At 32.8% G+C, this 57,671-nt stretch carries 53 protein-coding genes and 1 pseudogene (1 of these 54 running past the window's edge); 38 read left to right on the forward strand and 16 right to left on the reverse strand.

Going from position 1 to position 57,671, the window contains the following annotated elements:
- Positions 1 to 268: 268 nt before the first annotated feature.
- The 6 genes from FFX44_RS00005 (at position 269) to FFX44_RS00030 (ending at position 4,659) form a co-directional block, all read left to right on the forward strand.
- Positions 269 to 781 carry an HAD-IIIA family hydrolase gene (locus tag FFX44_RS00005; protein ID WP_289976671.1) on the forward strand — a complete coding sequence of 171 codons (513 nt, stop codon included), beginning with the start codon at positions 269 to 271 and terminating at the stop codon, positions 779 to 781.
- Positions 782 to 1,292: 511 nt separating this feature from the next.
- Positions 1,293 to 2,159, forward strand: coding sequence for an ABC transporter ATP-binding protein (locus FFX44_RS00010; protein ID WP_289977689.1), 867 nt, complete (start codon positions 1,293 to 1,295; stop codon positions 2,157 to 2,159).
- Position 2,160: 1 nt separating this feature from the next.
- Positions 2,161 to 3,024, forward strand: a complete 864-nt coding sequence (locus FFX44_RS00015; protein WP_289976674.1) for an ABC transporter permease — start codon at positions 2,161 to 2,163, stop codon at positions 3,022 to 3,024.
- Between the two features lie 6 nt (positions 3,025 to 3,030).
- Positions 3,031 to 3,483 carry a LytTR family DNA-binding domain-containing protein gene (locus tag FFX44_RS00020; protein WP_289976675.1) on the forward strand — a complete coding sequence of 151 codons (453 nt, stop codon included), beginning with the start codon at positions 3,031 to 3,033 and terminating at the stop codon, positions 3,481 to 3,483.
- Positions 3,484 to 3,501: 18 nt separating this feature from the next.
- Positions 3,502 to 3,909 (forward strand): DUF3021 domain-containing protein, encoded by a 408-nt coding sequence (locus tag FFX44_RS00025; RefSeq protein ID WP_289976676.1) that lies wholly within the window; start codon positions 3,502 to 3,504, stop codon positions 3,907 to 3,909.
- 102 nt (positions 3,910 to 4,011) lie between these two features.
- Positions 4,012 to 4,659 carry a hypothetical protein gene (locus tag FFX44_RS00030; RefSeq protein ID WP_289976678.1) on the forward strand — a complete coding sequence of 216 codons (648 nt, stop codon included), beginning with the start codon at positions 4,012 to 4,014 and terminating at the stop codon, positions 4,657 to 4,659.
- Positions 4,660 to 4,766: 107 nt separating this feature from the next.
- Here FFX44_RS00030 and FFX44_RS00035 read toward each other — a convergent pair whose 3' ends face one another.
- On the reverse strand, positions 4,767 to 5,942 hold the full coding sequence (locus FFX44_RS00035) for a hypothetical protein (protein ID WP_289976679.1): 1,176 nt from the start codon (positions 5,940 to 5,942) through the stop codon (positions 4,767 to 4,769).
- Positions 5,943 to 6,170: 228 nt separating this feature from the next.
- Positions 6,171 to 8,738, reverse strand: a complete 2,568-nt coding sequence (locus FFX44_RS00040; RefSeq protein WP_289976680.1) for a YfhO family protein — start codon at positions 8,736 to 8,738, stop codon at positions 6,171 to 6,173.
- Between the two features lie 417 nt (positions 8,739 to 9,155).
- Here FFX44_RS00040 and FFX44_RS00045 point away from each other — a divergent pair, with 417 nt between their 5' ends.
- The 6 genes from FFX44_RS00045 to FFX44_RS00070 all read left to right on the forward strand — a co-directional run bounded on the left by FFX44_RS00045 (position 9,156) and on the right by FFX44_RS00070 (position 14,983).
- On the forward strand, positions 9,156 to 10,337 hold the full coding sequence (locus FFX44_RS00045; RefSeq protein ID WP_289976681.1) for a nucleoside transporter C-terminal domain-containing protein: 1,182 nt from the start codon (positions 9,156 to 9,158) through the stop codon (positions 10,335 to 10,337).
- 196 nt (positions 10,338 to 10,533) lie between these two features.
- Positions 10,534 to 11,859: a PTS transporter subunit EIIC gene (locus tag FFX44_RS00050; protein WP_289976682.1), complete on the forward strand. Its 1,326-nt coding sequence runs from the start codon at positions 10,534 to 10,536 to the stop codon at positions 11,857 to 11,859.
- Positions 11,846 to 12,700: an alpha/beta hydrolase gene (locus FFX44_RS00055; protein ID WP_289976683.1), complete on the forward strand. Its 855-nt coding sequence runs from the start codon at positions 11,846 to 11,848 to the stop codon at positions 12,698 to 12,700. Before FFX44_RS00050 ends, FFX44_RS00055 begins: the two co-directional genes overlap by 14 nt.
- Positions 12,701 to 12,726: 26 nt before the next feature.
- Positions 12,727 to 13,197, forward strand: coding sequence for a phage tail protein (locus FFX44_RS00060; protein WP_289976685.1), 471 nt, complete (start codon positions 12,727 to 12,729; stop codon positions 13,195 to 13,197).
- Between the two features lie 96 nt (positions 13,198 to 13,293).
- Complete coding sequence (locus FFX44_RS00065; protein ID WP_289976687.1) at positions 13,294 to 14,064, forward strand: aminoglycoside adenylyltransferase domain-containing protein; 771 nt, start codon at positions 13,294 to 13,296, stop codon at positions 14,062 to 14,064.
- A gap of 115 nt (positions 14,065 to 14,179) precedes the next feature.
- A complete protein-coding gene (locus FFX44_RS00070; protein WP_289976688.1) occupies positions 14,180 to 14,983 on the forward strand; it encodes an alpha/beta hydrolase in 804 nt (267 codons plus the stop codon).
- 27 nt (positions 14,984 to 15,010) lie between these two features.
- On the opposite strand, the gene FFX44_RS00075 is transcribed toward FFX44_RS00070, so the two are convergent.
- Positions 15,011 to 15,487: a winged helix DNA-binding protein gene (locus tag FFX44_RS00075; RefSeq protein ID WP_289976690.1), complete on the reverse strand. Its 477-nt coding sequence runs from the start codon at positions 15,485 to 15,487 to the stop codon at positions 15,011 to 15,013.
- A 97-nt stretch (positions 15,488 to 15,584) separates the two neighbouring features.
- On the opposite strand from FFX44_RS00075, the gene FFX44_RS00080 reads away from it, so the two are divergent.
- The 6 genes and pseudogenes from FFX44_RS00080 (at position 15,585) to FFX44_RS00105 (ending at position 20,235) form a co-directional block, all read left to right on the forward strand.
- Entirely contained in the window at positions 15,585 to 16,181 is a 597-nt protein-coding gene (locus FFX44_RS00080; RefSeq protein ID WP_289976692.1) for an NAD(P)H-dependent oxidoreductase, read from the forward strand.
- A gap of 148 nt (positions 16,182 to 16,329) precedes the next feature.
- The gene (locus FFX44_RS00085; protein ID WP_289976693.1) at positions 16,330 to 16,788 is read left to right on the forward strand and encodes a GNAT family N-acetyltransferase; all 459 of its coding nucleotides are present in this window, start codon (positions 16,330 to 16,332) and stop codon (positions 16,786 to 16,788) included.
- A gap of 148 nt (positions 16,789 to 16,936) precedes the next feature.
- A complete protein-coding gene (locus FFX44_RS00090) occupies positions 16,937 to 17,353 on the forward strand; it encodes a group-specific protein (protein ID WP_289976694.1) in 417 nt (138 codons plus the stop codon).
- Positions 17,354 to 17,609: 256 nt separating this feature from the next.
- Positions 17,610 to 17,714 (forward strand): annotated as a pseudogene (locus tag FFX44_RS00095) (IS200/IS605 family transposase); the annotation flags it as partial.
- 244 nt (positions 17,715 to 17,958) lie between these two features.
- On the forward strand, positions 17,959 to 18,555 hold the full coding sequence (locus tag FFX44_RS00100) for a VanZ family protein (RefSeq protein ID WP_289976695.1): 597 nt from the start codon (positions 17,959 to 17,961) through the stop codon (positions 18,553 to 18,555).
- Between the two features lie 210 nt (positions 18,556 to 18,765).
- The gene (locus tag FFX44_RS00105) at positions 18,766 to 20,235 is read left to right on the forward strand and encodes a hypothetical protein (RefSeq protein ID WP_289976696.1); all 1,470 of its coding nucleotides are present in this window, start codon (positions 18,766 to 18,768) and stop codon (positions 20,233 to 20,235) included.
- 146 nt (positions 20,236 to 20,381) lie between these two features.
- On the opposite strand, the gene FFX44_RS00110 is transcribed toward FFX44_RS00105, so the two are convergent.
- From FFX44_RS00110 to FFX44_RS00125, 4 genes are all read right to left on the reverse strand, one after another.
- The gene (locus tag FFX44_RS00110) at positions 20,382 to 21,020 is read right to left on the reverse strand and encodes a TetR/AcrR family transcriptional regulator (RefSeq protein ID WP_289976697.1); all 639 of its coding nucleotides are present in this window, start codon (positions 21,018 to 21,020) and stop codon (positions 20,382 to 20,384) included.
- Position 21,021: 1 nt separating this feature from the next.
- Positions 21,022 to 21,795 (reverse strand): ABC transporter permease, encoded by a 774-nt coding sequence (locus FFX44_RS00115; RefSeq protein WP_289976698.1) that lies wholly within the window; start codon positions 21,793 to 21,795, stop codon positions 21,022 to 21,024.
- The gene (locus FFX44_RS00120; protein WP_289976699.1) at positions 21,785 to 22,708 is read right to left on the reverse strand and encodes an ABC transporter ATP-binding protein; all 924 of its coding nucleotides are present in this window, start codon (positions 22,706 to 22,708) and stop codon (positions 21,785 to 21,787) included. The genes FFX44_RS00115 and FFX44_RS00120 overlap by 11 nt, the downstream gene beginning before the upstream one ends.
- 218 nt (positions 22,709 to 22,926) lie before the next feature.
- Positions 22,927 to 23,568, reverse strand: coding sequence for an HAD family hydrolase (locus tag FFX44_RS00125; RefSeq protein ID WP_289976701.1), 642 nt, complete (start codon positions 23,566 to 23,568; stop codon positions 22,927 to 22,929).
- Between the two features lie 442 nt (positions 23,569 to 24,010).
- Between FFX44_RS00125 and FFX44_RS00130 the strand changes: the two genes are divergently transcribed.
- A complete protein-coding gene (locus FFX44_RS00130; RefSeq protein WP_289976702.1) occupies positions 24,011 to 25,216 on the forward strand; it encodes an MFS transporter in 1,206 nt (401 codons plus the stop codon).
- A gap of 321 nt (positions 25,217 to 25,537) precedes the next feature.
- Here the strand turns inward: FFX44_RS00130 and FFX44_RS00135 are convergent, their stop codons facing one another.
- Positions 25,538 to 25,918: a Rid family detoxifying hydrolase gene (locus tag FFX44_RS00135; protein WP_289976703.1), complete on the reverse strand. Its 381-nt coding sequence runs from the start codon at positions 25,916 to 25,918 to the stop codon at positions 25,538 to 25,540.
- Between the two features lie 164 nt (positions 25,919 to 26,082).
- Between FFX44_RS00135 and FFX44_RS00140 the strand changes: the two genes are divergently transcribed.
- Together FFX44_RS00140 and FFX44_RS00145 are read left to right on the forward strand one after the other, a co-directional pair.
- On the forward strand, positions 26,083 to 26,952 hold the full coding sequence (locus FFX44_RS00140; protein WP_289976704.1) for a PhzF family phenazine biosynthesis protein: 870 nt from the start codon (positions 26,083 to 26,085) through the stop codon (positions 26,950 to 26,952).
- Between the two features lie 186 nt (positions 26,953 to 27,138).
- Positions 27,139 to 27,660 carry a GNAT family N-acetyltransferase gene (locus FFX44_RS00145; RefSeq protein WP_289976705.1) on the forward strand — a complete coding sequence of 174 codons (522 nt, stop codon included), beginning with the start codon at positions 27,139 to 27,141 and terminating at the stop codon, positions 27,658 to 27,660.
- A 90-nt stretch (positions 27,661 to 27,750) separates the two neighbouring features.
- Here the strand turns inward: FFX44_RS00145 and FFX44_RS00150 are convergent, their stop codons facing one another.
- The gene (locus FFX44_RS00150; RefSeq protein WP_289976706.1) at positions 27,751 to 28,275 is read right to left on the reverse strand and encodes a TetR-like C-terminal domain-containing protein; all 525 of its coding nucleotides are present in this window, start codon (positions 28,273 to 28,275) and stop codon (positions 27,751 to 27,753) included.
- A gap of 97 nt (positions 28,276 to 28,372) precedes the next feature.
- Between FFX44_RS00150 and FFX44_RS00155 the strand changes: the two genes are divergently transcribed.
- The 7 genes from FFX44_RS00155 to FFX44_RS00185 all read left to right on the forward strand — a co-directional run bounded on the left by FFX44_RS00155 (position 28,373) and on the right by FFX44_RS00185 (position 34,312).
- A complete protein-coding gene (locus FFX44_RS00155; RefSeq protein ID WP_289976708.1) occupies positions 28,373 to 30,070 on the forward strand; it encodes an MFS transporter in 1,698 nt (565 codons plus the stop codon).
- Positions 30,071 to 30,151: 81 nt separating this feature from the next.
- The gene (locus FFX44_RS00160) at positions 30,152 to 30,787 is read left to right on the forward strand and encodes a Type 1 glutamine amidotransferase-like domain-containing protein (RefSeq protein WP_289976709.1); all 636 of its coding nucleotides are present in this window, start codon (positions 30,152 to 30,154) and stop codon (positions 30,785 to 30,787) included.
- Between the two features lie 189 nt (positions 30,788 to 30,976).
- Entirely contained in the window at positions 30,977 to 31,987 is a 1,011-nt protein-coding gene (locus FFX44_RS00165) for a HoxN/HupN/NixA family nickel/cobalt transporter (RefSeq protein WP_289976711.1), read from the forward strand.
- 307 nt (positions 31,988 to 32,294) lie between these two features.
- Positions 32,295 to 32,738 (forward strand): GNAT family N-acetyltransferase, encoded by a 444-nt coding sequence (locus FFX44_RS00170; RefSeq protein WP_289976713.1) that lies wholly within the window; start codon positions 32,295 to 32,297, stop codon positions 32,736 to 32,738.
- 25 nt (positions 32,739 to 32,763) lie between these two features.
- On the forward strand, positions 32,764 to 33,285 hold the full coding sequence (locus tag FFX44_RS00175; protein WP_289976714.1) for a DUF523 domain-containing protein: 522 nt from the start codon (positions 32,764 to 32,766) through the stop codon (positions 33,283 to 33,285).
- Between the two features lie 109 nt (positions 33,286 to 33,394).
- Positions 33,395 to 33,859 (forward strand): GNAT family protein, encoded by a 465-nt coding sequence (locus tag FFX44_RS00180; protein ID WP_289976715.1) that lies wholly within the window; start codon positions 33,395 to 33,397, stop codon positions 33,857 to 33,859.
- Between the two features lie 114 nt (positions 33,860 to 33,973).
- Entirely contained in the window at positions 33,974 to 34,312 is a 339-nt protein-coding gene (locus tag FFX44_RS00185; protein WP_289976716.1) for a metallophosphoesterase, read from the forward strand.
- A gap of 8 nt (positions 34,313 to 34,320) precedes the next feature.
- Here FFX44_RS00185 and FFX44_RS00190 read toward each other — a convergent pair whose 3' ends face one another.
- Complete coding sequence (locus FFX44_RS00190) at positions 34,321 to 35,223, reverse strand: GIY-YIG nuclease family protein (protein ID WP_289976717.1); 903 nt, start codon at positions 35,221 to 35,223, stop codon at positions 34,321 to 34,323.
- 416 nt (positions 35,224 to 35,639) lie between these two features.
- On the opposite strand from FFX44_RS00190, the gene FFX44_RS00195 reads away from it, so the two are divergent.
- The 4 genes from FFX44_RS00195 to pglX (FFX44_RS00210) are packed head-to-tail and all read left to right on the forward strand — an operon-like array spanning position 35,640 to position 43,241.
- The gene (locus FFX44_RS00195; protein WP_289976718.1) at positions 35,640 to 36,242 is read left to right on the forward strand and encodes a DUF1819 family protein; all 603 of its coding nucleotides are present in this window, start codon (positions 35,640 to 35,642) and stop codon (positions 36,240 to 36,242) included.
- A gap of 3 nt (positions 36,243 to 36,245) precedes the next feature.
- Positions 36,246 to 36,833 (forward strand): DUF1788 domain-containing protein, encoded by a 588-nt coding sequence (locus tag FFX44_RS00200; protein WP_289976720.1) that lies wholly within the window; start codon positions 36,246 to 36,248, stop codon positions 36,831 to 36,833.
- Between the two features lie 12 nt (positions 36,834 to 36,845).
- Positions 36,846 to 40,475, forward strand: coding sequence for a BREX system P-loop protein BrxC (gene brxC, locus FFX44_RS00205; RefSeq protein WP_289976721.1), 3,630 nt, complete (start codon positions 36,846 to 36,848; stop codon positions 40,473 to 40,475).
- 18 nt (positions 40,476 to 40,493) lie between these two features.
- Positions 40,494 to 43,241, forward strand: a complete 2,748-nt coding sequence (gene pglX / locus FFX44_RS00210) for a BREX-1 system adenine-specific DNA-methyltransferase PglX (RefSeq protein WP_289976722.1) — start codon at positions 40,494 to 40,496, stop codon at positions 43,239 to 43,241.
- A gap of 50 nt (positions 43,242 to 43,291) precedes the next feature.
- On the opposite strand, the gene FFX44_RS00215 is transcribed toward pglX (FFX44_RS00210), so the two are convergent.
- The 3 genes from FFX44_RS00215 to FFX44_RS00225 all read right to left on the reverse strand — a co-directional run bounded on the left by FFX44_RS00215 (position 43,292) and on the right by FFX44_RS00225 (position 46,530).
- Entirely contained in the window at positions 43,292 to 43,591 is a 300-nt protein-coding gene (locus FFX44_RS00215; RefSeq protein ID WP_289976725.1) for a hypothetical protein, read from the reverse strand.
- A gap of 319 nt (positions 43,592 to 43,910) precedes the next feature.
- On the reverse strand, positions 43,911 to 45,602 hold the full coding sequence (gene pglX / locus FFX44_RS00220) for a BREX-1 system adenine-specific DNA-methyltransferase PglX (protein WP_289977690.1): 1,692 nt from the start codon (positions 45,600 to 45,602) through the stop codon (positions 43,911 to 43,913).
- A complete protein-coding gene (locus FFX44_RS00225; protein ID WP_289976727.1) occupies positions 45,595 to 46,530 on the reverse strand; it encodes a site-specific integrase in 936 nt (311 codons plus the stop codon). Before FFX44_RS00225 ends, pglX (FFX44_RS00220) begins: the two co-directional genes overlap by 8 nt.
- Positions 46,531 to 46,663: 133 nt before the next feature.
- On the opposite strand from FFX44_RS00225, the gene FFX44_RS00230 reads away from it, so the two are divergent.
- From FFX44_RS00230 to brxL, 3 genes are read left to right on the forward strand one after another with little or no spacing between them, the layout of a single operon-like run.
- Positions 46,664 to 47,599 (forward strand): hypothetical protein, encoded by a 936-nt coding sequence (locus FFX44_RS00230; RefSeq protein ID WP_289976730.1) that lies wholly within the window; start codon positions 46,664 to 46,666, stop codon positions 47,597 to 47,599.
- A gap of 12 nt (positions 47,600 to 47,611) precedes the next feature.
- The gene (pglZ, locus tag FFX44_RS00235) at positions 47,612 to 50,152 is read left to right on the forward strand and encodes a BREX-1 system phosphatase PglZ type A (RefSeq protein WP_289976733.1); all 2,541 of its coding nucleotides are present in this window, start codon (positions 47,612 to 47,614) and stop codon (positions 50,150 to 50,152) included.
- A gap of 10 nt (positions 50,153 to 50,162) precedes the next feature.
- Positions 50,163 to 52,196 carry a protease Lon-related BREX system protein BrxL gene (gene brxL, locus FFX44_RS00240; RefSeq protein ID WP_289976734.1) on the forward strand — a complete coding sequence of 678 codons (2,034 nt, stop codon included), beginning with the start codon at positions 50,163 to 50,165 and terminating at the stop codon, positions 52,194 to 52,196.
- A gap of 302 nt (positions 52,197 to 52,498) precedes the next feature.
- On the opposite strand, the gene FFX44_RS00245 is transcribed toward brxL, so the two are convergent.
- Positions 52,499 to 53,977 carry an MDR family MFS transporter gene (locus FFX44_RS00245; protein WP_289976738.1) on the reverse strand — a complete coding sequence of 493 codons (1,479 nt, stop codon included), beginning with the start codon at positions 53,975 to 53,977 and terminating at the stop codon, positions 52,499 to 52,501.
- Between the two features lie 114 nt (positions 53,978 to 54,091).
- On the opposite strand from FFX44_RS00245, the gene FFX44_RS00250 reads away from it, so the two are divergent.
- The 3 genes from FFX44_RS00250 to FFX44_RS00260 all read left to right on the forward strand — a co-directional run bounded on the left by FFX44_RS00250 (position 54,092) and on the right by FFX44_RS00260 (position 56,571).
- A complete protein-coding gene (locus FFX44_RS00250; RefSeq protein ID WP_289976740.1) occupies positions 54,092 to 54,685 on the forward strand; it encodes a TetR/AcrR family transcriptional regulator in 594 nt (197 codons plus the stop codon).
- A gap of 207 nt (positions 54,686 to 54,892) precedes the next feature.
- Positions 54,893 to 56,038 carry a hypothetical protein gene (locus FFX44_RS00255; RefSeq protein WP_289976742.1) on the forward strand — a complete coding sequence of 382 codons (1,146 nt, stop codon included), beginning with the start codon at positions 54,893 to 54,895 and terminating at the stop codon, positions 56,036 to 56,038.
- A 5-nt stretch (positions 56,039 to 56,043) separates the two neighbouring features.
- Positions 56,044 to 56,571 carry a YbaK/EbsC family protein gene (locus tag FFX44_RS00260; RefSeq protein WP_289976744.1) on the forward strand — a complete coding sequence of 176 codons (528 nt, stop codon included), beginning with the start codon at positions 56,044 to 56,046 and terminating at the stop codon, positions 56,569 to 56,571.
- A gap of 129 nt (positions 56,572 to 56,700) precedes the next feature.
- Here FFX44_RS00260 and FFX44_RS00265 read toward each other — a convergent pair whose 3' ends face one another.
- Together FFX44_RS00265 and FFX44_RS00270 are read right to left on the reverse strand one after the other, a co-directional pair.
- Positions 56,701 to 57,210 (reverse strand): GNAT family N-acetyltransferase, encoded by a 510-nt coding sequence (locus FFX44_RS00265; RefSeq protein ID WP_289976746.1) that lies wholly within the window; start codon positions 57,208 to 57,210, stop codon positions 56,701 to 56,703.
- 140 nt (positions 57,211 to 57,350) lie between these two features.
- On the reverse strand, positions 57,351 to 57,671 hold the 3' end of the coding sequence (locus FFX44_RS00270) for a glycoside hydrolase family 1 protein (protein WP_289976748.1). The gene runs 1,137 nt beyond the window's last position; only the last 321 of its 1,458 coding nucleotides appear in the window; its start codon lies beyond the right edge, outside the window; it ends in the stop codon at positions 57,351 to 57,353.

Consider the following 57,671-nt stretch of genomic DNA (forward strand, 5'->3'; position numbering starts at 1 on the left):
TTGTTTTTGAAGGTGCTGGCTGCAACCAGTGCTTTTTTTATTTTCAATTATACCAAAAGAGCTACACTAGAAAAATTATTATTTTTTCTAATGTGGCTCTTTTACTTAGGACTTATGGCACAGCCCCCATTTTCTGTCAATTTATGCAAAAACTAAGATAATCAGATGAATATATCATTACAAGATTATGTTAAAGTAAAAGTACTTATAGTAAAGTTTTCTGAATAAAGTTTCTTTTTTTAAAAAAATTTTAAAAAGAAGGTTAAAAATGACAATCACAACTGTATTTATTGATAGAGACGGAACTGTTGGTGGAGATGGACATTTTAAGATGATTGAAGATTTTAAACCTTATACTGGTTTTGATGAAGCAATTAGAAAATTAAAAAAATCAAAAATTGCTGTCTATTGTTTAACAAATCAAACACATATTAATTCCGGTGATATAGATTATGAGAAATTTAAAAAATCAATGGTGGAGCTTGGATTTGATGACGTTTTTGTTTGTCCTCATATTGAATTTGAAAACTGTGAATGTCGTAAACCTAAGAGTGGTTTGATTACGCAAGCTCATAAAAAATATAATTTTTCCAATGAATCAGCGATAATTATTGGAGATAGTTATAAATCTGATATGCAATTAGCTACGAAAGAAAATATCTTAGGTATTCACGTAGCAACGGGAAGAAAGGAAGTTCGAAATGATTATCACTTAGATAATATAATTGAAACAAAGGATGTAGCTTCAGCTTGCACTTGGATAGTAAGAAACAATTGTTAGTTATTTGGTAACACAAAATAATTGAAATATTTTTGACCGTTATCTCCTATTAGCAGATTATGACTCTGAATGAAGTCGAAATCTTAAAACACTTTGTATCTTTCAATGCTTTTAGAAATAATTTCGGAATAGATATTGTTGCAAGTAAAGATTTTGACTAATGGTTCTATGATTATTTTAATAACTCTAAAACAATCCGTGATTTCTCAAAATTACTGCGTAAAGCTAATCTTAAAATTAAAAAGTTGCTATTTTCTATTATTGTTCAAGTCTCATAAATAACAGTTTTCATTTTATTTTTTTACTTTCTGGACGCTTAAGAATAATGATAATAATCTATCGAACATACGTTTTGTGTAAAGCTAGAATTTTATTTTGTTAGTATATTAATTATTTCATGCTTAAGTATGTACCTCTTATGTTCATGAATTTGCTTCTTATCTGCAATCCCGGTAATTCTCTTTAGACATTTGCTACACTTCAGGTAAGCAAAAATAGGAGTGTGAAGATGATGAAAATGATTACAAGTAATTTGACTAAAAAGTATGGTCAAAAAGCGGCAGTTAATAACCTTAGTATAGAAGTTCCTGCACGTTCACTAGTCGCATTTTTGGGACATAATGGTGCTGGAAAGTCGACAACAATCTCAATGTTGATTGGGATCTTGCAACCAACTTCAGGAAGAATTGAATATTTTGATGATAACGGTCAAAGAAGGAAACCTAAGATAGGCGTTGTTTTTCAAAACAGCATTCTTGATGAAGAATTAACCGTTAATGAAAATCTGACTTTACGTGCGAAAATGCAGGATAAAGAATCAGTTAAAAATATCGATAAGTTTTCTAAGCTGCTGGGCTTGACGAGTTTTATTAATGAGCGTTACGGAAACTTGTCGGGAGGTCAGAGAAGAAGAGTCGATATTGCACGAGCATTATTGAATAATCCAGATTTCTTATTTTTAGATGAACCGACAACTGGATTAGATATTCAAACAAGATCTGCAATCTGGCAATTATTGAGTGACTTACGAGAAAAACAAGAACTAACAATTTTTTTAACGACTCATTATTTAGAAGAGGCTGAGGACGCTAGTCTTGTTTATATAGTTAATCATGGCAAAGTAATTGCAAAAGGTTCCGCGCAGGTAATTATTGCTGAAAATACTGCAAATTATTTGGAAATCGAAACAAATGAAGACATTACTTTATCCATTGATTTCCAAGAATTAGGGCCAAATCTGTATCGTATGATTGATATTTCTGTGCAAGATGCAATTGATTTCTTGCATGCCCATCAAAAATCAATTAATCATTTTGAGTACCATAAGGGGACACTTAATGATGCATTCATGAATTTAACTGGAAAGGAGTTGCAGTAAGATGCTATCACTTATTCAAAGAAACTTAAAATTATTTTTCCGCAATCGTGCTGGAGTTTTTTTCTCACTTTTGGGAGCATTAATTTCATTCGTGCTGTTTGTTATATTCTTGAAGGCAAACATGCTTGATTCATGGAAACAACTGCAACATCCTGCAAGAATGCTCGATCTTTGGGTAATCGGAGGCACATTAGCTGTGACAGGAATTACAACAACACTAAGTGCGTTATCCAGAATGTCATCTGATGCAGAACGTCATGTGTATGAAGACTTAATTCTGACGGGTTTGAGTCGCCTGAAAATTCAGATTAGTTATATTTTATCTGCAACAATTATTGGAACTGTACTTCAAGGGTTACTCTACCTTGTAATGATTTTTTATTTCAACAAAATTGATGGGACTCAAATTCAATGGTCAATCAGTCTGCAACTATTTATTGTTTCACTTCTATCTTCATTTTCAGCCGCATTGCTTAATTTTGTACTAGTCTTTTTCATGCGTAGTGTTGATACAGTTGGTAAATTTTCATCAATTGTTGGCGCAATGTCAGGATTTTTGGTGGGGACATATATTCCTGTAGGTGTATTGCCAGAATTCGCACAAAATCTTGTGAAATTAACACCTGGTGCTTATGTTGCATCTATCTATCGCCAGCTGTTAATGCATGATATACTTAAAAATGTTAATATGAATATCTTAGATAACTTAAAGAAAGAGTTGGGTGTTGGAATTACTTTGAATGATCATCTGACATCACTTAGTCAGAATATAGCAATCGTTATTGGTGTTATCATTGGGCTGTTAGCAGTGATTGTTATTATTAACACTTACTATCAAAGAAAACGAAGATTTAGTATGGAGTGACTTTATATGAGGGTTCGATTTGAACAAGATAATACACTGCGAGACGAAATTGATGTTGTTGTAAAAGCAAGCAGACAAAATAATGAAACAAGAACATTGATGGAGTATATTAAACGAGCCAATCAAGAATCAAGCAAAATAGTACCAGTTAAAACAGCTGACCGCATCATAATTGTTAAGATTGAAGATATTATTTTGGTTGATGTACAAAAAGATACATTAACAATTGAAACAATTACAGATCAGTATGTTTTACAAGAAAGGCTGTATAAGTTCATGCAAAAGCTTCATGGAGGACCATTTGTTCAAGTGTCAAAACATGCAGTGATTAACATTGATTATTTGATTGCGCTTGAAGACAGTTTTGCGGGGGCTATGACTGCACGATTAGAGAAGAATTTGCGTACAAATGTCAGTCGTAAATTTTTGGTGGAGCTTGAGAGACATCTGGGATTATGAGGATAAGAGGTGGTGTGTATGCTAAAAAGATTTAAGGATTTATTGAATTCTTTTTTAATTGGAGTGGGTTTTGGTGCAACGGTCTATCTTTTATTTATCGCTTTTGGCGTGGAACCCAAGGCTACAACCTTTAATGTTTTGAGTGTCTTAGTGATAAGCGGTCTGATTGGAATACTATCTTTGATTTTTGATGTGGTTGAATGGCCATATCTGGTAACATTATTTGTTCACTTTCTAGGTACCTTTAGCTTGGTAATGCTGATGATTTGGATAAATGAATGGCCAATTTGGCAATCATTTATCAGCTTTTTCTTAAATTTTGTCGGAATCTATTTAATTATTTGGTTTATAGTGAAATTAAAGTTATCCGTGAGTGTGAATAGTGTTAATCAAAGATTGCGGGAACGTAATGGGAGGCACAAATAGCGTTGACTAACTGAAAATTAATATTAAATTAATATTAATTAGACACATTTATAGAAAATAGTTAGAATAAGAAGTAATCTAAAATTCAAATGAGTGTAGAAAATGATTAAGAAAAGTGTACAACTATATATTAACTTTAGCTTCATCCTAATGATCATTGTTATTTGCAGAGAAATCAGTTTGCCCGCAATTTTAGGAGTATTTACTACCAATCGACATGTTGCTTTATTGAGTGATTTTGGTGCTCCAGGGATGCCTACTAGAAATCTTTTTAAGCACTGGGAATTTATTGATGGGATATTATTTGTCTTGGGTATTCCTTTTTATTATCAATATTTAAAGCCTATTAGTAATAAATACGCTAAATTATTTGCGGTTCTTGTAATTATTTATGGCATCGGTGATTGCCTTTTCTCTGCGTTGTTTGACTATTCTGGAAGTTATTTTGCAAATTGGCATAGTGGATTGCATGCCTTTGGTTCACTAGTTGGTTGCAGTGCATTATTTATTGCTAATTGTTTACTAATTTTACTATTGCTATTTGATAACCAATTGCACTTTGTAAAATTGTTTGTTGGGACTCAGTTAATTAGTATGGTGGCATGTATTTTCTGCCTGTTCTTAGAGTCTTACCCTCTAGTGGCAAGTTCTTTACAAATAATCGGGTTAGACGGGCTGTACATACCATTGTTGGTTTTAGGGTTATCGGCTGGGATCAAAAATCTAAGACTATGCGTTCTTATAGACTAATTTTTCAAACTAAACTGAATTGCAAATTCATCGAAAGATATCGATGAATTTGTAATTTAGTTTTTTTATTAAAATCTAATAGAAAAGAGATGAAATGAAAAGCTAAATCAAAGATTAAATTCTGAGTTGGTTTTTGAATAATTTTCTTCAGACGTTACATATGCAAATGTAGCAGTTAAAACAATATTATAGGAGGCTTCAACTAAATGTTGATCAATGGCTGAACTAATGATTGCTAGCAATAAAAAGGCCAGCAGGCCATATGAATTCAACTTGTATAGCTTGTTCAATAAGTAAAAAGTAAGTAGTAAGACAAAAAAAGATAGCAAAGCTCCCGAAATTACTAAGAGACGAATGTATGAGGAATCGACGTAAAAATAATTTGCGGGTGGTTGTGGCTGAATAGTTCCATTACTAATTTCAATTAGATGTTTACCAAATAATGAGACACCATGTTGCTTTAGTGCAATGAAACCAAAAAACAAGCGGTTTGACAATAGGTGATTTAATGTCTGGGACCAAGCCCAATATGGATTGTATGTGTAAGCTAATAGAATATTAATAGAGATATAAAGACTCACAAAAATTGCGATCCCACGAAATTTAATTGTATCAATCAGATATTTGAACCATTCATTTTTAAGGCCAATTAACCAAAGTAACAGCAGCAACACAAAGTCCAGTCGGGCATTCGTAAGTACAAAAACGATCCCAATTAAGCCTAAGCTAAGTAGGTGTTCAACTAACTTAAGCTGTAGTTTGCGCCATGCGTAGTAAGCAGTCAGCAAATAGAAAATACGGGCAGCAAAATCAGTAGGTGTTAAAAAGCCTAATGATAAGCGTAAAACGTATTTATTATCAAGTCGTGTAATGATTTGTTCAGGAATAATTTTAAAAATGCAAGCTGTGATGATTATAAATACGCAGAAAACTTCAATTCCAAGATAAGTTTTAAGAATTTTTTCAAAATCAACGTCATATGCACCAATTATAAAAAAGGAATAATAAAAAATGTTGGAATCATGTGAGATTCTTGTTGTTAGATAGAAAACAATTAAGATACCTAGAGTAATTAATTTATTTTTAAATTCCAAATCATCCAGTATAAAGAATTTAAAGCCAACAACTAACGCTATGATTTTTGTTAATAAAAAAATCTGATTCATAGTTACTATTTTGGGTACAAAGTAACTAAGCTGAATCGTCATTAGAAATAAAAAAAGTGCTAGACAAACTATATATATATTACTGCGTTGTTGTTTTAAATGATAAAAAGTCGACACAGTTTCTCCCCCGATTCGAAAACAATATAAGTCTCTTACTATTGTACTCTAAATTATTAAGACTTTCATTTTTTCAATATTAAATTAATCACCAAATTGTTGATTTAAAGATTTAAAAATCAAAATAGGGTCTTGATTAAACATAGAAGAGAGCTAATCCTAAAATTTTATTTTTGGACCCGGCTCATAGATTTAATTCAAGTTGATTAGAAATAATGAAAAAGGTGATTAAAGACCATTGACAAATTTTTTTCTCTTCATATCTGTAACTAACCAAAATATAATGATTAAGATGGCTGTTAAAGCTGTTATAAAAATTCCTAATCTTAAATAAGGGGTTTTATAAACCATAGAAATTTTATTGTTACCTGCTTTGATGGGTAATTTCACAAAAGTACCAGCAAAAACTTGAGGATTAACAATTCTACCATTCAGCTTAATTGTCCAACCACGTTCTGCCGAGATTGTAGAATAAAGATAAGCTCTTTTTTTAGAGTATACTGTTCCCTGAATATTTCCATTTTTAATGGATAGTTTCTGTGATTCTTGTCGTATTTCTTTAGTAACTTTCTTCAATTTTGGGAGATTTAATGAATAAAACTGCTGTGTCTTAATAGCATTTCGTTGAAGATTTGTATTAATTATTACCTGTTGCTGTTGAGTTTGAGTTGGAATATAAAAAAGAGAAGGTGACAGCCATTTAGCGTAACCAGTGGAGTAAACATTATTGACGTTTATCTGACTGCTATTATTGGACTGATTCCAAATTATATTGCCATAAAGTTGCATATTTCTTTTATATTTTGAATTCAAAACATATTTAACCGTACTATCAGGGTTTGTATGGATTGTATATTGTACAGGTTCATAGAGATTAAGTCTTTTGCCAATTAATTCAGTGTAGAAATTGCTAGTATAGTCAAATGAATTCCAGGTATTTAGATTAGCAGTTACATTCCTAGTATTGATAAATGCAAGTGGGAGATAGTACGGATTTTTATAAACCGTTTTACCGTTGATTTTTTTCAAAGAATGAACTTTTTGTAAACCATTAATCTTATAGTTTGAAAGAATATATTTTACACCGAGCAATGAATCAGATGCGACAACTGGAGAATTGACAATACTCATCCGTTCTAACTCAGTCCGATGGCCTAATAGATTTAATAATGCAAGCTGTTTTGGATTCATATTGGATACATAACCGGCTAAAGACCAATAATTGAACGCTAATGACTCATTATAGTTTGCGGTTAGGTTATCTGTTGCTTTCTGTCGATTAGTTGTCTGCAAGATTCGATAATTTGAAGGATCATATTTTTTTAACATATCAATTTGTTTTTGTTGATTAGAGACATAGCTTTTATAAGTTGAAATATCAGTATTTGTGGAAACTGACCATAAAAGTTTTGCATTTAATCCTAGTTCAAAAAGAACAGAACAAACCAGAACAACTGTGCCTAATCGTTTTAATTGCGTATTTTTTAAAGAAGTACTAAGTAGGAGTAGCGACGTTGTTAAAATGGCCATTGTCAAAGTGGCTATCAATTGTTGCACCGTGATATAGCTTCTGAATTGGTAAAGTAATATGGTTGTTGCTGCGAACGAGATACAACCCTTGATAATATCAATACGATCCTTTTTATCAAAATGAAGATTTGAAAAATATTCAGCAGCTACAAATATTAAAAAGAAGCTTGCCACATAGCTGTAGCGATACCAATAACTATCTACTTGTTTCATCAGCGAGAACAATAGTGAGAGAGGGACCCAATAAATAATGGCTAACACAACAATTGTCATTGTCAATATCAGTATTTTTTTTTGAGTACTAACTCTGTGAGATAAAATAGACGTAAAGATGGCAACAATGGGCAGACTACCACTATAAAGTGCAACTCCATCTGGAGAACTTGCAGTCCCAATTGAATATTTTTCAATAGTTGTTAAAAAACTACCATTGAATGCATTTCGTAGTAAACTCCAATCAAAAGCTCCTCGTGCACCAGTCTTGAGAGCATAAATTGTAGGTAAAAGAAGACATGCACTTAACAGCAAACCAAGAAACGCCCAGATGATAAAAATGCATATTTTCTTGCAAAAAGATCTTAATTGTTGTCTAAAAGAAGCGTGTTCTGGAGAAAGTGCAATTTCAAATAATAACCAGAAACAGGAAAAAAGGCCATTAATTATTCCCGTATACCAATTGAATATTAAAGATAGTCCCAACGAAATAGCAAGAGTATAAGAAGCTTTACCCTGAGATACTTGCCAAACACCTAACAAAACAAGTGGAAGCATGTATACTCCATCAAGCCACATGATATTGCAACTTTGTCCAATATTATATTGCATGAATCCATAGCAAAGAGAAAATATTATAATTAAAATTGTTTTTAACTTATTTTCGAAACGAATTCTTAGATAATAGCTAAATGTTAATATTGAAAGTCCTAGCTTAATTGCGACTGCTAAATCATAAAAACTATTTAATGAACTTTTATTAAAGAAAACGACTAATAAATTAATTGGTGAAGAAAGATAATAACTAAACAAAATGATGTTGCTACTACCTAACGAGTTACTAAATGAATAATTTAAACTGCTTTTTCCAGATAAGATATCTTTCAAATATGAAAAAAAGTCTAAATATTGGATGTTCGCATCTGCTACGGCTAAGCTTTTATTTCCAAATGGTGCAATTCTCAAAATAATAAAAAAGGAAAATATTACTATTATTCCAGCAATGCCTAAAATGAAACTTTGTAAAATAGGGTGTAATGATTTTTTTTGCATATTTATTCAACTCCTACATGTAATAATCCTTATAGAGTTTATCATGTTGAGAGAAAATGTAAAAGTTTAAGAACAGGTAAACAAGTTTTAAAATAAAAAAGTTGTAGCATGGTTTTACTTAGCTGATGTGAACCCTTAAAGTTGGACAAATATATTAAGCTGCTTTTTACGGTGAGTTCCTGGTGCTTTACTGGTGACTTACCATTCAGTTTTGTGAGCTTTCCCAATGATAAATAGTTATTTTTAATAAAATTTTAAATTTAATTTTCTGACTCAACCGCATAATGAGATTAGTCATTTCTTTGTGCATCTTTATGTTAAAATGTTCATTGGTGTGTTTTGGAAATCAACCATTACATTCACTAAAATAAACAGAAATTGCAATTAAAATTTCTGTCAATATTGTTGGAGGTTGAAATGAATTTTCTGTTTTTAATTACTGGTTTGCTTTTTGTATTTTTAGTTAGTTGGGTCGCAAGTGGTGACCGAAAGAATGTAAAGTACAAAAAAATAGCGGTTTTGTTTTCATTGCAAATTATAATTTCTTTTCTATCACTACACACTGCAGGTGGTATTAAAATTTTATCTGAAGTTTCAGCATTTTTTAATTGGTTAATGACGCAAGCTGCTGGTGGAGTTGATTTTGTCTTTGGAGGAGTAGTGGTTAAGTCTGGTAGTAGTGTTTTCTTCTTAAATGTTTTAATGCCAATCGTCTTTATTTCTGCTTTGATTGGAATTCTTAATTATATCAAGGTGCTGCCTTTTATAATTAAGTGGTCGGGCTGGGCACTTAACAAGATTACACATGTTGGCGAATTGGAGAGTTATTTTGCTGTTTCAACAGCGATTTTAGGACAACCCGAAGTCTACTTGACTATTAAAGAACAAATTCCCAAACTTAACTCAAAGAGGCTTTATACAATTTGTGCTTCTGCAATGAGTGCAGTATCTGCATCGTTAATTGCTTCTTATATGAAGATGGTTCCTGGAAAATTTGTTGTGGTTGCAGTTTTCTTGAATATTTTATCAGCATTAATTGTTTCCTGTATCATAAATCCATACGATGCTGATGAAGATGAGACAATCAAAATTGCTTCAGTTAATGACCAGCCGTTCTTTGAAGTTTTGAGTACTTATATTACTGATGGCTTTAAGCTGGCAGTCACGGTTGGAGCAATGCTGATAGGATTTGTAGCTTTGATTACTTTTTTAAATAATTCATTCTTAGCCATAATTCATATTTCGTTTACCACTATCTTGGGATATATCTTCTCGCCAATTGCATGGCTAATGGGCGTTCCGAATAGGGATGTTATCAAAGTTGGTAGTCTAATGGCGACTAAGTTATTAACTAATGAATTTGTTGCGATGGGTGATTTGCAAGGGATGACCGCACACTTATCAACTAAGGCAGATGCCATTATTTCTTCATATCTGGTTTCTTTTGCTAACTTTGGGACTATTGGGATTGCAACCGGTTCGATTAAAGCTATCAGTCAAAAGCAGGGCAGCTACGTTGCAAAGTTCTCATTGAAACTTTTGTTAGGAGCGACTCTTGCTTCAATTCTGACAGGAACAATTGTCGGTTTGTATTATTAAAAACACAGATATTTTGAGCTTTATATTGAAGGAGGGTGGGTTAAAATTAAATTTTAATCTGACCTCCTTCCTACATTTGTTACGCTTAATCAAATCTTAATTTTGATTATCCCTTAAAAGGAGTTCGTTATGAAGAGCACTAGAGTTATAATTAAGCAGTGTTGATTTTTAAACAACTTAGTAAAGAAGGTATATGATGAATAGACGTCGCACTAACTTTTTATTCAAGATTGATAACATCGTGGCACGCCAGCATTGTCTGCTGATAATACGTGAAGCTGTAACAGTTTTGTTTCCATTTGTTTTAGTGGGCTTATATGTTGAACTGTTAAGTGATGCCATTTTTCATAAACATGGATTTTTGAATAATATCTACCATATCAGTCAATGGTTTCCAGGTTTTAGAATATTTTCCAGATACTTTACAATATTGGATTTGAGTATAAATGGTGTAATTTCCATTGCATTAACATTTTTAGTAGCTAAAATAACTGTGCGAAAATCTTCTGATAATCAATTGGCTGCCGGTCTGACTGCAGCTTTTTCCTTTATGATGGTGAACTTTAATCGAAGTATTTTGGGACATACACAACACTACTATGGGGCCAGTCGTTTTCTGGAAGGAAACCTAGGCTATAGTGGAGCCTTTATTGCCATAATTGTCGGTTTAACAACTGGATGGATCTTCAATCGATTTGCGGCAATGAATAAACATAGACGTGGACTTATTGAACAAAGGGCCACACTGACAATCCAAACACAAAAGTCGATTATGCCAATTCTGATAACTTTTGTTTTTTTTGGTCTGCTTAGCTGTATTGTAAGTTTACTGGTCAAAATTGGGGCTAATGGCTTGTTATCCAGTCCCTTACAGTTTTCATTTACGGGATACAGTTGGATTCTAGGCTCTGCTATTTTATCGATAATTATAAATAATTGTCTTTGGCTATTGGGATTAATTGGCTATTTTGATTTTAATAATGCTAGTTCTAGCAGTATGGTGCAGAATTTAGAGTATGCAATTCAGCATGGATCTTCTTGGGGTGCACCAAATCAGATGTCGATTCACACTTTAGTTGACAGCTTTGCTAATATTGGTGGTCCTGGAATGGCACTGTCACTTTTGATCGTAATAGTCTGGCGTTCACGTAATAAAGACTTACTAACAATCGGGAAGACTGGTCTTTTTCCAAGTATTTTCAATATTAATCAATCACTTTTTATGGGAACTGCACTATTGTATAATCCATTGTTAATTATTCCTTTTCTATGTACACCGGCAGTTAGTGTGCTGATTACTTGGATTGCACTAAAACTTAATTTTATGCCGCCCTCAGTATATCCGGTTAGTGAAACAACTCCTGGATTTTTGGCTGGATGGCTTGGTACAGGGGGAACATGGCAAGCATTTTTGATTAGCATACTGAATCTCATGGTTGCAATTGTACTTTATCTACCGTTTGTTTTATTACATGACCACTTTGAAGGTGTACGCAAGGAAGGAGCAGATGATGAAAACTAAGTGGTTTTTTGGAGGACTTGCTATACTGGTGTTGCTAGCAATATGTATTCCGGCGTATAACTGGAATCACAGTAATATTGCACGCTTAAGAAATTCTGGTAAAACTCAGATGGCACCGATTATAATGGTTCCGGGGTCGAGTGCAACTAAAAATCGTTTTGATAGCTTGATAACTGAGTTGGGCCATGAAGCTCCGCAAGATCATAGCGTATTGAAGCTGGTTGTTAAAAAGGATGGTAGAATCACTACTACTGGTACAATCCGTCGTAATGATAACCAACCTTTTATTGTTGTCAGCTTTGAGAATAATAAAGACGGTAAAGTCAACATTGATAAACAAGCAGTTTGGTTAAGTGCTGCTTTTAAGCAATTGGTACAGACCTATCATTTTAATCATTTTTCAGCTCTTGGCCATTCTAATGGTGGGTTGATACTAACTTTATTCCTTGAAAAATATCTCAAGAAAACACCATCTGTCAGAGTTGATAAGTTAATGACAATTGCTAGCCCTTATAATATGGAAGAGAAGAGTACTACGTATAAAACGTCGATGTTTAAAGAATTGTATGCTTATCGTGCTGGATTACCAGCGTCTTTAGTCATGTATTCGATTGCTGGAACTGAAAATTATAATAGTGATGGAACCGTTCCATATAACAGTGTTAACTTTGCTAAGTATATTTTTCAAGACGAAATCAAGAATTTTACTGAAATCACTGTTACTGGCGCAAACACTGCACATTCGGATTTACCGCAAAATAGACAGATTGTATCGTTGATTGGACAATATATTTTAAGAGAAAGTTTTCCAAGAAAACAGGATAAAACACAGGGAGAATAGGCAAGTTTATTATAGAAGGGAGAAATATGATGTATAAAGTAGATTTTAAAAATATTCAAATAAAGGGTTTGGAAAATTCACCTGTTGCTGCTTCGTTGGCTGGGCTTCGTGCTAATGAAGCTCGTTACTTTTGGAATAAGTACAAATTCGAATATATTGCATATCCAGCAAATGAAAAGACAAAAGAAATTGAATGGTTAAATAAAATTTTAAAAGAAGAAAGAAACTTAGAATTTAATTCACCTATTTTAGAAGTCGCAGTTTATGAAAATGATAATATATATTGGCCGGATTTCATTTATCAAAACGGAATGATTATCAATGTGCTTTATGAGAAACAAGGGACTAAACCTAAGAGAGCAGTTGGATTAAAGTTGTGTGAAGATATGGAAGTCCCAGTTGAATTACAAGGTAAATTCAACTTTGCGCACCAACGTTCAAAGCTGGCAGGTTCAATTAGGGGGAGTTATTTCAAATTGAAGAAAGAATGGCTATAAATTATTTTTTAGCTTAATTATGTATGAGCATAGTAGCTACTTAGTTTGTTAATCTGACTGTAAATCTAAAAAATGAATTACTTAGGTGGTGAAAGTGTGGATACCACAGAAGAACTACTCACGCTTCTAAAACATGGATACAAAAAAATATTAAAAAATAATTTAGTTGGTATATATATCCACGGATCATTTGTTCTGGGTTCTTATAATGAAGCAATTAGTGATTTAGATTATCTTGTTGTTGTTTATAATCCGCTTACCTTGGTTGTTAAAAAAAAGCTTATAGAGTATACAGTTGGCAAACTATGGCCATTGGCTCCCACAAAGGGCTTAGAGTTTCACATTATTCTATTGAGAAATACCTTAATATTTAATGAGCCAGTACCTTTTGAACTACATTTTTCTAAACAGCATTATTGGAAGTATATAAATAACCCAATAAAATATATTTATGAAATGCATGGTTCAGATCTAGATTTGACCGCTCATCTCATGATTACCACAAAGTTTGGACAAGTTTTAGTTGGCAAACCAATTGAACAAGTATTTTGTTTAATTCCAAAATCATCTTATTGGAATAGCATTTTATATGACATTTTAGATGCAAAATCTACAATTACAGAGCAACCTATGTACACTGTATTAAATCTTTGTCGCGCACTTGCGTACAAGAAAGCGAACATAATTACTTCAAAACTTTCAGGAGGGCAATGGGGACTTAAAAATATTCCAGCAAAATACAGTGAACTCATTAAAAATACTTTAGATGAATACATTTCCACTTTAACTAATAAGTATAGAAGAAGTTACAATGATTTAGTTTTGATTGAATTTGCAGAATATATATTGAATAAGATTAAGGAGTAGCCAATACAGTTCTAAAAATGTATAAATACATTAATTTTTTTGTTTATTAACTACGTTTTAGTTATATATATTAACTAATAAGATATTTAACAACAGGCTAAAATGGAGGTGCTTTATGCAGCAACTAATCAATGATATTTTAATTCATTATGAGATAGTAGGTACAGGTGAGCCAGTTGTTTTTCTTCATGGTCTGTGCTTAGATCTTAATTCTATGAATCGGCAGTACGAACCTGCATTCAGTGGAAAAAAATATCAACGTATCTATATTGACCTTCCTGGGATGGGAGAAAGTCAATCTTTTTTCGAACCACAACCATCTAGTGATCATCTAATAGATTTAATTATAAGATTTCTTGATTCAATTAGAATTGATAAATTCTATCTTTGTGGGCACTCTTACGGTGGATATTTAAGTTTGGGAATAGCTCATAGTTATCCCAGACGTGTAAAAGGATTGTTTCTAACATGTCCAGTTGTGACTGCAAATTCAAATAAAAGGATTGTTGAAACTCATATTAATATCCAAAAGACAAACTTCAAAATTCAAAGTAATAGATACACAGAAGATTTTTTGAAAATGAATGTAGTTATCAATGAAATCTCATGGTATAAGTATACAGATGAGGTTATTCCTGGGCTTAGAAACTGTAATTTTAACTTTATTGAAAGGCTGCAAGCTGATAATTTTAGTCACTATCAATTTAAAAATGAATTGGAACTTAGAAACTGGAACTCAGAGATTCCTGTTTTCTTGTTGTTAGGTAAACATGATCAAATTGTTGGTTTCAAAGAACAAGCAGAAATGGCTATGAATTTTAAGAACTGCAACTTGTTGGTTTTAGAAAATGCAGGACATAACTTACCAATTGATCAGCCAAAGTTGTTCAATAGTTGTGTTACCTATTTTTTCAATTAGATATATATATTTTTAGCGAACTACAGGCTAGTTTTCTCGGAGCTCGTTGATTTTTCTAAGAATTTCAGTTAATTTCTGCAAATCTGAATTACTAAAGTTGGTTCCCAGTTCGTTTAATTTTTTGTTTTCTTTTTCATGATATTTTTCATGAAGTTTCGCAATGATTTGACCATTTGCGGTTAATTTCAAATAAACGTCTTTTTTATTATCACTACGATGATACTTTCTTATTAATTCTTTCTTTACTAAACGATTAACTATTTTCGAGACAGTTCCTTGAGGAAAATAAACAGTGTCTACTAATTCCTTAATTCTGATTTCGTGACAATTTGCAATACGACTAATAATGTCTAAATCGGTCACGGAAATCTTAGGGATAATGTCGCTTACAGATTCTTCATCATATTCTAATAAATGTTCATGAACTTTTTTTGTGTTATCAAAAGCAAGATAACGATGAAGTTCCTGATCAAGTTGGTGTAATAATGGGTTTAATTTTTGCATATATATATTCCTCCGAATATAAATTGACAGTTTGTTTGATAGCTGTTATTATTCATTATATTCCACGGAATATAAAAATGTAAAGAAGGGATTTAATATGCATGTAGCTCTGGTACTCGATCATCCATATACTTTAGAATCAAGTCAAAATATTTTCCACAAGAGATCGTACTCTGCGGGACTTGCTGAAAATGCCATTGCTTCTTTGAAAGCCCAGCATCATACAGTTGATGTAATTGATCTCCAAGCAGATAAGTATAATCCGGTTATTACTAAAGAAGGATTAATTAGTTGGCGAACTAAGAAGTATGTCGATATAGAAAGTCAAAATTATTTATTGCGTCTAAAAAAAGCAGATGAAATAATTTTTATTTTTCCTGTTTGGTGGGAAGTCATGCCTGCAATGTTAAAGGGCTTTATCGACAAAGTATTTTGCAAAGGACAGGTAGAAAAGATAGCTGGTCAGCGACAAATTCTTAATTTAAAAACTAAAATTCGCGTTCTGGCAGTAATCGGTACACCAAATATTATTTACAAGTTACATTATCGCAATCCTCTAGGTAATATGTTGAAGAGAGGAGTATTTGGCAAAATAGGATTAAAAGATTTTAAAATTATTTATTTTAATGCGGAGGATCAGACAGAGAAAAAGCGATTACGTGCACTCAAAAGTGTTGGAAAATATATCTTGTAAGCTGTTAGCATCTGAAAATAATAATTCAAATTAGGTATTCGCCAATGGCACTTGATAGTATAATTGAAAATATGAATTACGTTCAGAATGCACGCAGGTATAATTTATTATCAAGTCAGTTATGATTATTGATAAGAGGAGTGATTTTATGGAGCTAAAGAAAATGGATTTAGAGGGTTACAAAAAGTATATTGTTGGAACTATCAAAGAATATGCTTCTGAAAAGGTCACAGCAGGGACATGGCGTGCTGAAGAAGCAATCAAATTAGCTGAAGAAGAATATAGGCAATTACTTCCTAATGGATTAAAGACAAAAGAGAATTACTTTTATACTTTCAACATTGACCAAAAAATGATTGGCTATTTGTGGTTAGCTAGAAGTAAAGCAAATCCTGAAGATTCTTTTATCTATGATTTTGCAATTGAACCTGAATTTCAAAATAAAGGTTTTGGTACGCAAGCAATGGGAGAAATCTTTATAGAAGTAAAAAAATTAGGCTTTAAGAAAATTGGTTTACATGTTTTTGGTAATAATGAGCGTGCAATTCACGTTTATAATAAACTTGGTTTTATTCCAACTGATATTACTATGAATCGTGATATATAATAGTAACGCTGATTAATTATACAAAAAAGCTAAAATATATTATTTTATGTTTTAACTTTTTTGTGATGCATCTTAGTAAAGACAATAACCAACGTTGAAAAAAGATAAAAAATAACCATAAAATTAAAGTCTAATGGAGACAAAGTCGATGCATAATACTGATGTAAAAAAATTTTATATTGCTGGTTCTTTTAGGTATGTGTCACTGATAAATAATCTATCCGCCAGTCTAGAAGATCTAAACTTTACAAGAACTTATGACTGGGCTAAAAATAAGGAAGTAGATACTTTTAGGAAATTGCAAAGCATTGCTAATAAAGAATATAAAGGTATATCAGATTGTGATTTTTTGATTTTTGTATTTCCAGGAGGAAAAGGAGCAAATATTGAATTTGGTATTGCTACAGCTCTAAAGAAAAGAATTTATGTGTTAGATTTAATAGATAAAATTCATGATGTTAAGAAAACTTGTACTTTTTATTATCTGGATAATGTTTGTAGATTTGATGGAAAAATAGGGGAGTTCCCAGAATTTATTGCAAATCAGGAATTAAGACATAAGTGATTCCGTGACAAAAATTGACTTAGGAGCAATCTGATTCCAAACAAATCTAGTTGCTGCAAGTTCTCAACTATTTGTTTTTGTCGTTCTAAATTAGGATATATCCGTAGTTTAAGCCTTTTATACATTCAGGTTCACCTCTTTTGATGTTAAGTTTTTCCCCAAAACAGACACCTAGTTTCATTGCTAAGTTTTTTAAAGGAAACTTCGGAACAATTTTCAGAAACAAAAGAACAGCTTTGGAGGACATCTATGGTCGCATAGCTGCTTTATGAGTACTTTAGAAAATGTTTCAAAAAAAGTAGTTGTTAAATATATTGAGAACCAAGTAACAGAATACAACTCTGGGCGGTCAAGACACTAATTCATCTTACGCTTAAAATCATAAGTTTTCTTAGTTACCGACCCTATAAAAAAATTAGAGTGAATTACTTGCGAAATTACAGGAGCTTAAAAATATATTTAGTGAGAATCGTTTTTATAAAGAAAGGTAATAATCTTTAGAATTTTTTATAACAAAAAGTAAATATATTTCATCTTTTAAGAACATTTTGTTCATTGATAGTCAGTATACTAGAGACAATCAATATTTGAGGAGGGTGAAATTTATGCTAATTGACTATCAATTTTACTTACCTGTTATAACAATTACTCCATTTAAATTAGGCTTTTTTCTCCTGCCGTGTGTCCTTGTTTATTGGACACATACCTCATTTCCTAAGATAAGTAAACGTAATATTTTGAAGGGTGCATTCTCTTTTTATCTAATCTGTGTTGCTCAGTTAACGATCAGCATTAACATTTATACTCCGCGAACCTATCTTGGAATGATTCGTTTGACCCATGGATTCGGATATTTTGATAGTATTGAATGGCATCCGCTTGAGATGTATAAAACGATATATACGGCTGCTTCACAATATACAATTGTTGGAAATTTGGTGATGCTTATCCCATTGACGTTATTTATCTCACTTCTTTGGGAAGATAAAGCAACCTTCAAAAAAATGTTTACCATTTCATTTTTGACTTCATTGACTATAGAGAGTTCACAGTTGTTGCTATCCTACATTTATTTGGAACATCGCCTTTTTGATCTCAATGATTTATTACAAAATACACTGGGTGGATTAATCGGATTTGTTTTGTTTTTTGCGATGCGAAAAATAGTTCCAAGTCTTGTCAGTCAAAGAAAAACAAGTTAAAACAAAAATTCATAGTTTAACGAATGAAAACTTTGTGGTGAACAAAATCCTGCGAAGTTTTTTATTCCGCAATTTATAAATACGCATAATTATGGCAATCGTAATCAATTTACACAAATACATAATATGATGTTATAGTAGATTAGTTAATTAGCAATTTTAATGCAATAAAAATAGAGATTATGCAAATGTATTTAGGGGGATATCATTTTGTCTTTTGTTAGGGAAAAATTCGATAGTTTTGTAGTTATTATATTTAGTATTATGTTGGGAATGACACTTATAGGGGCTATAAGGTCCGAGAATTTGTTAATAAGCAATACAACTGCAAGAATTTTTAGTGTTCCAATATTAATTTTAGTGATATTTTTCTTATTCCGTGTGGGTACACTAAATAAGTTTTTTAAAAAAAATGCAGTGCTCTTGGGGATTATAGGCTTATTGTTAACTTTTATAATTCAAATATATGCAGTTTATCAGACTCATCCAGCAATTGGTTTTGATTTGTGGGCTTTTAAACATGCCATTGTTTCAAAAAGTTTAGATGCAGAATCGGCTTATTTTAGCCATAATCAAAATAACATACTGATGTTGTTAATTCAGCGTAGTTATTTTAGTATAGTCGGTATAAAAAATTATTGGCTCAAGCTGGACTTATTGAATATAGTGTTAATTGATTTTTCAGTTATAATAAATATTCTCACAGTATCTGTATATAATAAAATATATAAAGCAAGGGCGATCTGGCTTCATGTAATTTTGTTATTTTTCTTTCCGATGATTCTTGTCCCATACTCAGATACATTTATTTTACCTTTTGTATCATTAGAGTTATTATTGTTTGCAGGTATTATTCATTCGAAAAGATTGATATTTACAATTGTGTATGCCATGATACTTGGGCCTCTAACAAGCTTCGTCTATTTTATAAAGCCATCAGCCATAATTCCAGTAATAGCAATTGTAATTATGGTAATACTAAGGTTAAATAGAGTAGGTAAAAAAGAAATACTAATTACGGCCCTTTTTTTGCTAATGTTCATAAGTGCATCTATCGTAATAAGCAATTTTATCGCTACACAAAAATATATTGAGATCAATAAACATAATAATACTCCGCCTATACATTTTATTGATATTGGAATGAGTGGACAGACTGGTGGTTATGATATGGATTCAGTAAATATGATGAACAAGTTAAAAAGTCCACAGCAAAGGGAAAAGTATTCTGTCCATCATATAAAGCAAACCCTAGGTAAAAGAGGTTCCTTAGGGTACTTCAAGTTTTTGATATCTAAGCAAGGATATAATACTTCTGATGGAACTTTTGGCTGGCTGCGCGAAGGAAACTTTATAGTTGCAAGCTCAAAAGTGCATACAAATGTATTTAAACAATATTTATATGCCGATGGTAAGTATCTACCTGATTTTAATTTTTGGGCACAGGTGTTGTGGATCGTGGCTTTAGGTATTTTGCTTTTAGGTTTTGAAAACAGGGGATTATTGGAACAAACATTGAGGCTTGGAATTATTGGCGGATTTATATTCTTACTTCTTTTTGAGGGAGGAAGAAGTAGATATTTAATACAGTTTTTGCCATTGTTCTTGGTATTGCTAGCTTTAATAAATTTTTCTGGAATTATAAAATTAAAAAAGCTGTATCTTACATTAAAAAAATAAGTATATTCATACATTTTTTTACATGAATAAAATAAAAAGCGACTAAGTCAAAAAGTTAAAAATTGATTTAGTCGCTTTATACATTTTGTACAAATTTATTCCATGATCTGCAAAATTGTATCACATTTTTTTGAGAGGGAATCATTTTATTTCCAACCAGTTAAAATTGCTCGGACTCCCATGAGAAATTGTTCGTCACTGGTAAATTGCTCGTTTTGAAGGGATGTTAGAAGACTATTCAGCAGTTTAGAATTGGCTTGTAAATCTTTCATTAAAGCCGGATCAACCTGACCACCATGTTCTGGTTCGATAGCTTCTGCCCAAACGAAACCTAGTGTGTATGCGGACAATGAATTAATCAAAAAAACAGTGGTGGGTTTAATTTCTAAACCATTCATTTTCAACTTAACTAGGATATCTTCTACTAATATAAATTCCGTTTTAGTTACTAATGGATGAGTTGAGATTAAAGGTAGAGCATTTGGATGTTTTAATAGGGTTTCACGTAAATGAATCATTATGGCACTAATTTGTTCTTGCCAATCGATGTATACAGAATCCTTTTTTTCAAATAAAGCAGTTTGCCAAATCCATTCTACTAATCCATCAAAAAGGGTATTCTGGTTAGGAAAATAGCGATAAACAGCCATTGGTGAAACATCCATATCATGACCTAACTTCCTCATTGAGAACTTTTGGAGACCGCTTTGATCTATAATTCTGAGTGTGGTTTCAAGTATATAATCCTTACTCAGAGTTTCTTTTGTTGGTTTAGCAGAGTGCATACTAATTATTTCCTTCTTTCAATGACCGAAAATGAAAACCAAATAATGATAATAAACAAAAGATGAGTGTCATAATCCATAAGATACTCAAGTCTTGAATAATTGTGATGAGTTTATCATGATCCAAACTGATTTTTTTAATAGCCAAAAGCCCCCAGTATGCAGGATCAATTCTAGCCAAAATCCTAGCCCAATGTGGAAATGTATTAACGGGTGAAAAGCTGCCACCCAACCCAGCCATTAAAATTCCTAGTAAATTAGAGAGAGAAAGTGCGATGGCAGAGGACTTTGACCAGCTGACAAGCATGATTCCAAAAAAAGTTAATGTTGCAGCAAATGAGATAATAATTATGACAAATGCAATCCAATCTCCACTAATATGAAATCTAAAGAGTAAACTGCTAATGAAAATTACTGCACCAAGTTGAAAAACTTGAATTAAATAAGCTACAATGGCTTTTCCGGTTATGATTTCAGCTAAAGAAGTTGCTGAAATTTGTTGTCGTTCCCATGTATTCCAGATAGTTTCATCAAAAAACATCTGAATTATTAACTGGATAGAAAAAAATGAAAAGAGAATTGCTAATCCTGGAACAACTTGTTCGGCACCATTTGCATGCAGGTATCCTGCAGCGACTAATTGTGCTTTTGCTGCTGGAAGCATAAAAGGAGCCATTATTAAGGGAACAAGGATCATAATAAATTGTACCGTAGGATCTGCAAATTGCAAACGACTATTTAGTTTTATCACTGCAGAAATTTGTTTAATTTTCATTTGAGTTTTCCTCTCCTAATAATGTTTGGTAAGCGGACTCTAAATCAGCTTTTATAATTTTGATATTTGTCAATTGTTTTTGATTAACACTGGGGTCGTTGAGTATCCTTTTTAAGGTCGTTACACATTGTGTATTATTCTTTAAGTGTGCTAACTTCAAATGATCATTTTCTTTTTTCCAGCCCTTTAAGGAAGGCAAAGGTTTTTCAAAGTATAGTTCTAATGATGGTCGTGCATAATCTTGGAGAATTTTTTCTAAATTTTCAGTAACTTGGATTTGACCATGATTAAGAAAAATGATTTTTGCATCAAGAGCTTCCATCTCTTGGAGATAGTGTGTGGTATAAATAATTGTGATACCTTGCTTACTTAACATTTTAATTGCATGGATAATTTGATTACGTGAATTAACATCTGCACCAACTGTTGGTTCGTCAAGGAAAATAATTTTTGCTTGATTCATCAGAGCGATAGCTGAATGGAGGCGTCTTTTTTGACCACCGCTCAAGTCTGCGGCTTTTTGTTTTTCTAAATCTTTTAAATTAAAGATTGATAGCACATATAGATACTTTTCTTCAATTTGGATAGGTAATAAACCATTGAGAGCTCCAAAGTTTTTTAAGTTCTGCTTAACCGTTAACTGCGGGTAAATACCTAATTCTTGTGGTGCAATTCCTAAATACTCTCTTAGCCGATGCTTACTTTTGAATAGTGGATTTTCTAATATTTCGACCTCGCCAGCATCAGGTGAAAGCAACCCAGTCATGATTTTAATTAATGTTGATTTTCCCGCACCATTTGGTCCTAGTAAGCCAATAATTTCTCCACACTCAACCTTCAAACTTATTTGATTTAAAATAAGATGCTTGTTAAAACTTTTAGAAACATGATTTAATTTAATTGCAGTTGTCATTATCTTCTCCTCAGTTTACTTTGTAATCTACGTTTACTTTGTAGCCTTAGTTTACATTGTAAACTAAAAAGAAAAAAATACAAGTATCAACTAAAAATTATTATGAGTGAAGAAAAACTGTATTCATAATTTTCATGTTAATACTCAAATTTTACCATTTACTAATAAGCTATATATATTTTAAGGATATTAAAACTATTAAAACAAGAATGATACTATTAAATCGCCAGCAGCTCTTCAGCCTTATTTAAAAGAAAATCAGGGTGCTCTTTCAACAGCCTATTAGAATCATGTGCTCCCCAAGTGACACCACAAGTATGAACACCGGCTGCTTTTCCCATCTGTAGATCAAAGATTGCGTCTCCAATCATAATACAATCATCAGTATCAAGATGATGTCTCTTAATTACCGCTAAAACACCATCAGGAGCTGGTTTAAAATGTTGAACCTGATCTGAACCAATAATATCTGTGAAATATTTTGCAATTTTTAAGTTTTCTAGATTTCGTAATAAGGCTATTGAATTTTTACTGGATATCACATAGAGAGATTTAGATCGTTGAGTTAAAATTTTCAAGGTTGGTAAAATACCGTTAAATAAGGTTATATTAGCTAATTCATTTTTTTTATAATATTCGCGAAAACAATCCATTAACTCTTCAAATTCTTGTCCATTAAAGGAGTGTTGAGGAGCCATTTTCTTAAAGGAAACTTCAATGGGTATTCCCATATAATAATTAACTAACTCAGCATCGGGAACGGTTAATGAGAACCTTTTAAAGGCTGCTTGAGTTGCTAAAATTCCAGTTTTCCCTGAATTGGCTAAAGTACCATCAAAATCAAACATATATGCTTGCACACAAATCACTCCTATATTTTTATTGAAAGAATTTTAGAAGACTTCGCTATATATTATTCTTCATGTTTATTGATTATACAGAAATTTGAAAAAGGTTACCAGCGGAACGATGAAATAATAGTTTAAAGTAGTAAGGGAGAGCTAGGTTAAAAATTAAGTTTGCTTGGCTTCTCTTTTTGTACTTTTCACATGTTAAAATGGATATAGTAAAGAAAGTGACGGATAAATATAAATAGAAACGGTGGGGTTAAAGTGAATCTCAATTCTTTAAAATACTTTGATTGTTTGTTCCAAGAATCTCATAATTTCTACAAATGAAGAGAAGGTACTATTCGAAGAATCAGAAAAAATATGATTTCGCAGTGACGTCTGATCCCGATAACTAGCAATAAGTTATTAGTATAATTGCCTTTCTAATTTTTTTAATGTATAGTTAAAAACTATGATAAATAATTCAAAAAAAACATATTTTCCACTTATGTTCAGTCCATTTGCGTCTCAATTAGGCTCTGCTATTTATGTTTTGGGCCTCAACTGGCTAATTGTTCGAGCAACTGGGAATACTAAATTATTAGGTTTGATAGAAGGATTAGGAGGTTTAGCATTTTTTCTAGGAGATTTTTTAGTCGGAGTGTTAGTTGACCAGTGCAATCGTAAAAAGGTTTTAATATGGACTGATATCGTCTCAACATTAATATGTTTTGTTGGTGGTTTTTACGTGAATAACCAGCAACCACAAATTTGGTTGTTAATTATAATTACTTTTATTCTGAATTTAATGATTGCCTTAAATTATCCTGCCGCAAAAGCCATTACACCTGAGATAGTTAAGAAGAATCAGCTGCAGAAATTCAATGCTATTTCGAATACATTTTTTAATATGGCAAATGTAGGTGCACCACTCATAGGTGGAGCTTTACTGGCAATTAAAGGTATTGATTTCAGTGAGTTTTTGATAATTAATGCACTGTCCTATATTGTGGCGCTGTGCATGAACCTTCTAATTCCATATAAAAAAAGACAAGCTGCTAAGGATAATAAGAAAGAATCAGTTTTTGCAAGTACTTTAATTGGATTCAAATATGTAAAAAATCACCCAAATTTATTAATGTATATGTTGGCTATGGGAATCTTTAATTTTTGTTATGCTGGCTTTTTATTGGCTGCACCTTACATTGCAAATCATTTTTTTGAAGGGGAAGCAACAAACTATAGTGTATTTCTAACAGTCTCTGCTATTGGGGGATTACTAGGTGGTTTATGGTTGACTTTCCAGAAAAGTGAAATACAGCCGCAAAGAATATACTGTGAGCAACTATTTTATGGTGTTGTACTGATTGGCTGTGGGATGTTTCTTTCATTGTCTACTTGGTTACTAATTGCCTTAGTCTTTGGTATTTTTCAAGCAAGATTTTTTGGAAGCATTACTACTTTTATTCAAGATGAAACAGACGTTGCTTTTTTAGGCAGAATATTCGGTTTAACTTTTCTGTTTTTCGATGGTGTTCAACCTCTTGGTGATTTTGTTTTTGGCTTTTTTGTTAGTAGTTGGAAACAGTGGACATATGTGATTTTAGGTGTGTTATTGGTTATCTTTTTCTCATGTTTGTTATTTTTAAATAAGGAGAAAGGCAACATGGTAAAATAACGCGGTCGTAATTCTAGAATTTAAGGCATTACTAAAAATATACCCCATAAAATATACCCCATAAAATATTTTTATCTGTAACTAAAATAGGACCGTGCCATAAGTCGGGGAAATTTGAGTACTAACTCGAAATTACGAACATAGCGAGTACTTTGCTATGTTCCTAATTTGAAGTAGATGGAGAATTTTGACTTATGAAACACATTTATACGTAATAATTGGAGGGGCTGGTCAAGGTTAAATTTGACCAGCTCCTTTCAAAAATTATTAATCCATAATTAAATCTTATTATTATTATTCATAAAGATTTTAAATTGCTACCTATTCTTTAATTTTGCTTATTGATACTACCTCAATTTCACATAATATCCCCATTGGAAGATCCTTAACTGCAAAACAGCTACGCGCGGGTTTAGAGATAAAATACTGTCCGTAAACCTCATTAAAGTCATTAAAATTTTTAATATCGCTTAAAAAACATGTAGTCTTCAAGACTTGGTCAAAACTACTTTGACCAGCTTTCAAAACAGCCGCAATATTTTGACAAGCTAGTTCAGTTTGAGCTTTGATACCAGAAGGAACTTTGTTAGTATCTGGGGAAAGGGGACCTTGACCCGAGCAATATAGGATTCCTTGATGTGCAATTGCTTGAGAATATGGTCCAATTGCTTGGGGAGCTTGACTTGTTTCAATAATCTTCATGTCTAAAAGCCTCTTTCTTAATTAAATTATTATGAACAGTATCTCCTTTGCAGTGGTGCCTATTTCTGCTATATTAAAGGCAAGTATATACTATAAACAAATGTTGTTCAAGAATACTAAAGTACTGCTGGATATTCAGTAGTCTAAGCAAGGGAGATAGTAATATGACAGCGCCATTTTTAATACCTTTTAAACAAATAGATGTTTTTACACAAGGTTCTTTTATGGGAAACCCAGTCGCAGTTGTGTTGGATGGTAATTCTTTGACAACTACGCAAATGCAAAAAATTGCCAACTGGATTCATTTATCAGAAACGACATTTGTTTGTAAAGCAGAAAATAAAACTGCTGATTATCGTTTACGAATATTTTCGCCACAACATGAATTACCTTTTGCAGGACATCCTACAATTGGCTCGGCTTATGCTGTTTTAAAATCTGGTCTAAGTCCAAAACATGATAATTATCTTGTTCAAGAATGTGGTAGTGGACTGGTTAAAATCTATCTGTCCAAAAACCAATTGTTTCTTACCTTGCCTGAAGCTAAGAAAGAGAAAATTTCACATAATATAATAATTAAAATTAGCCAAGCATTAGGTATTTCGGTAAGTGATATTCAGTATGGAGAAAAGATTGATGTAGGAGTGATTTGGTATACGTTGCAATTAAAAAATGCTGAACAGGTATTAAAAATCAAACCTGATATGAAAAATTTAGCAAATATTACTAATGAATCAGCATCTGGGGTCACAATCTTCGGTGAATATCCACAAAGTAACAAAGAGCGTTTTGAAGTACGTTCGTTTGCTCCAAGTGAAGGTGCTGATGAAGATCCTGTTTGTGGTAGTGGTAATGGTTGTGTAGCAGTTTCAGTTAGAGACCGCAAATTACTGGGTAATAGAACTGAATATGTAGCTAGTCAAGGAACTTGCCTAGGGCGAAAAGGGCAGGTATATGTAAAAATCCCCCAAACTGGTCAAATCCTTGTTGGCGGTTATGCGACTACATGCATTGAAGGGAATATTCAAGTTTGATGAACAACTGAATAGTTAAAAATGCAGCAATTAATATTTTTGGAGTATCGCTACAAATAGTTCTAAAAAGACTTGTTTCAACGAAGTAGACTGAAGGGAATTAAATTATTTACTTCTAAAAATGTTATTAATGAGTGGAATGAAGTAAAAAAAGGCGTAAGCGAGTATATTAAGGCGGTCATTTTAATGGTAACTAATTTAACACCAGTAAAAAGCAGCGATATTAATACTTTGAGACAAATTAGTATTGAAACTTTTTCAGACACTTTCGGGGCTGAGAATTCAAAAGAAGACTTAGAAAAATATTTAGAATCTGCTTATGAGCCACAGAAACTAGGAAAAGAAGTTGAGAACCATGAAAGTAATTTTCAGTTCATTTACTATCAAAATCAGCTAGCGGGTTATCTCAAATTAAATATTGGTAGTGCACAATCGGAATTACAAAGCGATGATGGGTTAGAAGTCGAGCAAATTTATATTAAAAAAGAATTCAAACGTTTAGGATTAGGAAAACAATTAATCTCATATGCCATTGATGAAGCCAAGAAAATGCATAAGAAATACATCTGGTTAGGCGTTTGGGAACACAATGAGGGTGCGATAATATTCTATCAGAAACAAGGTTTTGTTGAGTTTAGTGAACATATTTTTGATTTAGGCGGCGATGAACAACGCGACATTCTGATGAAGAAATCAATAATAGAGTAATATAAAAAATCGATGTAGTATAGCCAACAGAGAAGCTAGAACAAAAGCTAAATTTTGATCTGGTTTTTTTATTGCCCTCTTTGTATTTTTTTAAAAAATATTATTGAGAATCTTCCCCATTTCGGCTGGTGTTTCTTTCATTCCTCCACTTATCCACTGAATTTGAATGGAAATTACTGCACCAGCTATAAATGAAGCGAAATACTGATTTCGTTGTCTTTTATTTGAAGGATTGATGATTTTTTGTTCTAGAAGAAAGAGGTATACAGTACGAAAAGTTTTAATTAAAGTATTTGTTAGGCCAGCATTAATAAGTAGTGCGGTTTCAGTTGATTGTCGCTGCATTAATTGAAAGTATGCAGTCATAAGCTGTGCAAAATCCATACGTGCAGCATGTGGTAAAATCCGCAAGTAGGATTTAATAGCCATTTCCTGATGACGCGCTATGATTTCTTGCATAGACTTATAGTTTCGATAATAATAAGTACGCGAGACTCCTGCATTGCGACACAAAGTTGAAACAGTGATGTCGCTAAGAGGGTAATCAGCTAGAAGTGATAAAAGTGCTTTGTATATTCGATTAAGCTTTAAATGCTTTATTTCCTGGGGTGACATAGTTTACAAGTTTCCGCCTTTCTGTAACCTAATTATTTACTTATAATATATCATTACTTACACTTACTGCATAACTTTATAGTAAGGGGTAATTATTTTGAAGAAGAAACAAATTATTATTTTAGTAACAATGGCTCTAGGAATTTTTCTTTGTATGCTTGATACAACAGTAATGAATATTGCTCTACCAGCAATTCAAACAGGACTTCACACAGATCTTAATACACTTCAGTGGGCACTAAATGTCTACACAATTACATTTGCGGCACTTACTATTCCATTGGGTAGAATTGGTGATCAGGTGGGCCGGCATAAAGTCTATGTTCTTGGGTTAATCCTATTTTTTATTGGATCACTGCTATCTGCTTCGAGTTCAACAATAGCTTTGTTAATTGCAGGACGTGAAATTCAAAGTATTGGTGCTGCCATCATTTTTCCAGCCAGTATGACGATTGGCATTAATTCGGTTGAATTAAGCAAAAGAAATCAGGCAGTTGTGATTTTAGGGATTACACAAGGGCTTGCAACAGCTTTTGGGCCAACAATTGGTGGACTGATTACCCAGTTCTGGGGATGGAGAGGAATCTTCTATATTAATATTCCATTGGTATTGTTAGCGATTGTTATGTGTTTACTCTTGTTGCCATTGCGCAAGGAAAAAATTGTGCGAGCTAGATTAGATGTTACTGGGATGCTGCTGGCAATTTTAACGTTGTTTTCACTGACGCTTGCACTTGTCCAAGGAAGTACTTGGGGATGGACTAGTGATAAAATTCTTTGCTTATTTAGTGGATTTGTTGTATCACTCAGCTTGTTCATCTGGCGTGAGTCTAGGACTTCGGACCCAATGATTCGTCTGGATTTATTTAAGTATCGCCATTTCACAGGTGCAGTAGTTGTGACAGTTCTTTCTGGGATATTCTTTGTTGGAATGATGGTGCTGATGCCAAGTTTTTTTACCAAAGTTCAAGGTCATACTGAGTTAACAGCTGCTTTAATGATTACCCCCGCTTCAATAATGGTGTTTCTATTATCTCCAATTAGCGGATTACTGCTAAAAAAAGTAGGCAGCCGTTTGTTAATTGCGACAGGTCTTTTTTTCCTAGCAGCTGGTTATGTAGGAATCTCAATCATGAATCCAGATCTCTATTGGCAATTTGCAATCTCTTGCGTTCTGATTGGCGCGGGCTATGGTATAATTATCGGTCCAATTACGGTTTTGAGTGCTGGTGATTTTACGGGTGAACTACTTACGGCATCGCAAAGTGTAACAGGAGTTTTTAGGCAGATTGGGACAGTGCTTGCTGTTGCTATTTTTGTTTCTGCACTCTCAACTAATTTAGGTACTGCAAAGGCTCAAGTGTGGACAACAGCACAAAATGAAATTAAGAAAGTATCTGTTAGTCAGGCAGAAAAGAAACAAATATTGCAAACAACACATAAGAACTTATACAGTGGAACAACTACAACAGGTAGTCCTGCTGTTAACTCCCATGAAGAGTCAAAAATAATTGAATCCGAAACAAGACAATATCTAGTAAATCATAATGGAACTCAGTGGCCAGATTCCGTTAAGAAGAAAGTCCAAATAAAAATCACTGAAATTGTAAAAGAAAAGGTTAAGAAAATTAATCGTCAGGTTGCTAATTATCATGAAAACATCACAAAAATTGTTAAACAGAAGATGACATGGGCATTTATCAAACCATATCAGGTTGCAATGCCATTCGCATGGCTACTATTATCCACCGTGTTTATATTTGAAAAAAATAAACGGAAACCTAAGAACATTTAAAAACTAATTCTGAAATTAGAGTCTATAATATAGTACAATTAACAAATATCTGTTTTTGTACAAAGCAAAAGGAGCGTAAAGATGAACAATATTTTACTTTCTTCACGGGCATTTATAAATAAAGGAATCACGCAAAGCTTTATTAGTTTACTAGGAAATATAGATTTTGAGGCTGACCAGATAGTAATCATTGTTAATTCAGTCAAGGAGGGAAAGAATCATCCTAAAATGATGGAATTACAGCAAACGGTCCAAGCATTAGGATTTGAAAATGTTATCTTATTTGATGCTTTATCGGATAAGTCAGTCATGCTTGAAACTGCCAAGGCAATTATTTTAAATGGCGGTTATGAATTTTTATTATTGGACAATCTAAGAAAAGCCGGAATCATCGGTATCTTGCGGGACCTGGCTGCAAAGGATACACCTTTCTATGGAATAAGTGCAGGTGCAATCGTTTTAGGTCCAGATCTTGATCTATATGATGAGCTTTACCCAGAAGATAATTTTAATAACGATGTAGATATGACTTCCATTAATGCAACTAGTTTTAGAATCTATCCGCATTATGATGTGCATTTGAAGTTAGACCGTCATCTAAACAGTACCATAAATGATTTTGAGGAAAAGACTAAGAAAACAATCACCAGATTGACCAACGAGCAGGGAATTTTGATCAAGAATAATAAGAGTATCCTAATAGATCCAGCTAGGTAGCAACTTTTTTGTAGTCAGATAACCTAAAATCTCATATTTTTTAAATTATTATGAATAGAAAGCTGTAGCAAGTGATACATTGTATATTATCAAATGATAAGTTCTTTTAATTATGCTATAAGGTAAAGTTGAAGCCGTCGAATCTCTATATAATTTTTAGTGAGAAATTCAGATGGGGGATTAATTATTTTGAAGAAAAAAATTATTTATGGTTCTACACCATATTACTTGGCGAGCTTAGGGTTACACTTAATAGGTATTGCATTATTATTCATGGCAGCAGCAAAGCACCCCAGCTTTTGGGGATTAGGATTATTAGCGTATTCATTGGGATTAAGGCATGCTTTCGATGCAGATCATATTGCCGCGATTGATAATACAGTGCGTAAGTTGATTCAACAAGATAAAAAATCTTACGGAGTAGGTTTTTATTTTTCTTTGGGACATTCGACAGTTGTTTTCCTAATGGCAATCTTGGTAAGTATCTCAGTTAAATGGGCTAAATTAAAATTACCCTTTTTAGAAATTGTAGGTGGAAGAATTGGTTCACTCGTTTCAGGCAGTTTCTTAATTGCAATAGCAGCCTTTAACTTTTTAGTACTTATCAGTCTTTATCGTTCGTTGAAATCTATGAAGGACGGCTCAGTTGACGAAGATATTTTGAATAATATTCTAATGTCACGTGGCTTTTTAGCTAGAATTTTTAAAACATTTTTTAAATGCATAAATCATTCATGGCAAATGTATCCAATCGGATTTTTATTTGGACTAGGATTTGATACAGCGACCGAAATTGCATTGATTGCTCTTTCTGCAAGTACTGCTCAGTCAGGAATACCTACACTTGGTATTATTGCATTGCCGGTTTTGTTTGCATCTGGAATGAATCTAATGGACACGACGGATTCCGTGATGATGTCAGGTGCTTATACATGGGCTTTCGATACTCCTGTCAGGAAAGCATATTATAATTTAACCGTAACTACAATTTCTGTAATTGCAGCATTTCTCATTGGTGCGATTGAATTAATCCAAGTTGCTACAAGTATGGTGCATGCTCAAGGCAGAATTTGGTCATGGATACAGAATATAGATTTTAGTTGGCTGGGATATGGATTAGTTCTTGCATTCTTGGCTATGTGGTTAATTGCTTATGCAATCTGGAGGTTTTTCATTAAGAAAAGAGAAACAACAATTTAAGAAACAGTAATGAGGGTATGACACAAGTCGGGAAAATTTGAATACTAACTTAAAACTGCGAACATCGCAGGCACTTTGCTACGAGTAGTTCGAAGTTGGACGGGTAATGTTAATTTGTGGAACATATTTATACAGAATAAAAAAGAGATAGAGTCAAAAATTAACTTTTGGCACAATCTTTTTTTTATTTCAAAAATATGATATATGATGTGGAGATAGTCTAGTAATTTAAACTATCCCTTGTTCTAATAGAGTGAAAAATATATAATTCAGTTAAACTATTAACAGTTACGAAAGGGTAATTCATATGGGAAAAGTTATGAAATTGGACCAGGTTCAAATTCGAAAAATGACGATTAATGATTATGATGCTGCGTACACTCTTTGGAAAAAGCTATCAGGAATGAATTTACGAGAAGAAGATGATAATCTTGTAGAAATCAGTCGTTTATTGAAATTTAATCCAGAGCTTTGCTATGTTGCTTTTTTCAACCAAAAGTTAATTGGAACAATTATGGGCGCGACTGACGGAAGAAGAGGTAAGATTTATCATTTGGCAATAGACAAAGATTATAGAGGATTAAAACTTGCTCAGAGATTCTTAAACCTTGTATCAACGGAGTTACAAAAAATTGGAATTCGAAAAATATCAATTTGTGTTATGAAAGATAATGAACTTGGGAAAAAATTTTGGAATCATGTAGGTTATCAAAGGCGCACAGATATTGATTATCTTGATCGAATATTATAGTAATGGTCAAAAAATGTAGAAGGGAATGAAAGCAGTATTGATATTAATTAGTTCATGCTTGGCGGGATACAAGGTCCGTTATGATGGCTCTGCTGCTACAAATAAATTAGCAGTTTGGTTGGTTACACATGGTCAAGCAATAACAATGTGTCCTGAAATTATGGCTGGGTTTGATATTCCACGGTTATCTGCAGAAATCGTTGGAGGCACAGCTCGTGAAGTTCTTGCAGGTCAAGCAACAGTGAAGGAAATAGATGGTAACAATGTGACAGATAAATATATTTTTGGTGCAGCTTTAGTCTTAAAAATAGCTAATGAAAATCATGTATCTGCTGCATTCCTTAAGGATGGTAGTCCTTCATGTGGGAATTGCCGAGTCTATGATGGTACATTCAAAGGTAAAAAGGTTTCGGGAAAAGGAATCACTGCCGAAGTTTTGGCAAAAAATAGTATTAAGACATTTTCCGACACTGAACTTTCTGTAGCGAATGTGATGCCGTATTTAGATGATGAAGCTAAAAGAAATTTGAGGAGTACAATATTATGAAATTAAATTTTTTCCAAATGAAATAGGAAAAACTAAATCATTATTTTTAAAAGTTATAAATACATAAGTTTAATCCAAAATTTATTTGATAGTTCTTGGAGATGAAAAAATGAAATTAGTTGAATACAATGATACATACAAAAGTCAATTGAAATCTTATAAGGTAGGAGATGATACATACACTGGGTTACCGCAAGACGCAATAATTATTTCTCAAAAAAATAAGAATTATCATTCAATCCTATTAATTAATGATTTAAATGAAATTAGTACGTTCTTTGTGTTAGATTATGGTGAAGACAAGTTTAAATATACGACCACTACAAAAAGTGTTCTATTACGAAATTTTTCAACTAATGAAGCTTTTTTAAGAAGAGGGCATGCATTAAAAGCTCTACAGTTATTACCAAATTACATCCATAAGAATTATCCTGCAGTGAAAAAAATTGTTTTAGGTGTAAATGAAAAAAATTTGGCTGCTCAAAATCTTTATGAAAAAGCAGCATTTGTAAAAGAATCCCAAACCTACATCGGAAAAAAGGGGAAACAATTTATTTTCAGTAAAGAAATATAGAAACTAACCTATGAGGTAACTAAATATGTACTTGAAAATGGAACAAATACTACATTGGTTAATTGAATAAAAAATTACGTTTCTTAGCTAAAATAAAGGAGTTACCATTTCATCATGACAAAAATTGCAATTTTTTCAGATATTCATGGGAATTTAAGTGCATTAAACGCATTTTATGAAGATGCTAAAAAAGAAAATGTAGATGATTATTGGTTTTTAGGCGATATTTTTGGACCAGGTCCTGATGTTCAAGAAGTATGGAACAAACTTCTGAGGATCAATCCTAGTGTAAGAATTAGAGGTAATTGGGAAGATTTTCTTATTAACGCATTCTTAAAAAAGGGTGATTTATCTGATTCAATTAAAACCATTGAAAATTATGTTATTGATTGTCTAGATAATCCTGCAGATGTTTGCAAAGTTGTTGAGGAATGGCCTTTACATTTATTCTAGTATGTAAACTAAGTGGGTAATTTCTCAGCTTCAAGTTGATTAATGGATTTTCCATGTACATCTTTCCATTCCTTCCTCCCATTTACTGATGATCCCGTAATAAAAGAGGCCGCTGCTGATGGACTAGTAAAAAGTATATCTTCTAGTAGAATGAAATTTTCATCATAATGATGTTTAGCAAGTTCTCTATTTTTTAGTGTTGCTCTACTAGCTGATTTTGAAATTTTTTCTTTTAGCTTACTTCCTTTAAGTACAACAAATCCTTCACTTGTTTGTTTTCCTTTGGCAATAACTTTTTGTTCAGTATGTGTTTTAATTCTTAGGGTAAGAATTGGCTCATTATCAAGCAATTGTTCAGTAGTACCGGATGTAGGTTCATTAATTATGGGTTCGAAAATACTATATCCTAATGCACCAATTACTATTTTTGTATAATCAATAAATTCTTCTAATTCAGATTCCTTTTCTTCAGTGACATTTCCAAGAGTTGGTTCATTTGCATTTTTTACGATATATCTCTTACTTTCAGTTGCTAATTTTGTATATTTATTTTCGAGATAGCTAATTTCTGTTGGACCAAAAATATTATTCGAGGTAGTAAACACAACAGCTTCAGTCCAATAATCTTTGTCCGGATTACGTTTGTGCTCCTGAAGTCTATGCAAAATTCCTTCTCCATTTTTTCTCACTCCTGCTTGTCCTATGTACACAATATTTTCTTGTGTTTCATCGGAAGTACTAAATAAAAAATAAACCCCAGTTTGTTTTAGAGCTCCAATCTTTTTTGCTTGTTCTAAGGTGGTCCTTGGAATTTTATATGCTACTCCTGTCCAGTTAGCTAACGAGCATTTAATACGCCCTTTTGGTGTGCCATCTATTAAATATAACTGAATTGTTTTGCCTCTCGCCATTTAATCAACAACCTTTCTCAATTACGTCGAATATCTCAGCTTTTATTATATCATTTTATATGTAATCTATACCTTTTCAACCACAAAAATTTATCCTCATTAGTTCAAGATACAGGTAAGTATGAATATAAGAGTAAAAATTACATATTTATTTTAAAAACAGTAACATTGGTATAAGGGTATAGTTTTTTTGTAATGTGCTATATATGATTTCTATTATCCAGTGATATAATAAAAATAATATATGGACATCTTGTTTGATAAAAAAAGAATGTCTCAAAAAAGAATTGAGTGTACCTTTAACTAATATTTATTTAATTATAAGTACTTTGCTTAATTGGAATTTTGTGTTATTAGAGTAACATTAAGTTAAATAAAATTAAGCCTGATCCAATTATTGAAGGAGAATAGTCAGCATGACGGAGAAAAAGTACAGTGCAGGATTAGTTTCACAACGATTTTGGTTTTATGAAACTAAGCAATATATTGAAATGCTAAATGAAGGTAAAACTGATATAGAGATTAAACAACTTAGTGAGGAAGTAAATATATTTGGAGCACCCAGTGCAAGTCGTGCAAAAGAGACCTACAGAACAGCACGGCGTCGAATAAATGCTTTAGGAAATGAAATGCAAGGGTTGTTTCCTAAATTAAACCTGGACAATCAAAAAATTACTACTTTGATATCAGTTCTTTTGTTAAATGATTTAATGCTGGAATTTATGTTTGAAGTCTATCAAGGTCAACTTCAAAAAGGAATCTTGCAATTGCCATCAACTGACTACAAAGCTTTTTTTTCTGAGAAGCAAAGAACCAATATAATTGTTTCCAGATGGAAGCCATATACTTACCATCGTTTGGCAAGTACATATCGAAATTTTTTACTTGAATCGGGTTTGATTCGGGAGACTAAAGGTGTTGATATCATAACGCCAAAAGTTTTAGATTCCCATGTTTTAAAATGGTTGCAATCTATTAATCGCTTAGATATTAGAAAAGCAATAACTGGGGGAGTATAGTAAATGAAAAAAACGATAGAAGAGCGGTTCAAGGCCCTTGATCAAACAATTAAGTCAGAAGACTTTCTAACAAATCGCGGATTGGGAAATGAGGTTGGGTACTATATTTTTGATTACGATCCAAAAGATGAGCTGTTGGTGCGTGAACATGTTGATTATTTAGAGAACCAAAATTCGTCAGTAGTCGATGGTTTTACTCTCCAAGTGTTTAATCTTTACAAAATTATGATGGAATTACTAGAGTCAAAAAAATATCTTAATATTATTTCTCAATGGGAAAAAAAACACGATATTATGTTTGTGGCGACACGCATTAATCGTTTACTTAAGATGGAAGAATTTGATGACAGTGAGATGTATTTCACGGATTATATTATGCATCGTGTAGAAAGTAACTCAGTTGTAATTTTGACCGGTATAGGTGAGATATATCCGCTAGTTCGGGCACATTCAATATTGAATAAAATGCATTTAGTTTACACAAAACGCCCGGTTATAATGATGTATCCGGGGGAATATGACCGTTTGCGCTTAACCATATTAGATACAAATCGTGACGCTAATTACTATAGAGCTTTTAGAATTAATTAGGAGAGTAAACAAATGAAAATTAATGATATGTTTTTAAGAAATATCCATCGAGATATTGAAGGTGTTATCACTGCTTCGAAAGCAACTGATAGGCAAGTTTACCAGGAGCTAGATGAATACGTTGTTACAAAGGAACTTCAAGGCCATTTTAGAACTTTTTTTGATGCTTATAAGAAAGGAATTACTGGAAATACAAATAAAATGGGTGTTTGGATTCAAGGATTCTTTGGTTCTGGTAAATCTCATTTTTTAAAAATTCTTTCCTACACTCTTGAGAATAAAGAAATTAATGGGAAAACAGCTTTTGATTTTCTTACTGAAGGTGATGAGCAAACACGAAAAATTAAGGACCCGATGACCATTGCGAATATGAATTTAGCTGCTAAAACTCCAACAAATGTCATTCTTTTCAATGTGGAATCAAAACATCAGACAGGTGTTGAAGAAAAGAATAGTTTAGTAAACGTTTTCTTGAAAGTTTTCAATGATAGTTTGGGATATTCGACTAATCCTAAAGTTGCTGACTTGGAACGACGTTTAGATAAAAAAGGAAAATATGATGAGTTTAAGGAAAACTTCAAGAAGAAAAATGGAATTGAATGGACTAAAGAGCGACACGAAGTTGATTTTATTCAAGATTCAGTAGTGGACAGCTTGGTTAGTATTGGATATATGTCTGAGGATGCTGCTAAAACTTGGTTTAACAAATTAGAATCAGACTATATTATTAGTATTGAAGGTTTTGCAAATCTAGTTGAAGAATATCTTCAATCAAAAGGTAATAATGAACATATTGTATTTTTGGTAGATGAAATCGGACAGTATATTGGTGGAAATAGTGATTTAACGTTGCAGTTGCAGACTATTGTTGAAGAACTTGGAGACAAGTCTCATGGAAAGGCATGGGTCATTGCTACTAGTCAACAAGCTATTGATAAGATTACTGACATAGCTGGTGCAGCGGCCCTAGACTTTTCGAAAATTAAAGGTCGTTTTGAAACTACATTATCACTTTCATCTGCTAATGCGGATGAGGTTATTCAAAAACGCATACTTGCCAAAAATATTACCGGGCAAAATTATTTGGAAGCAGATTATCCAAATTATGAAAATGATATTAATCAAATATTGATTTTTGAAGATAGTCCAGAGCTGAAACTTTATAATAGTGCTAAGAATTATGCAGATGTCTATCCATTTATTCCTTACCAATTTAACTTGTTAGCAAACATCTTAACACAAATTTCAAAACACTCTATTCAAGGAGCAAATCTTTCCCGAGGAGAACGTTCATTACTTGCGTTTTTCAAAGAAACTGCTGAACGAAATGCCAATAATGATAGTTCAACTTTGGTCTCATTGGATCAATTTTATCCGTCACTTGAAAAATGGCTGAATGAAACTGACAATGCAAAGGTAATTAAACAAGCAGAAGAAAATACACGAATAGTACCAGATAAAAATGATCATTTCAACATTGCTATTCTAAAAGTCTTATTCATGATTAAATATGTGGATCAAAACATTAAGCCAACTCTTAACAATATAACAAACTTGATGATTTGTCATGTGAATGAAGATAAATTAGTTCTTCAAAAAAAAGTTGAAATTGCTTTGAAAATCTTAATTAGTGAAAATTTGATTCGTCAAAACTTAAAAAATTATGTATTTCAAACGGATGAGGAACAAGAAGTGACGCGCTTGATTAACAATATTGATTTGAATGAAACGGACATTGAAGATAGGCTCGCTCGAGATATTTTGGATGACAAAATTGGACGAAATCAGTTTTCATATAAGAACCCACATGCAGTGGGGAAAATGTTCGAAAATCGCTATAATTTTACGTATAACTTTTATGTGGATGATTACGCATATCGTAAGAATAGTAATCCTAATCTAGAAGTTAAGATTATTACACCTGATCATCCCTTATGGAATGATGAAACACAACTTATCTTAGCAAGTACAAAAAATCAAATGCTGATTAATTTACCTGTTGATCAAGACTTTATGAATCACATCAGGACGTATTTACAAGTTGAAAAATACATCACTACTGCTAATACATCAAGTGCTATTAGGAATTTTGTAGCCGTTAAAACTGAGAAAACTTCCGAAAATCAAGAGTTGATTAATTCAATTAATGTTCAGTTAAATGACTTTTTAAAACAAGCAACGTTCTACTTTAACAATAACAAATTAGAGGTTTCAGGTTCAGATTTTAAAGCATGCCTCAATGATGCTTTGCAACAAATGGCTAAACTTGTTTATTACAAAAATGATTTGGTAGATTCAGCAATTTCTGAATCCGATATTAATAGTTTGTTAAAATACAGCGATAGTGAATTGGTTGCTCATGTAGAAAATCAAAATGTAGTTGATGATGTGAGTCGATATATTTTATTACAGGAAAATAAAAATCTTACAGTGACAATGAAAACATTACGGGATAACTATCTTAATAATGCACCATACGGATTTGTTAATGAAGATTTGGAGTGGACAATTGCTCGTCTATTTAAGGAAGGGAGCATTAGTCTCTTCAAAAATGCAATTCCACTAGATACTAATTCAGATATAAATGAAATTTCAAAAGCTATATCTGATCGTAAATCGCCAGAAAAAATTCGTGTCAAACTTCGTCAAAAAGCGAATGATGTCCAGAAAAAAATGGTCCGTAATTTAGGCGAAGAATTATTTAAAAGTCGTAGTATTGTTGACGAAAATAATGATGATACAACACGTCTGCGATTCAATGAAAAGACCCAACGAATGATATCTGAGTTAAATAGCTTCAAAGACACATTTGGCCATTATTATCCTCAATCAAGTGAAATAAATGAAGCACTTGGTGTCTTACAACAAGTCGTAGATGCTCGTGATACGAAATCATTCTTTGAAGTTTTGAAAAATAAAGAAGAAGAATTACTTGATTGGGCAGAGAACTATGAAGATATTCATAATTTCCATACTAGTAATCAAAAACTAATTTGGGATAAGGCAAGAGATTATATTAGCCGCGTAGAAGACAGTACTACCCAAGAACCGACTGATAGAATTAATTCAATCCTTGCAGGGATGAAAAATATCATGAAACAAGCATCTCCATATCGCGCTATTCCAAAACTAAGCGAATTGAATAGTCAGTATGAGACAGAGTACATGAAATTCATGGAATCTAAGTCTAATGATGCTACTGATGAAATAAAGTCAGTTAAACGAGATGTTCTAGAAGATTTAGATAGTCGCGATATTGGTGACAATTTTAAAAGTGAAGTAGTTCAAAAATTTGATAATTTAATTCAGTCTTTAGTAGATACACAAACATTAGACCAAATTGTGTTACTCAAAGCTCAAGCTGATACATTGCAATATACTTTTACAAAGAAATTCACTGCAGAGGAAAATCGCAGACGTGAGGAAGCCGCTAGAAAAGCTAGAGAATTTAGTAAAATTAGTCAAGATCCCCCAATTTCAGCTAAACCAATTAAAAAGGTAAGAAATGTATATATGAAAGACTTGATCAAAACTCGTCAACGAATTAATTCTGAGGCGGATGTGAATGCTTTCGTAAATAAATTGAAACAAGAATTACTTTCAGAGTTAAATGATGATAATGAGTTAGATATTCTACTGTAACTGATAGGAGCGCTATTAATGGACAAAAAAGCAATTAAGATTTTTGCCATGGAGTCTCGTGTGAAACTTCGTGAAGGCATTATTAATAAATTAGCTAAGTTAGGTATTACAGAAAATAATATTGGTGAAATTGTTAAAATTGGAAACGATACTATTGAGGTCTCTTCAAATAATGAACGCTTTACAGGCAAAGATGTCGTCAACCGTGCTAAGTTAATTGAAGCACTGGTTAAACGTAAAAAGCAAGTTGATCCAAAAGAAAAGAATCGCGCAGCAATTGCTTTTGACAATTTAGTAGAAGAAGTGGCATATACTTGGTTTAATCGCTTAATTGCTATGCGTTTTATGGAAATAAATGACTACTTGCCAGGACATCAACGTGTTCTTTCAAGTGAGGTTGATGGGAAAAGAGAACCTGATATCATTACAAATCTATTAGATTCACAGTTGTACCAAGAAATGGATACGGCTATGCAGAACCGAGTCATAGAATTAATGTCAGTTAACTCAGCTAATGCGGTAGATGAACTTTATCAACTTGTTTTTATCAAACAATGTAATAGTTTGAACCAACAATTACCTGACTTATTTGAACGTATTGATGACTATACCGAACTTTTGTTTACAATCTCGTACATAGATAATAACGGTGTACTTGCAAACTTGCTAACAATTCCAGAAGAGAATTTCAATGTGAAAAAAGGTGGGCAAGTAGAAATTATTGGATGGATGTACCAATATTATAATACTGAACCCAAAGACAAAGTGTTTGCTCGTGGTCATCGAAAGATTCGTGCAGATGAGATCCCCGCTGCTACACAATTATTTACACCGGATTGGATTGTGCGTTATATGGTGGAAAATTCACTTGGTCGTTACTATATTGACCAAAAAATGGCTGATCCTTTGGAAATACGCACCGAGAAAGAAATTGCAGACGAATTTGGTTGGAAATACTACTTGTCAACTGCTGAACAACCTGAAGATGTGCAGTTACAGATTGTTGCTGAACAAAAGGATAAAAGTGTTATCGCTTTACAAGAACTAAAACTGATTGATCCAGCAATGGGAAGTGGGCACATTCTTGTGTATGCTTTTGATGTATTCATGCAGCTTTATGTTGCTGAAGGTTACCGCGAACGTGACGCTGCTGAGTTAATTATACTGAATAATTTATTTGGGTTAGAAATTGACAAACGGGCCTATCAACTAGCTTATTTTGCCTTGATGATGAAAGGTCGAGAATACAATCGACGAATTCTAAATAAAAAAATGAAGTTGAATTTATATCAATTTATTAATTCTGAAGATATTTCGGTCGAATATTTCAAACGTTTAGAAAAACTATCAACTCTTTCACATGCAAAATTTACTGAAAAACTAGACCAACTTAATTCAATTATTGAACAATTTACTCATGCAACAGAAATTGGTTCAATATTAAATTTTCATAACATAAATAATAAAGAAATTGATGAACTTCATAAGTTTGTTGATGTATTTGATAAATTTTCTGATATGGACATTCTTTATCAATTACCTGAAACTCACAAAAAGATTTTGCAAATTTTTGATATTGTTAAAACTATTACCTCGAAATATACGGCGGTAATAACTAATCCACCATACTTGAATAAGATGAGTCCCATACTTGATAAATACGTCAAGGATAATTATCCTGATGTAAAAACAGACTTGTTCTCTGTATTTATTAAGATGAATAGTCAAATGCTTGTTGAAGATGGATATGCTGGTTTTATGACACCGTTTGTCTGGATGTTCATCAAATCTTATGAAAAATTGCGCAACTTCTTGATTACGAATAAAAGTATCTCTAGTCTGGTTCAAATGGAGTATTCTGCATTTGAGGAAGCGACTGTACCTGTTTGTTGTTTTACAATTAAAAACACAAAAAATGAGCCAGTTGGAAACTATTTCAAATTGTCGGATTTCCGCGGAGGTATGGAAATCCAAAAAGCGAAAGTTCTTGGGGGAGTTAAGAACCCAGATCTAAGTTATGTTTATCAAACAAATCAGAAAAATTTTACAAAGATTCCGGGGAGCCCTATATCGTTTTGGGTAAGCGAAAAGCTTATTCATGATTTCGTTATTGGAACACGAATGGATAAAATTGTAACTTCTAAGCAGGGTTTGGCAACTGCGGACAATAACCGTTTCCTACGTGAATGGTGGGAGGTTGACTTGAACCGTATTAAGTTTGATGCTACCTCCATAGAGGACTCAGTTAAATCAGGAAAAAAATGGTTTCCATACAATAAAGGCGGTTCATTTAGACGTTGGTATGGCAACTATGATTATGTGGTTAATTGGGAGAATGATGGTCGAGAAATAAAAAATTTCGTTGATGATAAAGGAAAGCAACGAAGCGTGGTGCGAAACCCAAGTTATTACTTCAAAGAAGCGATAACTTGGTCGGATGTCACAAGTGGTGATTTTTCAATGAGATTTCGTGAATCTGGAAGTGTTTTTGATTCAACCGGTCATTCAGCTTTTAATAAATTGGCTGAAAATAAACTTTATTTACTGGGTCTTCTTAACACTCCTGTAGGGAACTATATTTTCAAAATCTTGAACCCTACTATTCACATGCACATAGGTTATGTGTCATTATTTCCTACGCTCGTCAATCTTAATTGCGAGGATCACATAAATTCTATAGTTAGACAAAACATCGAGATTTGTAAAAAAGATTGGCTAAACAAAGAGACTGGTTGGAAAGCTTTTGGAAAACATCAATTATTATAAAAGAAAAGGGTAATCCTATTAAATTAGGTTTGCCCTTTTCAACTTTCTTACTAAATTAGTGGATGCTTGTTGAAGTTCCAATGATCATAGATCTGATTCCAATCATTTTTTGTAATTTGAATATTTTCTTTAACTAGTTCAATTATTCTTGGATTATCAGTATCAAAAATTACCGGTATATTTTGAAAATCACCGACTTGTGAATTAATTGTTGGATTGAGCACCTTTAAAATATTATTGCCAATTGGTGTATTTACCATTCCTAACACATAAAAGATATTGATTTCTTTGTTTGAAAATGCTGACATACCAGAAACGTCATGAATACTGCCATATTCTCGAAAACGCACACTTAATCCACCAGATGTTATTAATGGCCAAGTTATCGCTTCTTTGAAGTAATAATCGGTATTTTGTGGACGCGACCGAAGTTTTCCCTTATCATCGACGAAAATTTTGATTTATTAAGCATTATCTCTTAAATTTTCATGTAATCATAGTTACTGTAAAGAAAAGGAAAAAATGTCTTGCTAATTATTTCAGACGGTACTGAATTTAAAAGATATAAAGTAACATATTCAATTTTTTGCTTGAATAGTCTGTCATTATAATTAGAAAAGCTTAAATTCCATTCCTGTATAAATTTATTTATTAAAAAAAATAACAAATTTATATTAGTGAGTGTTTTTTGAAATCCCAAGAAATTTCAAAGGAGTCCCAATAAAGTCTAGACTCATCAATAAGTTCTTGAACTTTTCCTGTAATTATGCTCTTATCATCTAAATTCATTACCATTGATGCAACAGTACCTGGTTGGTAGTTCATTGTAGGATTAATCAATTTAAACACCTCATTAGTCAAGGGAGAGTTTAAAATTCCTAGAATATAATTGGTATCTTTTTTATTTTTAGCAAATATTTTACTACCGGCATTATCAAACAATGAATGAGTAGAATATCTGCAAGAAAATTTACCAGATGTTAATGCTGACCAAGTAATTCCTTCATCAAAAATATAGTCCAAGTTATAGTTATGACTTCTAACTTTCCCATGGTTATCTTTAAAAGTCTGTATTGCGAAACCATCAGACTTCCAGTTTACAAGATATTCATTGTTACCGTACCAACGTTTAAAACTTCCACCTTTATCATAAGGAAACCAAATTCTTTTAGAATTTATTGCTTCAAGGCGACTATTGGCTGAAAAGTTTGCTTGATTAATATCAATTTCATGCCAAAATCTCAAGAAAGTATCATTATCAGCAGTAGCCATGCCAAGTCTGGCATCTCCATATTCTGAAATGGTTTTATTTTTAAACAATTTTAGAAGATTTTCGCTTACCCAATACGAAATTGGTTGTCCCGGAATTTTAGCAAAGTTATCTTGGAAAGTATAATATAGATAATCTGCTTTATCAGCACCAATAGCCTCTAGTACTTTTGTTTCTTTCAACTTATAATTTTTGAAATCAACAAGTCTTAAGTAACTACCAACATAGCTTTTATGTTTAAGTGGTGACATCACAAAAATAGTTGTTTGTACAACTTCACCGCCAATCTCTTCGAAAGCACGAGTTCCTAAATGAACCATATTAATGATGGTTTGCTGATTAACTTTGAAACGCAATTTTTCAAAACTAGACAGGAACATCCAAGCGTGTTGTGTAATCATTGTATAATATCCAGACGATTTAATCATTTTTTTCAGTCTTTCAATAAACACACCAAATAGGTCACTTTTGCTGTCTGGATAGACTTTCTTTACGAAATCTGATAGAACTTTATTCATACCAGAACTACCCATATAAGGTGGATTCGTAATTCCAATATCATATTTCTGTTGTAATAACTCTCCAACATTCACCATCTCACTAATTGCAGGATACAAAAGCGATACAGTTCCTTCATTAAGCCCAGCTTTTAGATTATCGAAATTAATGCCTTTGAACTCAATTAACGAGCCTAAATCAATTGCATCTTTAAAACCATCAATCAATTGTAATAAATCTTGATGTGCTTTTTTTTGATTAGGAAATTTAATATTTAGTAATTGGAGTTCAGTTTCATTAATACCAAAATTGTCAGATATGGCATAAATATTTGGTTTGATATCCTTAGACAAAATTAGTCTTGAGTATTGACGGCCTTTCATTATCAATGCAAAGTAAGTTAACTGGAAAGCACGCTTATCAATATCCAGTCCATAGAGATTATTTTGAAGAATTAACTCAGCAGCGTCACGTTCGCGGTAACCTTCAGCAACATAAAGCTGCATGAATACATCAAATGCATATACAAGGATGTGCCCACTTCCCATTGCTGGATCAATCAGTTTTAGTTCTTGTAAAGCAAAATCATTCAGATAGTGCTTTCATCATAATTTTCATAATCAACTTTGTTTCACGTTCTTCCATTTCTTTGATGATATGTAAGTACACACTTTGAGTTGTAGTCACATCTTTATGTCCAAGTCTGCGACTAACACTTAAAATGTTGACATTTTTAAACAATAAAATAGAAGCATGTGTATGCCGTAATCCATGAAAAGAGATAGATGCGATATTGAGTTTATCACACAGCTTCTCAAGATGGCGATTAATAGTTGCACTAACAGGTAATTTGCCATTTTCATTTTCACAAATTTTTTGTTGCGGAAGTTTGAATTTTCTTGCACGTATTATGTTTTTGATTACATGAAGTGTTTTTGTATCTACGTCTATAGTTCGAATTGAGCTTGAATTTTTTGTTGGTTTGAAACCAGTATGATATTTGTAGTCCCAGGTCTTATTCACGACAATGAGTTTACTTTTAAAATTAATATCTGCAACAGTCAATCCGAGAACCTCTGCAAATCGTAGACCAGTCATTGCTGAAAGATAAATAATGAAGTCATAAGAATTGGTTGAAATACAAGTTGCTTGGATTAAAGTCTGCCACTCTGAATAAGAGTGAAACATAACTTTTTCAGTAACTTTTTCACGACCAGTTATAATTGCTTTACGTGTAAAGTCTGTCTTAATAATTCCCTCTTCAAGTGCATCAATAACTGCTGCTCGAATTTGTTTATGAAATCCTGCAGTTGTCCGCTTAGCATGAGTTTTAGCAAAGTTATTCAAAACAGTTTGGTAGTTTTGGCGCGTTATTTTGTTGAATTTGATATCACCAAAGTAATTTTTGATATGCTGATAGGTGTTTTGGTACTTTACATAAGTTACCGAGGAAATTGCTGGTTTCTTGAAAGTTTCCATCCATTCATGAAAATAATTAGCAAGTGTTAAATTTGTAGTCATTTGAATAGTTCCCTTCATATTTATTCGTACTTAATAAGAATATGGCTTTGTGGAAGAAAAATTAACAATGAATAATACAAATATTATAAAAACACAGTATAATATAAAATAGAAACAAACAGGGGGTTGCATAGTGGCTAAATTAATCAAAGATAAATTTGAGGCCTGGGAAAAAGAATCACGGGATCGCTTTAATCAATTGAAATCAAATGAAGAAGAACTAAATAAAATTTTCATTAAACTCTATGGCTTACAAGATGAGCTTGATTATCATGTGGACGATAAAGAAGTGTCTGTTTCCCTAGCTGACCGCGAACGTGATATTAAATCATTAATTAGTTACGCGGTTGGTTGTATGTTCGGGAGATATTCATTAGATGAAGAGGGGCTTATCTTCGCTGGTGGAGACTTTGATATATCTCGCTATCATAAATTTAAGCCAGATGTAGATAACATTTTACTAATTACGGATGATGAGTATTTTCAAGATGATCAAAGTGATATTGTAATAAAATTTGTAGAATTTATCTCTATTGTCTATGGGAAGGAAACGTTGGAAGAAAACTTAGACTATATTGCAGATATTCTACCTGGTAGTGGAAAAAGTCGTGCTAAGATTCGTAAATATTTTGTATCTAAATTCTACGCTGACCATATGTTAACTTATAAAAAACGTCCAATTTATTGGCAATTTGATTCTGGAAAAGCAAATGGTGTGAAAGCGTTGATGTACTTACATCGCTATGATGAAAATTTGCTTGGACATTTGCGTATTGATTATGTGACAAAATTGAGCCATGCTTATAATTCTCGAATCGAATTACGTGAAAGTCAAAAAATAGCTACATCAAATGCTGGTGAATCAGCTCGATATGAAAAAGAAATTATTAAAATTAAAAAACAACTAAAAGAGCTGCATGAATTTGATAATAAACTTGGTCACTTAGCTTTAAAGAAAATTTTACTTGATTTGGATGATGGAGTAGTTGTAAATTATGATAAACTGCAGCGTGATCCAGATAATGGTGAAAAATTTATAATTTTGACTAAGGGTGTAAAAGAACCTTAAGGAGAAAAGAAAATGTCAGATTTAAATTTAAGTCAAATTCAGACTCGTTTAAATGAGCTTTTTGTAACATATGGAGAACGTAAACTCATTTTTTGGTTTGATCCAAAAAATGAGTTTGAAGAGGATATTGATAAAAAACAGATTCAATTAAACGATGCCAAGATTTATAAACTTGAGTCACGGACTCAGCTTATGACTAAACGTTTCTTTGAAATTGAAGACAAAAAAAATAATTATCTCATTTATGCCCCTTTCAAAAAAATGGATGACGATGATGAAAATAACCATCTATTAAGTATTATGAAATATTCAAGTCAATTTAGTGCAGATCGAATTTCGCTTATAATGACACAACTTAACATTCCATCGAATTTACACGATACAATGGAAAAGTATACTAAATTTTTTGGAGCAAAATCCCGTATAGCTGCTTTTGAAAAACTTATGACTACGAAAATTAACTCTAAACAGGAACTTGAAATAACATTGATAGCTGTTGTGACAAAAGCAAACACGGCTCAAATTTATAGTATTATTCAAGCTTTGTTAATTGATTATACTAATACTTCAAGTAACTTGTATGATCAGCTAGCGAGCTTTGGCTTGCAAGAGGCACTCTGGAAATATATCTCTAAATATTATGGATATACAGCTAAGGAACCGACAATTCAAAAGTTAGCTATCTCATTTTTTGCAAATGCTTTCTATGGTCAGATGGGGCATCAAAAATTACCAGCTAACTTGAAGGAATATGAAGTTCCTAACCAAACAACTGCAATTGTATCATTTATGGATGGTGTAATGAATGATTCTCGCTATACAGCAACGTTTGATAAGTTGAGTAAAGATACTTATTGCTTGATTGGAGGAGATAAAATTCTTGCTAAAGCGCCTATTGAGGAATTGTTGGCAGCGGATATATTTGAACCAATTCACATTCTGGTAATTCAGTACTACATAAGGCAATTAATGAGTGGGGATTTAACGCCGATGATTAGTGGAATATCATTATCAGAAGCATTGATACTTAAGCAACGAGCTCATTTTGGTATTAAATACGTGCATCAATATGAAGTAATTTTGAATGCTCAGAAGATACTAAAGTACGTCTTAAATACTAACACCGATCAATTTACATCATTTGTTAAAGACTACGAAACATCATCTTATTTGGTAGATCAGTATTATCGTAAATTTATTTGGCATCTGGATAGATGTGCTGAACAAGATAAGTTTACCAAATTGCAAGTGCTAGTTGAAAAACAATATAGGACATTTTTGGATGAAATTGGTCGATTGTGGAATGCTTTATTGTATTTAGATGAACGGCCTTCAATGCTTGATTTCTATGATAAATTTGCAAAGAACAAAATGAAAACTGTTGTAATCATTTCGGATGCTTTACGATACGAAGTAGCAAAAGAAATTCAACAATTTCTTGAACAAGAAAAAAAGTATTCTTCAAAAATGGATACAATTTTCACAGTATTACCTTCTGTGACAGAATTTGGGAAAGCTGCTTCATTACGTGGGAATCATGAACCATATGAATATATTAAAGATACAGATGTTCGAGTAAATGGTTTAAAAACACAAGGAACAGTTGCACGAAATAAAATTCTTAAAGAAAAAAATTCAAATTCATTGGCAATTACCTACGAAAACGTTATGGGAAAATCAAATGCAAAAGAACTTCGAGAAGTGTTTAATGGTCAAGAAGTGATTTACCTTTATCATGATCAAATTGATGCAACTGGAGATAAAATTGGAACAGAGTCTCAAGTATTTAATGCAGTAGAAAATACGATTAAGGAACTGATAGCACTTATTCAATTTATTTCAAATGGTGCAAATGTCTATCGTTTTATTATTACAAGCGACCATGGATTTATTTATACAAGATCTAAAGTAGAGGAACACGAGAAGATTGAGAATCCATCTAGTTCTGATTTAGATCACGTTGAGCGGCGTTTTATTATTAGCAAGAACCATTATGATGAAATTGGTATTGGTTCTGTCAAATTAGGGGACGTATTGCATAATGAAGATGATCGCTATGTTCATTTTCCAGAAACTTCAGCTATTTTCAAAAAAGCTGGTGGAGGTCAGAACTATGTCCATGGTGGCTCATCTCCCCAAGAAATGATTGTTCCAGTATTAGAAATAAGCGTGGCTCGTGGATCCGCACAAAAAAAACCAGTAACAATTCAATTAATGACTGCTAAAAGAAAAATCATTGGGTTATCTGTTGCTCTTGAATTTTATCAAACAGAGGCGATTAATGATTCTGTTACAAAAGCTCAATATTCGCTTTATTTTGAAGATGGCAAAGGAAATCTAATTACAAACCAAAATGCTTATTATGCTGATTCAACTTCTGGTCAATCGAGTGAACGATTTACGAACTTTACTTTTGATTTCGTAAATCGTAATTATGATACAAATGAAAAAATTTATTTGATTGTAAAAAATGAAGAGACAAAAATTGAAACAGAACATATTGAATTTGCGATTGATAATCCATTTGCTGGTGGATTTGGATTCGATATTTAGGAGGAAGTTAGTGGATCAAGTTATTTTAGATAAATTAGTGGCAAATTTTCCTGGAAAAATTGTCCGTAAAGATTTAACAAAAAAAATTAAAGAGGGAGCAAATGTTCCTGTTTATGTGTTGGAATATTTGCTGGGAATGTATGCTTCATCGTTGGACGAAGATCTTGTTCAAAAGGGAGTGGAAAATGTCAAAAATATTTTAGCTCGCAATTACGTTCGTCCAGATGAAGCTGAAAAAGTGAAAGCAAAGATTCGTGAGAATGGTGGGTACACAGTCATTGATAAAGTCAGTGTTTCTTTGAATGAGAGAAAGGATCAATATGAAGCCGAGTTTTCAAACTTGGGTTTATCAGGTGTTCGTATTGGTGATGAGTATCCGAAAAAGTATGATCGATTACTTGGCGGTGGTATTTGGTGTATCGTTCAAATGGAGTACTGGTTTGATGAAAATGATCAGAAGAATTCGCCATTTATTGCGAAAAAAGTAGATCCAATTCAAATGCCAGGTCTTGATATTGAAGAATTTAAAAGAGGTCGAGCTGCCTTTACTGAAAAAGAATGGATTGATATCATACTTCGTTCTATTGGGATGGAACCAACTCAATTTAATGAGCGAGTTAAGTGGCTGCACTTAGCACGTTTAATTCCGCTAATTGAAAATAATTTCAATTTATGTGAACTTGGTCCACGTGGTACTGGGAAATCACATGTTTATAAAGAAATTTCGCCAAACTCAATTTTGGTGTCGGGTGGACAAACCACAGTGGCTAATTTGTTCTATAACATGTCTCGTCGAGCAATGGGGTTAGTTGGTATGTGGGATACAGTCGCATTTGATGAAGTAGCAGGAATCAACGTAAAAGATGGTGATTTAGTCCAAATTATGAAGGATTACATGGCCTCTGGATCATTTGCTCGTGGCAAAGAAGAGAAAAATGCTTCCGCTTCAATGGTGTTTGTTGGGAATATTAATCAAAGCATAGATGTAATTTTAAAGACTTCAAATTTATTCGAACCATTTCCTGACAAGATGGGGACTGATTCAGCTTTTCTTGACCGTATGCACTGTTATCTCCCTGGATGGGAAATTCCAAAATATCGTCCCGACTTTTTTACAAATGATTATGGTTTTATCACTGATTATTATTCAGAAGTAATGAGGGAACTGCGTAAAACAACATATAGTGATGCTATTGATAACTATTTTAAACTCGGTTCTCAACTGAATCAACGGGACACAATTGCAGTTAAAAAGATGGTATCAGGGTTAATTAAGCTAGTTTATCCAGATGGTAAGTTTGGTAAAAAAGAAGTTGAAAAAGTCCTTAAATTTGCGATTGAAATGCGGCGACGTGTTAAAGAGCAGCTTAAAAAAATTGGCGGTATGGAATTTTTCGATGTCAACTTATCATATATTGATTTAGAAGAAAATCGTGAAGAGTATGTATCGGTACCTGAGCAAGGTAGTGGAACATTAATTCCTGAAGGAATTGGTAAACCAGGACATATTTATTCAGCATCAACCGGTGCAAGTGGACGTATTGGAGCATATAAGTTTGAAACACAAATGGTATCTGGCAACGGTAAATTTAAAGCAACTGGTTTAGGCAGTGATTCAGCTGCTAAAGAAAAAACTGATTCAGCATATAAATATTTAAATGCCAACGCAGCTGCAATTAGTTCATCTATCTCAACAACTACTCATGATTTTATATTTAATACGCAAGATCTAAATGGTGTTGGAAATCCTGAATCATTGTCATTACCTACAATGATTGCCTTATGTTCAGTTTCCTTGAATAAACCAATTGTTTCAAGTATGGCTATTTTAGGTGATATAACAATTGGTGGCACCTTAATTAAGGTAACAAGTCTTGCTGATATGATGCAAGTAGCTCGCGATTCTGGAGCTAAAAAAGTCTTAGTTCCAATGGCAAATGCTGCTGATTTGGCAACAGTTCCACCAGAGTTGATGTCAACGTTCAATATTATATTTTACAATACACCTGAAGATGCTGTGTTTAAGGCCTTAGGAGTTGAATAATTAATACGATCTTTAAATCTAGTCGATTCATTTATACAAAAAATTATTCGCTATGTGAGTAGAAAATGGAAAGGTTAAAACAATATTAGATTTAAGATAGGATGTGTTCAAAATGACGAGTTGGGTTAATAGTCTCGAGCATAAACTTGGATGCTATATGTTTGAAAAATTACTTGTTAAATACCCTGAAGCTTTGCACTGATAACGAATTAAAAAATTCCAATGTTTTTTTGAATATCACAAAAAGAAGTTGCGCCAAAACAAAAATTGTGACACAACTTCTTTTCTTACTCAAATTAAATTTATTTTTTCCCCATTCTATTAGTAAGCAGCATTGCAGGCAAAGCAATCAATAATGCAGCAATAGAAATGACCATAAATCCATATTGAAATGAGTGAACTTTGATTAGTTCTAGATGATGCTGCAAAAACATTTTCATATATTCTGGACTACCATGAAACTTATTGGTTGCAAGACTATGTTTGAAAGACGTAATGTTAGAACTTGCATAAGCTGTTACCAAAGTTGTAATTAATGCAGATCCAAATGCGCTGCCAATATTTTGAATAATCCGAGAACCAATTGAGGCAGCCGGAATTTGCGAATTTTCCATACCAGTGTATGCATCTGCCATTAGTGGCATGAAGATTCCTCCTGCACCAATTCCGCGGATAAATAAAATTACAGCAATAATCCAATAGGATGTTGTACCATCAATCCAATAAAATGGAAGTGTTCCAACAAATGTAATCAAGAGACTTCCCATAACAACATATTTTGCACCGATACTATCAGTTAGTTTTCCCGTGAGAGGGCGCGAAATTAACATGCCGAAGCCTTGTGGAATTAATGCCAGTCCGGCCATCATGACACTCATGTTACGAATATCTTGAAAGAATAACGGTAGCAATAACATGGCACCATTTAAAACTGTTCCAGCGATAAAAAGACCGATGGCAGATCCATTAAAGGAATTATGTGTAAATAACTTCAGTGGTAAGACAACCCTTTCTTTTATTATCAAAGCCCAAATGATGTACAAAATCAGTAAGATTAGACCTAAACTTACAAACACTAATGTTTTTTGGTTTAAAAAGTTTGCAGTGCTGGAAGCTTTAACAATTCCATATATGATAGCGGTGGTTGATGCTGCGAGTAATACTATCCCTACCAAATCCATCTTTGCTGCTTTATTTTGTGCCGGATAATGTGGCATTTTCCAGATAATTAATATAATTGAGATAATGCCAACTGGGATATTAATCCAGAAAATCCAATGCCACGAGAGGTATTTTATGATGACTCCACCAAGAATTGGACCAAAGAGTGGACCAAGAATCATTGGTAAACCAACCGTTGCCATCATTTGTCCCATTACTTTTTGGCCAGCCGTTTGGACAAGTAATGTAGTCAATATTGGCATTATGAGACCACCAGCAAAGCCCTGCACCAATCTAGCACCAATAAGGAAATTAATATTAGGTGAGAGTGCAGATAGTAGGGAACCGACTGCAAAAAGAATTTCTCCCATCAAAAAAACGAGTTTACCATCAAATTTATTCAGTAACCAGCTGGAGAAAGGAACTGCAACCCCAATCGCCAGCACATATCCCGTAATAGTCCATTGAACAATTTCAACAGAACTATTCAAATCTTTGACAAGTGTATGAATCGCAATGTTTACCATTGTAGAATCAAGTAATGGAGCCATGGCACCTAATACTAAAATCCAAGCAGTAACAGTAACTGATTTTGGAATATAAGAATTATTTTTAGACATGAATATATCCTCCTAATAAGAAACTAGTAGTATCTTAATACCACACATGTTATATTACTCTATGAAGAATAAATGTCAATAAGAAACTAAAAGTATCTTAAAGAGGTGTTATTTATGGGTAATGTTAGACGTAGAGGTATTGAATTAGAAAGTGCTATTTATAAGGTTGTCCGTGAGGTTGTTGATGAAGAAGGGATAGAAGGAGTAACTTTTCAAAAAATTGCTAAGCTTGCAGGAACCAGTAAGTCTGTAATTTATCGACGGTGGGAGACACCATTTGAACTCGCTATTTCAGCATTTCAAGATAGAATTCAACTTGAGAATAAAGGAAGTGTGGACAAGGTAGCTCTGACTGGTAAAAATATGCATGATGATCTGCTCCAATTAATGAATCGTTTTCTTATTAGCATTGATACACTAGGGAAAACATTTTTGAGAAGTCTATTAATAGGAATTGGGGATCAACCTAATGAGGCCATGCAACGATTAATGGACAAAAATTCAGAAATCGATTTACGAGCGATAAATCGGATATTGGAGCGAGCAAGAAGCCGAGGAGAAGATGTAAGAGAAGATATTCCTGACGATGTAAAATTACTTCCTTTTGAGTGGCTTCGTTACAAAATGTTCCTACAAAATAATATTAGTCGAGACATGATAGAGATGTTAATTGAGGATATTTTGATTCCTGTATATTTGAAGGGCTAGTAGGTAAATGTAAAATAATTAAAGCGTTGAAAAGGGAATGTGATATAATTCGGGGAAATTTAACTTTTGACCCAGCTCCCTGAGAAAGAAGTGCTCAAGGTATGGATAAAGAATCAATTGAGAATTTAGAAAACGGGCACATAGTCTATTTTTGTAATTTATTAAAACGCTATAATTAATTGATTAAATATGAATTGGGGTATTTTTATGCGTAAATTAAATCTTTTTATAATTGTTTTATTAATGGTAGTTGTTTCAGGATGCAATCTTCAAAAAAAGGGGAAAGTAGTTGATGATACCGTTAAAACAACGACAAATAAAACACTGCAAGCTAAATCAAAAACTTGGACTTTCAGTCGTGGAATCAGTTCTAAGCAGACAAAGAATCAAGGTGTATCAAAACAAATAACCAGTTCTGTGGTTTCCAAAACTGATGCACTTTCTAGTTGGACTACTTCTAAAGGACAATTTATGTCTAGTTCGGTCAATTATAGACGAGTGTCATTAAAAAAGTGGAAACAAAATATGCTTAAAAACTATATTAAAAGTGCGCAAAAGAGCATTCATTTAATGAGTGTTTCACAGGTAAATGATGCGCTAAAAAAACTAGGCTCAGATATTAGAATTAGTAAACTATCAGATTTAGTTTTTTTAGAAACAAAAATAAATGGAATGACACTTCCGGAAGCGTTTGTTGCCAAGGGACATCATCTATATTCGATTAACATTCAATATGCTGATACTAAACAAACAATAATAATTGCACGTGGTCAATCCTTTACTGATACAAGTACAAAAAAAGCAACTAGCCAGATTTCATTAAATAAATTAAATGGAACGTGGATTGCGCCGGAAACCACGACAAGTTCAAGTGATACTGGAAAAATTATGATTGAAGATGGTTATATGTATCAACATCGATACAATAGTTATGAGCGTTCCGCAATTCAGAAATTGAGTTCATATTCACTAATATCACTAAATCAGAATATAACTTATGCTGCACAAAAAGTTAATGCAGCTAATGCGGGCTATCAGTTAACGCAAAAAGCTGTTGCCAGCGGGGATAGTGTAGGTTATTTGTATCTATTTGTTAATGAAAACCAGTTAGTACGAATTGGACAGGGGACAACTACTACATATAAAAAAACAAGTACACTTGTAGCCGCAAATGATTTACCGCAAGACAACATTACAACCTTTGAAGAGATGGATCAGAAGCACCCTGGTGAGGCGGCTTCAACCATCACTGTTGATGCCAGCGCACCTATTGTGGGTATGAGTAATAACATTAAGTATTTAACTAATGCAGATGCTGGTCAGATTATTGACAATATAATCATTAGCCAATGATATTAATGGAGCCCACTTTAGGAATACAGGAGGGATTTAACATTTCATACGCCACTGAAGAACAGGCTATTAATTTATTAAAAAAATTAAGAATTGACTATCAAAGAATTGTGCACCCACCATTATGGACAATGAATGATCCGCATGCTCCTAAGGGATTGCCAGAAGTCAAGAATTTATTGCTAAAAAAGGAAAAAAATGAACAATATTATTTACTTCTAACAACTAATAAGCCAGTTGACTTTAAGTTATTAGCACCACAATTAGGTACCAGTCGGAATAAATTGCGCTTTGCAAGTGAAGCAGAACTTGAAGAAATACTACATATTGTGTCAGGTATGGTGACTCCATTGGCTCTGCCTAACGATAGCGAACACAAAATAAGGGTGCTGCTAGATGCTGACTTGAAAAACTTGTCAGCAATTTCTGCCCACCCTAATGTTAATACTGCAACTATTATTTTTTCTTATGCAGATCTTATTAAAATACTCAAAAGTACCGGATATGAACCGACAATTGTACAACTTGGTTAGGTATTTGATTGAAAACCCACTGAATTTGCCCGCATTGTTTTGTATAGTAAGGATTCTGAAATAATTATTATTGGCCAATTAATTTCTTTGAAAAGTACAAAAATGCTGTTATAAATATCGCAAATAATACTATTTTTTCAGATTTTTAAACATCAGCTTACCAGCTTTATTTTGACCATCAATCGTTAACAAAATAGGTAAGTTGCCTACTATTTCAAATCCATACTTTTTGTACAAATTAATTGCCCTTTGATTATCAGACAATACTTCCAGATATATGCCGTCAATGTCCCACTTTTTGGTAGCCCAAGCAATACAAGCTTCAATTAATTTACTGCCGATATGTTGTCCCCAGCATTCTTCATCAACTGAGATAGCAAATTCGGCTTGATTCATATACCTGATTCTTAGTTTTCTACTTATTTGCGCTAATCCAATAATTTTAGCCGCTTTATCATCCTGGGCAACGAAGGCGACACTTGCTTGTAATTTGTCATTAAGATGTTTAATTTTTTCCAAATCAAATGAAGATTGTAGTTCTTGCTGCTCTAACCCTAAATTATTAGTTTGTATTGAAACTCTGTTGAGATATTCAAATAATTTTTTAGAATCGTCTTTCTCAAAGAGACTTATTTGCATGATTTAATCACCTCATTAATTACCTAGGATTATACGCTTAAAATATGAGGACTAATTATAAAAAACAAAAAAACAGAATTGGAGATAATTCTGCTCCCAGTTCTGCATATGGTAGATATTAATAAAATCTGATAAGCACTCTAATAATTTATGGTATTATCTAAATCAGCACCATTTGTTTCAATGACTTTTTTGTACCATGCAAATGATTTTTTACGTAAACGTTTAGCTGTTCCATGACCATTATCGTCAAGATCAACATAGATAAAGCCATAACGCTTTGACATCTCACCTGTTGATGCACTGACTAAGTCGATACAGCCCCACGGAGTATAACCCATTACTTCAACACCGTCTTCAATAGCAGCACTAATTGCTTGAATGTGATATTTAAGATAATTGATACGATAATCATCATAAATTTTTCCATTTGTCTCAACTTTATCTTTTGCACCAAGACC

Origin of the sequence: Lactobacillus sp. UCMA15818 (assembly GCF_030400225.1) — a bacterium.
Taxonomy (GTDB): domain Bacteria; phylum Bacillota; class Bacilli; order Lactobacillales; family Lactobacillaceae; genus Liquorilactobacillus.

Excerpts from the sequence above, each read along its gene's own strand:
- FFX44_RS00005 (WP_289976671.1), top strand. The coding sequence starts at position 269 with ATGACAATCACAACTGTATTTATTGATAGAGACGGAACTGTTGGTGGA.
- FFX44_RS00010 (WP_289977689.1), top strand. The coding sequence starts at position 1,293 with ATGAAAATGATTACAAGTAATTTGACTAAAAAGTATGGTCAAAAAGCG.
- FFX44_RS00015 (WP_289976674.1), top strand. The coding sequence starts at position 2,161 with ATGCTATCACTTATTCAAAGAAACTTAAAATTATTTTTCCGCAATCGT.
- FFX44_RS00020 (WP_289976675.1), top strand. The coding sequence starts at position 3,031 with ATGAGGGTTCGATTTGAACAAGATAATACACTGCGAGACGAAATTGAT.
- FFX44_RS00025 (WP_289976676.1), top strand. The coding sequence starts at position 3,502 with ATGCTAAAAAGATTTAAGGATTTATTGAATTCTTTTTTAATTGGAGTG.
- FFX44_RS00030 (WP_289976678.1), top strand. The coding sequence starts at position 4,012 with ATGATTAAGAAAAGTGTACAACTATATATTAACTTTAGCTTCATCCTA.
- FFX44_RS00040 (WP_289976680.1), bottom strand. The coding sequence starts at position 8,738 with ATGCAAAAAAAATCATTACACCCTATTTTACAAAGTTTCATTTTAGGC.
- FFX44_RS00045 (WP_289976681.1), top strand. The coding sequence starts at position 9,156 with ATGAATTTTCTGTTTTTAATTACTGGTTTGCTTTTTGTATTTTTAGTT.
- FFX44_RS00050 (WP_289976682.1), top strand. The coding sequence starts at position 10,534 with ATGAATAGACGTCGCACTAACTTTTTATTCAAGATTGATAACATCGTG.
- FFX44_RS00055 (WP_289976683.1), top strand. The coding sequence starts at position 11,846 with ATGATGAAAACTAAGTGGTTTTTTGGAGGACTTGCTATACTGGTGTTG.
- FFX44_RS00060 (WP_289976685.1), top strand. The coding sequence starts at position 12,727 with ATGATGTATAAAGTAGATTTTAAAAATATTCAAATAAAGGGTTTGGAA.
- FFX44_RS00070 (WP_289976688.1), top strand. The coding sequence starts at position 14,180 with ATGCAGCAACTAATCAATGATATTTTAATTCATTATGAGATAGTAGGT.
- FFX44_RS00075 (WP_289976690.1), bottom strand. The coding sequence starts at position 15,487 with ATGCAAAAATTAAACCCATTATTACACCAACTTGATCAGGAACTTCAT.
- FFX44_RS00080 (WP_289976692.1), top strand. The coding sequence starts at position 15,585 with ATGCATGTAGCTCTGGTACTCGATCATCCATATACTTTAGAATCAAGT.
- FFX44_RS00085 (WP_289976693.1), top strand. The coding sequence starts at position 16,330 with ATGGAGCTAAAGAAAATGGATTTAGAGGGTTACAAAAAGTATATTGTT.
- FFX44_RS00090 (WP_289976694.1), top strand. The coding sequence starts at position 16,937 with ATGCATAATACTGATGTAAAAAAATTTTATATTGCTGGTTCTTTTAGG.
- FFX44_RS00100 (WP_289976695.1), top strand. The coding sequence starts at position 17,959 with ATGCTAATTGACTATCAATTTTACTTACCTGTTATAACAATTACTCCA.
- FFX44_RS00110 (WP_289976697.1), bottom strand. The coding sequence starts at position 21,020 with ATGCACTCTGCTAAACCAACAAAAGAAACTCTGAGTAAGGATTATATA.
- FFX44_RS00115 (WP_289976698.1), bottom strand. The coding sequence starts at position 21,795 with ATGAAAATTAAACAAATTTCTGCAGTGATAAAACTAAATAGTCGTTTG.
- FFX44_RS00120 (WP_289976699.1), bottom strand. The coding sequence starts at position 22,708 with ATGACAACTGCAATTAAATTAAATCATGTTTCTAAAAGTTTTAACAAG.
- FFX44_RS00130 (WP_289976702.1), top strand. The coding sequence starts at position 24,011 with ATGATAAATAATTCAAAAAAAACATATTTTCCACTTATGTTCAGTCCA.
- FFX44_RS00135 (WP_289976703.1), bottom strand. The coding sequence starts at position 25,918 with ATGAAGATTATTGAAACAAGTCAAGCTCCCCAAGCAATTGGACCATAT.
- FFX44_RS00140 (WP_289976704.1), top strand. The coding sequence starts at position 26,083 with ATGACAGCGCCATTTTTAATACCTTTTAAACAAATAGATGTTTTTACA.
- FFX44_RS00145 (WP_289976705.1), top strand. The coding sequence starts at position 27,139 with ATGGTAACTAATTTAACACCAGTAAAAAGCAGCGATATTAATACTTTG.
- FFX44_RS00150 (WP_289976706.1), bottom strand. The coding sequence starts at position 28,275 with ATGTCACCCCAGGAAATAAAGCATTTAAAGCTTAATCGAATATACAAA.
- FFX44_RS00160 (WP_289976709.1), top strand. The coding sequence starts at position 30,152 with ATGAACAATATTTTACTTTCTTCACGGGCATTTATAAATAAAGGAATC.
- FFX44_RS00170 (WP_289976713.1), top strand. The coding sequence starts at position 32,295 with ATGGGAAAAGTTATGAAATTGGACCAGGTTCAAATTCGAAAAATGACG.
- FFX44_RS00175 (WP_289976714.1), top strand. The coding sequence starts at position 32,764 with ATGAAAGCAGTATTGATATTAATTAGTTCATGCTTGGCGGGATACAAG.
- FFX44_RS00180 (WP_289976715.1), top strand. The coding sequence starts at position 33,395 with ATGAAATTAGTTGAATACAATGATACATACAAAAGTCAATTGAAATCT.
- FFX44_RS00185 (WP_289976716.1), top strand. The coding sequence starts at position 33,974 with ATGACAAAAATTGCAATTTTTTCAGATATTCATGGGAATTTAAGTGCA.
- FFX44_RS00190 (WP_289976717.1), bottom strand. The coding sequence starts at position 35,223 with ATGGCGAGAGGCAAAACAATTCAGTTATATTTAATAGATGGCACACCA.
- FFX44_RS00195 (WP_289976718.1), top strand. The coding sequence starts at position 35,640 with ATGACGGAGAAAAAGTACAGTGCAGGATTAGTTTCACAACGATTTTGG.
- FFX44_RS00200 (WP_289976720.1), top strand. The coding sequence starts at position 36,246 with ATGAAAAAAACGATAGAAGAGCGGTTCAAGGCCCTTGATCAAACAATT.
- brxC (WP_289976721.1), top strand. The coding sequence starts at position 36,846 with ATGAAAATTAATGATATGTTTTTAAGAAATATCCATCGAGATATTGAA.
- pglX (WP_289976722.1), top strand. The coding sequence starts at position 40,494 with ATGGACAAAAAAGCAATTAAGATTTTTGCCATGGAGTCTCGTGTGAAA.
- FFX44_RS00225 (WP_289976727.1), bottom strand. The coding sequence starts at position 46,530 with ATGACTACAAATTTAACACTTGCTAATTATTTTCATGAATGGATGGAA.
- pglZ (WP_289976733.1), top strand. The coding sequence starts at position 47,612 with ATGTCAGATTTAAATTTAAGTCAAATTCAGACTCGTTTAAATGAGCTT.
- FFX44_RS00245 (WP_289976738.1), bottom strand. The coding sequence starts at position 53,977 with ATGTCTAAAAATAATTCTTATATTCCAAAATCAGTTACTGTTACTGCT.
- FFX44_RS00250 (WP_289976740.1), top strand. The coding sequence starts at position 54,092 with ATGGGTAATGTTAGACGTAGAGGTATTGAATTAGAAAGTGCTATTTAT.
- FFX44_RS00255 (WP_289976742.1), top strand. The coding sequence starts at position 54,893 with ATGCGTAAATTAAATCTTTTTATAATTGTTTTATTAATGGTAGTTGTT.
- FFX44_RS00260 (WP_289976744.1), top strand. The coding sequence starts at position 56,044 with ATGGAGCCCACTTTAGGAATACAGGAGGGATTTAACATTTCATACGCC.
- FFX44_RS00265 (WP_289976746.1), bottom strand. The coding sequence starts at position 57,210 with ATGCAAATAAGTCTCTTTGAGAAAGACGATTCTAAAAAATTATTTGAA.